Here is a 56,986-nt window from a genome sequence, read left to right as displayed (position 1 = left end):
GCCGCGTTCGGGCGTAAGGAGATCCGGCTCGCCGAGCACGAGATGCCCGGGCTGATGGCGATCCGGCGCGAGTTCGCCGAGGCCCAGCCGCTCGCCGGCGCCCGCATCACCGGCTCGCTGCACATGACCATCCAGACCGCCGTCCTCATCGAGACCCTTGTCGCGCTCGGCGCGCAGGTCCGCTGGGCGTCCTGCAACATCTTCTCCACCCAGGACCACGCCGCCGCCGCGATCGTCGTCGGCCCGGAGGGCACCCCCGAGGCCCCGGCCGGCGTGCCGGTCTACGCCTGGAAGGGCGAGAGCCTGGAGGAGTACTGGTGGTGCACCGAGCAGGTGCTCACCTGGCCCGACGGGCAGGGCCCGAACATGATCCTCGACGACGGCGGCGACGCCACCCTGCTCGTGCACAAGGGCGCCGAGTTCGAGAAGGCCGGTGTCGTGCCGCCGGTCGAGTCCGCCGACTCCGAGGAGTACGCGGTCATCCTCCAGCTGCTGCACCGCTCGCTCGCCGAGGACGGCCAGCGCTGGACCCGGATCGCCGCCGGCATCAAGGGCGTGACCGAGGAGACCACCACCGGCGTGCACCGGCTCTACGAGATGCACCGCGCCGGCACCCTGCTCTTCCCGGCCATCAACGTCAACGACTCGGTGACCAAGAGCAAGTTCGACAACAAGTACGGCTGCCGCCACTCGCTCATCGACGGCATCAACCGCGCCACCGACGTGCTGATCGGCGGCAAGATGGCCGTCGTCATGGGCTACGGCGACGTGGGCAAGGGCTGCGCCGAGTCGCTGCGCGGCCAGGGTGCCCGGGTCGTGGTGACCGAGGTGGACCCGATCTGCGCCCTCCAGGCGGCCATGGACGGCTACCAGGTGGCCACCCTGGACGACGTGGTCGAGCAGGCCGACATCTTCATCACGGCGACCGGCTGCTTCAACGTCATCACGCACGAGCAGATGGCCCGGATGAAGCACCAGGCCATCGTCGGCAACATCGGCCACTTCGACAACGAGATCGACATGGCCGGTCTGGCGAAGCGCTCCGACGTGACGCGGGAGAACATCAAGCCGCAGGTCGACGTGTGGCGCTTCGAGGACGGCCACGCCATCATCGTGCTCTCCGAGGGCCGCCTGCTGAACCTGGGCAACGCCACGGGCCACCCGAGCTTCGTGATGTCGAACTCGTTCGCCAACCAGACCATCGCCCAGATCGAGCTCTACACCAAGACCGACGAGTACCCGGTCGGCGTGTACGTGCTCCCCAAGCACCTGGACGAGAAGGTCGCCCGGCTGCACCTGGACGCGCTCGGCGCCAAGCTGAGCACCCTCACCAAGGAGCAGGCCGCCTACCTGGGCGTGTCCCAGGAGGGCCCGTTCAAGCCGGAGCACTACCGCTACTGAGTTCCGTGTCCGGAGGGGACCGGAGGCGGCCGCCGCGCGGCCGTCCCGGTCCCCTTCGCGTACGCGGGGCGAAGCGGCGGTGAGCTGCGCGTGTCGGGCTGCGGACGGTTCGGGTGATGTGGCCATGAACAACTTGACGGCCGACCCGATCAGGAGGAAGGTATGGCTGCCCTAAGTTAACTGAGGCGTGCCTTACCGACTACGGAGTACCGATGTTCGCCACGTACCTGATCGGCCTGCGCGAGGGCCTGGAAGCGACCCTGGTGGTCAGCATCCTGGTCGCCTTCCTCGTGAAGTCGCAGCGGCGTGACCGGCTGCCGCAGGTCTGGGCCGGGGTCGGCCTGGCCGTGGTGCTCTCCGTCGTCTTCGGCTGGCTGATCGAGTACACCTCGACGTCGCTGCTGGCCCGCTCCGAGGACCGCGAGCTGTTCGAGGCCGTCACCTCGGTGGCCGCCGTGGTCTTCGTGACCTGGATGATCTTCTGGATGCGCACGGCCGCCCGGACGATCGCCGGCGAACTGCGGGGCAAGCTCACCGAGGCGCTCGCCGTCGGCTCCCTCGCGGTCGCGGGCATGGCCTTCCTGGCGGTCATCCGGGAGGGCCTGGAGACCGCGCTCATCTTCTACTCCGCCGCGCAGAGCGCGGCCGGCGGCACCGGCGCCGGCGCGCTGCTCTCGCTGGCCGGCGGCGTCGCCACCGCCGTGGTGATCGGCTTCCTGCTCTACCGCAGCGCCCTGAAGATCAACCTCAGCAAGTTCTTCACCTGGACCGGCGCGCTGCTGATCCTGGTCGCCGCCGGCATCCTCAAGTACGGCGTGCACGACTTCCAGGAGGCCGGCGTGCTGCCCGGCCTGAACAACCAGGCCTTCGACATCTCCTCGACGCTCGACCCGAACGCCTGGTACGGCGCGCTGCTCGCCGGCATGTTCAACATCACCGCCGCACCCACGGTGCTGGAGACGATCGCCTGGGTGGCCTACGCGGTCCCGGTGCTCGTGCTCTTCCTGCGCAAGCCGGCCGCCCCGGCCCGGCCCGCCGCACCCGCCGCCCCGCCGGCCCCGGCCACCGAGGCCGCGAGCACGCCGGCCGGGCCCGCCGCCACCGAGGCTTCCACCGACACCGCGCCCCAGCGCGCCTGACCCGCCCGTTCTCGAGGAGACATCACCGATGCGTACCACTCGACTCGTCGTGCCCGCTGCCGCCGGGGTGCTCGCCCTCGCGGGACTGGCCGGTTGCGGGGGCGGTGACGACTCCGACGCCAAGGCCGGGGGCCCGATCGCCGTCAAGGCCACCGACAGCGCCTGCGAGGTCGACAGCACCGAGATCGAGGCCGGCCAGGTCACCTTCAAGGTGACCAACAACGGGTCCAAGGTCAACGAGTTCTACGTCTACGCCGCCGGCGACCGGGTGATGGGTGAGGTCGAGAACATCGCTCCCGGGCTGAGCCGCGAGCTGCGCGTCGAACTGCCCGCCGGCACGTACGAGACCGCCTGCAAGCCCGGCATGAGCGGCCGCGGCATCCGGGGCGCGCTGAAGGTCAGCGGCACCGTCGCGACCGTCGCCCCCGACGCCGCGCTCAGCCAGGCCACCGCCAGCTACCAGCGCTACGTGCAGAGCCAGACCGGCGCGCTGCTCACCAGGACCGAGGAGTTCGTGGCCGCGGTCAAGGCCAACGACGTGGCCAAGGCCAAGGACCTGTACCCGGTGGCCCGCACCTACTGGGAGCGGATCGAGCCGGTCGCCGAGAGCTTCGGCGACCTCGACCCGAAGATCGACGGCCGCGAGGAGGTCGTCGAGGAGGGCATGCAGTTCACCGGCTTCCACCGGATCGAGAAGGACCTGTGGACCACCGGTGACGTCAGCAAGGACGGCGCCATCGCCGACCAGCTCCTCGTCGACGTGAAGGCGATCGTGGCCAAGGCCAACGCCGAGAAGCTCACCCCGCTCCAGCTCGCCAACGGCGCCAAGGCGCTCCTCGACGAGGTCGCCAGCGGCAAGATCACCGGCGAGGAGGAGCGGTACTCGCACACCGACCTCTGGGACTTCAACGCCAACCTGGAGGGCTCGAAGGCGGCCATCGCCGCGCTGCGCCCCGCCCTGGAGCAGCGCTCGCCCGACCTGGTCAAGCAGCTCGACACCGAGTTCGCCGCCGTCGAGACCGCCCTCGGCAAGCACCGCGCCGGCGACGGCTGGAAGCTGCACACCCAGCTCAGCAAGGCCGAGCTCAAGGAACTGTCCGACAGCATCAACGCCCTGGCCGAGCCGATCAGCAAGGTTGCCGCGGTCGTCGCCCGATGACGACCGGGTCCGGAGGTGACGTGATGAGCGAGCCGAGCACCGACGAGACGACCCGCGGCGCCGGGGTGTCCCGGCGCCGGGCCATCACCCTGGCCGGAGCCGGCGTGGCCGGCGTCGCCGGGGTGGCGGTCGGCGCGGGTGCCCTGTTCGGCGGCGGCGACCAGGCGTCCGCCACCGAGACGGCGGCCGGCGCGGTCCCGTTCCACGGCGAGCACCAGGCCGGCATCATCACCCCGGCCCAGGACCGGCTGCACTTCGTCGCCTTCGACGTCATCACCAAGGACCGGGCCCGGCTCGTCGCGCTGCTCCAGGAGTGGACCGCCGCCGCGGCCCGGATGACCGCCGGCAAGGACGCCGGGCTGATCGGCGCGGTCGACGGCGTGCCGGAGGCCCCGCCGGACGACACCGGCGAGGCGCTCGGGCTGCCCCCGTCGCAGCTCACCATCACCGTCGGCTTCGGGCCGACGCTGTTCCGCGACGCCCAGGGCAAGGACCGGTTCGGCATCGCCGCCAAGCGGCCCGCCGCCCTGGCCGACCTGCCGCACTTCGCCGGCGACGCGCTCAAGCCCGAGCTCTCCGGCGGCGACATCTGCGTCCAGGCCTGCGCCAACGACCCGCAGGTCGCGGTGCACGCCATCCGCAACCTGGCCCGGATCGGCATGGGCGTGGTCAGCGTCCGCTGGTCGCAGCTCGGCTTCGGGCGTACCTCGTCGACGTCGCGGGGGCAGGCCACCCCACGCAACCTGTTCGGCTTCAAGGACGGCACCGCGAACCTCAAGGCCGAGGAGACCGACCTGCTCCGCGAGCAGCTGTGGGCGCAGCCCGGTGACGGCGCCGACTGGATGACCGGCGGGTCCTACCTGGTCACCCGCAAGATCCGGATGCTCGTCGAGACCTGGGACCGCAGCCCGCTGGCCGAGCAGGAGATGATCGTCGGGCGGACCAAGGGCAGCGGCGCGCCGCTCGGCAAGCGCGCCGAGTTCGACGAGCCGGACTTCGCCGCCAAGGGCGACGACGGCGAGCCGGTGATCGCCGAGACCGCGCACGTCCGGCTCGCCCACCCCGACCAGAACGACGGCGCCCGCCTGCTGCGCCGGGGCTACAACTTCGTGGACGGGTCGGACGGGCTGGGCCGGCTCGACGCCGGGCTCTTCTTCATCGCCTACCAGCGGGACCCGCGCAAGCAGTTCGTGCCGATCCAGACGCGGCTGGCCCGCAACGACGCCATGAACGAATACCTGCGGCACGTCTCCAGCGGCCTGTTCGCCTGCCCGCCCGGTGTCCGCGACGCCGCCGACTGGTGGGGCCGGGCGCTCTTCTCCTGACCGGTCAGCGCCTCGCCTCGACCGAGGTGGACTGTCCGCGTACCGGATCGGTCCGGGCGGGGACGGCGGGCGCCGGCGCGGCGGGCCGCAACAGGGTCGGGGCCGGCGCGGCCACGGGCGCGGGCGCCAGCTCGGGCCACAGCGTGGCGGTGACCGCCCGCGCGCGGCCCAGCCGGTACGCGGCCCGGCGACCCCGCTCGGCCAGCACGGCGGCCAGGTACGCCGGTTCGGGCGCGACCCACGGCGGGGGCGGCGCGGTGACCGCGGCGACCTCGGCCCACAGTTCCCGTCCCAGCCGGATCCGGTCGGGCTGCGCGAGCTGGTGCAACCGGCCCAGGTACTGCCGGACGGCCAACGCCAGCCCGTCGTCCAGGCGGGTCAGGTCGAGGGTGCCGGCCCAGCCGAGCAGCGGCGGCACGGGCGGCGGGCCCGGCCGCCATCCCCCGACGCTGCGGGTGTGCACCACGAGCGTCCCGGCCACCAGGTCGCCGAGCCGCCGCCCGCGCGGATCGGACAGCATCACCGTCACGCTCGCCGCCCAGCTCAGCAACGGCAGCACGAGCCCCGGCCACTCGACCGCCACGCCCACCAGCGCGCGGGTCAGCGACTGGCCGACGCCGACCGGGCCGCCGTCGGCGCGCACCACCCGGAGCCCCACGGCCAGCTTGCCCAGCGTCCGGCCGCCGGCGAAGCGCTCCATGAGCACCGGGTAGCCGACAAGCACCAGCACCAGCAGCACGAGCTGCATCCCGCCGGCCAGCGCGGCATCCATGACGTCCCCCGGCAGGCTCATCACCAGCACCGACAGCGCCGTGCCGAGCAGCAGCGCCACCACGAGCTGGGCCACGAGGTCGATCAGCAGGGCGAGCACCCGGGAGCCGAGCCGGGCCACCCGGACGTCCAGCTCCACGGCCTCGCCGCTGACCAGACCGGCGTCGGCCCACGGTGCCGGAGGGGGTGGTTGCGCGCGCACCCGCTCAGTGAACACTATGGGCGCCGGACGGGGGAGGGCTAGTGGATCTCGACGCGTACGTGGCCGAGCACGGCGCCGAGTGGCGGCGGCTGGAGCAGTTGACCGGCCGGCGCCGGCTGGACGCCGCCGAGGTGGACGAGCTGGTGGCGCTCTACCAGCGGGCCGCCACCCACCTCTCCGCCCTGCGCAGCCGGGCCCCGGAACCGGTGCTGGTCGGCCGCCTGTCCCACCTGGTGCTCGCGGCGCGGGCCCGGATCACCGGACGCCCCCGGCCCTCGTGGGCGGCCGTGGGCCGGTTCCTCGTCGCCGACCTGCCGGCCGCCCTCTACCGGGCCTGGCCCTGGTGGTGCGCGGTGGCCACCGGGTTCAGCGCGCTCACCGCGTTCCTCATCTGGTTCGTCGCCGGGCACCCGGACACCGCTGCCGCGTTCATCGGCGCCGAGGCGGCCCGGCAGCTCGTCGACTCCGGCTTCGCCGGCTACTACACCGAGTTCACCGCGCCGACCTTCGCGTTCCACCTGTGGACGCACAACGCCTGGCTGGCCGCCCAGTGCCTGGCCGCCGGTGTGCTGGTGGTGCCGGTGCTCTGGCTGCTCTGGCAGAACGCGCTGAACATCGGCGTGGTCGGCGGGGTGATGGTCTCCTACGGCCGGGCCGACGTGTTCTTCGGCATGATCACCCCGCACGGGCTGCTCGAACTGACCGGCATCTACGTGGCGGCCGGGGTCGGGCTGCGGACCGCCTGGGCCTGGATCGCGCCGCCGGCGCACCTGAGCCGGGGCCGGGCCGTCGCGGAGGCGGGCCGCTCGGCCATCGTGGTCGCCGCCGGCCTGGTCGGGCTCTTCGCGGTCTCCGCGCTGCTGGAGGCGTTCGTGACCCCGGCGCCGCTGCCGGTCGCCGTCCGGGTGGCGATCGGCGCCACGGTCTGGCTGGCCTTCCTCGCGTACGCGCTGCTGCTCGGCGGGCGGGCCGTCAGAGCTGGCCGAGGGACTTGAGCCGCAGGTAGGTGTCGGCGACCGCCGGGGCGAGCCGGTCGGCGGGAGCGTCCACCACGGTCACCCCGTGCCGGGACAGGGCGGCCCGGACGCGGTCCCGCTCGGCGAGGGCCCGCCAGGCCGCCGCCGCGGCGTACGCGTCGTCGAGGCTCGCGGGCGGGGCCGTGGTGAGCCCGGCCAGCACCGGGTCGTGTACGGCCGCGAGCACCACCCGGTGCCGGGCGGCCAGCCGGGGCAGCACCGGCAGCAGGCCCTCGCCGAGCGCGCCGGCCTCCAGGGCGGTGAACAGCACCACGAGGCTCCGCTGCCGTTCGCGGCGCAGCACCTCGCCGGCGATCAGCTCGAAGTCGGTCTCCACGAGCGCCGGCTGCAGCGGTGCGACCGCGTCCACCAGCCGGGCGAGCAGCGCGGGCCGGCCGCTGCCGGTCACCCGGGCCCGGATCGCGGTGTCGGCGGCGAGCAGGTCGACCCGGTCGCCGGCCCGGGCGGCCAGCGCGGTGAGCAGCAGCGCCGCGTCGATCGCGGTGTCCAGGCGGGGCTCGTCGCCGAGCCGGACCGCCGAGGTGCGGCCGGTGTCGAGCACGCAGACCAGGCGCCGGTCCCGCTCCGGCCGCCAGGTGCGGACCAGCACGTCCGAGCGGCGGGCGCTGGCGCGCCAGTCGATCGAGCGCACGTCGTCGCCGACCACGTACTCGCGGAGGGTGTCGAACTCGGTGCCGTGGCCGCGCCCCCGGGTCACCTGGACGCCGTCGATGATCCGCAGCCGGGCCAGCTTCTCGGGCAGGTGCCGCCGCGAGTCGAAGCGGGGCAGCACGCGCAGCGTCCACGGTGGCGTGGCCGGGTGGCCGGCGCGCTGCCGGAACGCCAGCCGCAGCGGCCCGAGCGACCGCACGGTCAGCGCCACGGCGGGCCGGTCGCCCCGCCGGGCCGGGGTGAGCCGGACCGGCAGGGCGGTCGTGCCGCCCGGCGCGACGGTGTGCACCCGCCCGGCGGGGAGGTCGGGCCGCGCCCCGGCCGAGGGCACCCAGGCGTCGCGCACCTGGGCGCGCAGGGTGCGGGCGGAGGTGTTGGCCAGGTGCAGGGTGACCGTGGCGGTGCCGCCGAGCCGGACCGCCCGGTCGCCGGCGCGGGTGGCGGTGAGCCCGTGCAGCGGCGCCGCGAGCAGCCAGTCGAGGGCGACCAGCAGCAGCACCGCCGCGGTCAGCACGGCGACGCCGGCGAACGGCGCCGGCCAGGCCGGCAGGGTCACCGCGCTCGCCGCGAGCAGCAGGCCCGCCCGCCAGGTCATCGGGGCGTGGGCACGGTGGCCAGCACCGCGTCCAGCACGGCGTCCACGGTCACGCCCTCCAGTTCCACCTCCGGGCGCAGCCGGAGGCGGTGCCGCAGGGTGGGCCGGGCGACGGCCTTCACGTCGTCCGGGGTGACGTGGTCCCGGCCGGCCAGCCAGGACCACGCCTTCGCGGTGGCGAGCAGGGCGGTGGCGCCCCGGGGCGAGGCGCCCAGCTCCAGTGCCGGCGCGACCCGGGTGGCCCGGCACAGGTCCACGATGTAGCCGAGCACCGGCTCGGCCACGTGCACCGCGTGCACGGCCGCCCGGGCGGCGGCCAGGTCGGCCGCGGTGGCCACCGGGCGTACGCCGGCCGCGCGCAGGTCGCGGGGGTCGAAGCCGGCGTGGTGCGCGCGGAGCACGCCCAGTTCCTCGTCCCGGCCGGGCAGCGGCACGGTCAGCTTGAGCAGGAACCGGTCGAGCTGGGCCTCGGGCAGCGGGTAGGTGCCCTCGTACTCGACGGGGTTCTGGGTGGCCGCCACGATGAACGGGTCGGGCAGCGGGCGGCGCTCACCCTCGACGGAGACCTGCCGCTCCTCCATGACCTCCAGCAGCGCCGACTGGGTCTTCGGCGGGGTGCGGTTGATCTCGTCGGCGAGGAGCAGGTTGGTGAAGACCGGCCCCTCCCGGAAGGTGAAGGCGGCGGTGCGCGGGTCGAAGATCAGTGACCCGGTGACGTCGCCCGGCATCAGGTCGGGGGTGAACTGCACCCGCTTGGACTCCAGGTCCAGCGCGGTGGCCAGGGTCCGCACCAGCAGCGTCTTGGCCACCCCGGGCACGCCCTCCAGCAGCACGTGCCCCCGGCAGAGCAACGCGATGACCAGGCCGGTGACCACGGCGTCCTGGCCGACGACGGCCTTGGCCACCTCGGCTCGCAGCCGGTGCAGGGCGGCGCGCGCGTCGGGCTGCGCGGTGGGCGACGCGGCGGCGATGACGGGTCCGGTCACCGGGGGTCTCCTTCGGTCGGGTGGGGGGCCAGGGTACGGGCCAGGGCGTCCAGGTCGCGGGCCAGCTCCAGCAGCTCGCGGTCGTTCTCCGGGGCGGCGCCGTGCAGCAGCTCGGCCACCCGCTCGGGGTCCGCGTCCGCGTGTGCCGCGACCCGGGCGGCCACCTCGTCGGGCGGCGTGTCCGCGGGCAGGTTGAGCCGGGGCAGCAGGCGGTCCAGCGCGGCGGCGCGCAGCGTCGCGGCGGTGGCGTCCCGGGCGCCGGCCCGGCGGTGGAGGCGGGCCCGGCCGAGCACCGTCTCCGCGGCGCGGACCGTCACCGGCAACGGCTCCGACACGGGCGGGCCGAGACGGCGGCCCCGCCACAGCACCAGCAGCAGCCCGGCCACGGCGAGCTGCGCCAGCACCGCCCAGAACCAGGGCGGGAACGCGTCCCAGAGCGGGTTGTGCCAGGTCGGCGGCGGGTCCGCCCGGTCGTTCCCGCGGCCTCCGTTGCGCCGGGGCAAGGGTGTCCCGTCGTCGTCCGGAGTCGGCGACCAGCTCGGGCCGGTCGGTGCCGGCGCGGCGCCGGGCAGGTCGAGCCAGACCAGCGGGCGGTCGCCGCCGAGCAGGCCGGTGGCGAGGGCGCGGTTGCCCCACTCGTCGATCCGGTCGTTGCGGAACGGGTCGCTGGCGCCGACCACCACCACCTCGGTGCCCCAGGAGATCCGGCGCAGCGCGCCCGCGTAGCACCGGTCGGTGCCGGACGGCCCGGCGTACCGCTGGTGGTCCACGGCGGCGGTGCCGGCGCGGAGCGCCTCGGGCAGCCGGCAGGGCGTGCCGTCGGCCTCGGGTGGCACGGCCCGGGTGGCCCATCGGCGGTCGGTGGGCTCCAGCGGCACGCCCAGGCCGGTCAGCACCCGGCGGGACGGCTCGACCAGCACCAGCCGGCTGCCGGGCGGGAGCGCGGTCAGTGCGGCAAGGGTGGCCGGGTGCACCAGGTCCGGGGCGGGCACGAAGAGGGTGGTGGGACCCGCTCCGGCGGACCGCAGGGCGGCCGGCGTGTCGGTCGCCCGGCGGATCGGCACGCCCTGCGCGCGCAGCGCCTCGGCCAGCCGGCTGCCCCCGTCGTCGCCGGTGGCGGCCGGGGCCAGGAAACCCCGGTCCGTCGGGTCGGGCTGGTCCACGGCGTGCAGGACCAGGGTGGTCACGATGAGCAGCACGGCCAGCCCGACGGGGACCACCACGCGGTGCCACCGGCGGCGGGGCGCGGGCGCGGCCGCCGGGCGGGCGGGGTCGAGGGTGGCGGTCACCGGGCGCTCCCCTCGGCGGCCAGCTCGCGGTGCAGGTCGGCGGCGAGGTCGCGCATCCGGTGGTCGTGCGCGGCGGTGGCCGGGCGCTGGGCGTACCAGAGGTCGGAGAAGATCGCCCCGGCGGTGTGCAGGGTGGGGTGAACGTCGGGCCGGACCCGGGCCACGGCCGCGGTCAGCTCGGTGACGGTCAGCCCGGGGCGGGGCTCGACGAGCTGGCGCGCCACGAGGAGGCGGACCATCTCGCGCAGCCGTTCCCGGACCGCCTCGGCGTACCGGCCCTCGGCGGCGAGTCGGTCGGCGAGGTCGGCCGGGGCGGCGGTCGCCGGCTCGGGCGACCGGGGCGCGGGCACCGGCACCGCCGGCACGTCCGGCCGGGCCCGGCGCCGCCGCCGGGGCAGCCGCAGCTTCGGCAGCCGGAACCGGGGGAGCCGGAGTCGAGGGAGCCGGGGTCGGGGCAGCCGGGGCCGGGCGAGCCGGGGCAGCCGCCGGGGCACCCAGGCCGGGAAGAAATACCAGGCCAGCGCGAGCAGCAGGGCCCCCGCCAGCAGGAGCAACGCCGCCAACGGCAGCGGTACGGCGTCTCCCAGCGCGGCGACCGTCTCGGTCCACCACCGGCTCACCGCTGCACCGCCAGCAGGACGGGCTCCGGGGCCGGGGTGCGGGACAGCCGGATGTCCAGCCCCTCGGTGCGCATCCGGGTCTCCAGGTGCAGCACCGCGTCCAGGCAGGCCAACGCGGGATACGCGACCGCGTTCACCGCCACCCAGGCGACGGTGGCGACCGGCAGCGCCCAGGCGGAGACGTCGAAGAGGCCCAGCAGCCCGAGGCCGTGGTAGACACCCAGCCCGATGCCCAGCCGGATGAGCCACCACCCCAGGTAGCCGAGCAGCCGGATGGCGGCGGCGCGCCCGCCGACCCGGACCGCGAGCCGCAGCGCCCGCCCCGGCGCCCGGTGCTCCGGCACCCGGTCCACCACGAGCACCGGCACCACCGCGCCGAGCAGCCCGTACGCGACGAACCAGGCCGGCCCGGCCAGCCCGGCGAGCAGGACGGTGCACCCGACGGCGGCCGCGGCCAGCAGGGTGGCGCCCCAGCGGGCGCCGCGCAGCAGCTCGCGCGGCCCGGTGCGGCGGCCCAGCAGCGCGGCCCCGGCGCCCCGGGCGGCCGGATTGCCGAGCAGCGCGATGATCATGGCCTCGGTCCCGGCGCCGACGGCGAGCAGCAGCCAGTACCACCCGAACCGGTCCGGATCCGGCCACCACTCGGGCGGCCGGGCGCCGGCCAGCACCCGCACCGGATGCAGCAGGGCCTGCTCCCCGAGGGCCAGCAGGACGGCCGGCGGGACGAGCACCCGGGCCTGGTCACGCAGCAGCAGGACAGCCGAGTCGAGCAGCTCGCCGACGGTCAGCGGGCGGCGCGGGAGCACCGCGGTCGGGCCGGCGTCGGGCACGGGCACTCCTGGCGGGCGGGTGGAGGTGGCGGGCGGCGACACACCCGAGGGATCATGGTTGCACGGCGCGTCCGCGTCCGGTGGACCCGTCCGCCGCGACGCGCCACGCGGGCGGCCACGCCGTCAGCTGTGGTGCCGGACCGCCCTCGGCGCTACGGTGCCGTGAAGACGCCGAACCCTCCAAGCGAACGGGGATGGAACGATAAACCCCATGAGAGCCCGGGTACTGGTGGTCGACGACGACCCCGCACTCGCCGAGATGCTCGGCATCGTCCTGCGCAGCGAGGGCTTCGTGCCCTCCTTCGTCGCGGACGGGGAACGGGCACTGGCCGCATTCCGTGACAGCCGGCCCGACATCGTCCTGCTCGACCTGATGCTCCCCGGCATGAGCGGCATCGACGTGGCGCGGGCCATCCGGGGTGAGTCCGGCGTGCCGATCGTGATGCTGACCGCCAAGAGCGACACGGTCGACGTGGTGCTCGGGCTGGAGTCCGGGGCCGACGACTACGTGGTCAAGCCGTTCAAGCCCAAGGAGCTGGTGGCCCGGATGCGGGCCCGGCTGCGCCGTGGCGAGGACGTGGCGCCGGAACTGCTCACCATCGGCCCGCCCGGCAACCAGATCACCATCGACGTGCCGGCGCACACGGTCAGCCGGGACGGCGAGGAGGTGAAGCTGACCCCGCTGGAGTTCGACCTGCTGGTCGCACTCGCCCGCAAGCCGCGCCAGGTCTTCACCCGCGAGGTGCTGCTGGAGCAGGTCTGGGGCTACCGGCACGCCGCCGACACCCGCCTGGTCAACGTGCACGTGCAGCGGCTGCGCGCCAAGATCGAGCCGGATCCGGAGCGACCCGAAATCATCCTCACCGTGCGAGGCGTGGGCTACAAGGCAGGCACCGGATAGCCTGGTCAGCACTGTGGTGACCTCCCCTTCCCCCGACTCGCCGACCCCCGCGTCCCGCCGGCTCTCCGCCGCGCGGGCGCTGTGGCGTGTCCTGGCCGGCCGCGCGGCCCGGTTCGCCGCCGGCGCGCACCAGACCTGGCGGAGATCACTCCAGCTTCGTGTGGTGACCATCACGCTGGTGGCGTCCAGCCTGCTGGTGGGCGGTTTCGCCTACCTGATCGCCGACAAGCTCACCAACATCCTGCTGGAGAACGCCGAGACCGACGTCCTGCTGCGGCTGCAGAACGGCAGCGACTACGCCTCGAAGCAGTTCAACCTCTACAGCCAGCCGCAGGAGGCCCAGCTCCAGGACACCATCGACGGCACGGTCAACTACCTGGCCGGCGGTGACCCGGCGCAGACCAGCGGCGTGGTGGTGGCCATCACGGCCGACAGCTTCGCGGGCTTCATCGAGCCGCGCACCTCGCCGGACGTGCAGGTGCGGCCGCTGATCAGCCCGGAGCTGCGGGCGTCGGTGGCGGCCGGGAACGTCGCCCACCAGGTCCGCACCGGCACCCTCGACGGCGAGCGCACCAAGTACCTGGTCTACGGCTCGCCGGTGCCGACCCGGTTCGGGCAGCTGGAGCTCTACTACCTCGTGCCGCTGACCCGGCAGGACGCCACCGCGGCCGACGCCCGGGCCACCGTGGTCGCCACCGGCGTGGCCCTGGTGCTGCTGCTCGGCCTGCTGGCCGCCCTGGTCACCCGCCTGGTGGTGACCCCGGTGCGGGTGGCGGCCCGGACCGCCCAGCGGCTCTCCGCGGGCCTGCTGGACCAGCGGATGGTGGTCAACGGCGAGGACGACCTGGCCCTGCTCGCCGCCTCGTTCAACCAGATGGCGACCAACCTGCAACGGCAGATCCTCCGGCTGGAGGAGATGTCCCGGCTGCAACGCCGGTTCACCTCCGACGTCTCCCACGAGCTGCGGACACCGCTCACCACGGTCCGGATGGCCGCCGACCTGATCTTCGCCGAGCGGGACGAGTTCGACCCGGCGGTGGCGCGCAGCGCCGAACTGCTCCAGGCCGAGCTGGACCGGTTCGAGGAACTGCTCACCGACCTGCTGGAGATCAGCCGCTTCGACGCCGGCTTCGCCATGCTCGACAGCGAGCCGACCGACCTGGTGCCGGTGGTGCACCGGGTGACCGAGCGCCTGGCCGGGCTGGCCGAGCGGGTCGGGGTGGCCATCGAGCTGGATCTTCCGGAGAGCCCGGTGATCGCCGAGGTCGACCCGCGCCGGGTGGAGCGGGTGCTGCGCAACCTGGTCGGCAACGCGGTCGAGCACGGCGAGGCCAAGCCAGTGCGGATCACCCTGGGCGTGGACCAGAGCGCGGTGGCGATCACGGTGCGGGACCACGGCGTCGGGCTCAAGCCGGGCGAGGAGAAGCTGGTCTTCAACCGGTTCTGGCGGGCCGACCCGTCCCGGGCCCGGCAGACCGGCGGCACCGGGCTGGGCCTGTCGATCAGCCTCGAGGACGCCCGGCTGCACGGCGGCTGGCTGGAGGCGTGGGGGGCGCCCGGTCAGGGCGCCCAGTTCCGGCTGACCCTGCCGGCCCGCGCCGGCGACCGGCTGACCACCTCGCCGCTGCGGCTGGTGCCGGCCGACGCCACGCTGCCGTTCGGCGGCCCGCGCAGCGGCGGCCCGCTCGCCATCGGGCCGGGCAGCGACGTGGGCGCCCTGGCCATCGGGCCGGCGGAGCCGGGCGACCGTGCGGAGGTGGCACCGTGAGGAATGAGCTCACCCTGAGGCGGCGGCTGCTGACGGCGCTGGTGGCCGGTGCGCTGCTGCCCGCCGCGCTGGTCGGCTGCGGCATCCCGGACCGCACCGAGGTCCAGGTCGACGGCCGGGGTCCGGCGGGCGAGCCGGGCACGCTGAACGGCAGCGGCAGCCAACCGCCGACCCGCAGCGCGACCGAGGATCCGAAGCAGTTCATCACCGAGTACCTGGACGCGGCGGCCGGTGAGCGGGAGCAGGCGTACGACCGGGTCAAGAAGTTCATCGCCAAGGAGGCCCAGGGCCGCCTGCCGAAGAAGAAGCAGAGCAGCGAGGTCGAGCTGACCGTGGTCAGGCTGCTGGAGTCCCCGGAGGCCCGGCTGCTGACCAACGAGGGCAACTGGGAGGTCACGGTACGGGTGCAACAGGTCGGCGTGCTCCGTGCCGACGGCACCCTGGACAAGCCGACGGCCCCGGAGACCGAGTACGAGTTCAAACTGCGTCGCGCCGATCCGGGCAGCCAGGGGCTCGTGATCACCAATCTGCCGAACGTGCTGCTGCTCAGCGTCACCGCGCTGCGCCAGTACTACGGCACGCACACCATCTACTTCTGGAACTCCGACCAGAGCCAGCTGGTGCCCGACTGGCGCTACCTGCCCAACGCGGTGCCCGTCGAGCGGCGGGTCACCGAGGTGGTGAGGTGGCTGGCCGGCGGCCCGTCCGAATGGCTCGCCCCCGGGGTGACCAGAGTGCCGGACGGCACCGCGCCGATCAACAACGCCACCGGCTCCGACCAGCGCTGGGAGGTCAACCTGACCATGCCGGTCGCCGACGACGACCGGCTCGCCAAGTTCGCCACCCAGCTCGCGTGGTCGCTGCCGGACCTGGAGGGTCAGCTCGACCTGAAGATCCAGAACCAGAAGCGGCGGACCATCGACCTGGAGCAGGAGCGGGCAGTCCACCCGCTCTACCCGAATCTGCGGGTCCCGGAGCGGTACTGCGTCTACGACGGGGCGATCCACCCGCTCGCCATCGGCAGCGAGCCGGTCGGCACGGTGCCGGTTGACGCCGACGCCAACCGGAACGTGGTGTCGGCGGCGCTCAGCAGGGCCGGGGACGAGGTGTTGGCGGCGTTGGTGGTCACCCGGTCGGACCAGAAGCAGCGGCTGATGGTCGGCACCGGCCCGGGTCCGGTGACGGAGTTCCACAGCAGCGCCCACGTCTACCGCTCGATCGGACGCCCGATCTGGCTGCGCTCCTCCGACAGACAGCACCCTTCCGGCCTGGTGGTGGCGGACGGCACGCTGTACCGCTTCGACGGCGCGGCCGGGATGAGCCCGTTGGCCGGCATGTCCCGTGCCGTCACCGCGGTGGCCGCCTCGCTCGACGGCCACCGGATCGCGCTGATCATGGGCGGCGCGCTCTACGTCGCACCGGTCAGCGTCGACGGTGGCGAGACCAACGTGGGCACGCCGCGACCGCTGACCACCCGGCTCACCAAGCTCACGGCCGTCGACTGGTACGCGGACAACCAGCTCGTCTTCGCCGGCAACGACGGCCGCCAGCCGGCGATCTACCAGACCTCGGTGGACGGGGCCGTCGAGACCCCGCTCATCCGGGACACCAGCGCTCCGGTGTCCCACCTGGCCGCCTACCCGGGAGGCCCGTCCGGGCCGCTGCCCTCCTTCTCGTACATGTACCAGGCCACCGTGGCCTACCGGAACAACCCGGTCGGGACGAAGATCGAGCGAAGCCAGGTACGGGACGTGGCCGACGGTGCCAAGCAGTCGGATCCGAGCGTCCCCTTCTTCTTCTACTGAGAGGTGCCGGTGCCGGACCTCGGCCGCGTGTGGTCGGATCTGACCGACCTGGTGCTGCCGGCCGGGTGCGCCGGCTGCGGGGAGCGCGTGCCGGGCCTGCGGCAGGGCTTCTGCCCGGACTGCGTGCGTGACCTGGAGGCACTGACCCCCGCGCCGACCCGGCCCGACCCGGCCCCGGCCGGCCTGCCGCCGTGCGTCGCCCTCGGCCCGTACGCGGGGGCGCTGCGCAACGGGCTGCTGGCGTACAAGGAGCGGGGCCGGCACGGGCTGGCCCGGCCGCTGGGCGCGCTGCTCGCCGAGGTGGTCGCCGCCGCCGTGGGCCCGCGAGGCCCGGTGACCCTGGTGGCGGTGCCGGACACCGCGCGGGCGGCCCGGGCCCGCTACGGCGACCACCTGGACCGGCTGGCCCGCCACGCGGCGGGCCGGCTGGGCGCGGCCGGGTGGCCGGTCCGGGTGCTCCGGCCGCTGCGCGCGTCGCCCCGCCCGGATTCGGTGGCGCTGGACAGTGCCGGCCGGGCCGCGGCGGCCGAGACGGCGTTCCGGCTGCGCCGGTCCGGCGGGGTGGCCGGTGCGGTGGTGCTGCTGGACGACATCGTCACCACGGGGGCCACGCTGGCGGCGGTGAGTCGGGTCCTGCGCGGGGCGGGAATGACGCCAAAGGCCGCGGCCGTGCTCGCCGCAACGCAAAAGCGGCACCATCAGTAACGCTTCGTGTTTCCGTTTCACCCCATGGTGTATGAGCTGTTAAATTTCGCGGCCTCTCCCGGCAACTAGGGGTGACTGGTGGCCGAACAGGAGTTAGCGTTTTCGTGTCGGGGGTAGGAGGGTTGCCAACCTTCCCCCGGCACTGGAAGGAGGCGTAGCCGTACACCATCGGTCGACGCCGAACGGGGTTCTCCCAGGGCGCGTCGACCGGAAGATCCGGACCGAACGACCGTCCGAACAAGGGAGGTCACGTGGACATCGTGGTCAAGGGCCGTAACGTCGAAGTGCCGGACCATTACCGGGTGCACGTAGCCGAGAAACTCGCAAAGATCGAACGCTACGACCACAAGCTCATTCGCGTGGACGTCGAGTTGTTCCACGAGCGCAATCCGCGCCAGGCCGATCATTGCCAGCGGGTGGAAATCACCTGCGTGACGCGCGGTCCGGTGATCCGGGCCGAGGCCTGCACGAACGATTTCTACAGCGCGCTGGACGCCGCCATCGCCAAGCTGGACACCCGCTTCCGCCGGGCGGCCGACCGCCGCCGCGTGCACCGGGGCCGGCACGCGCCGCTCTCCGTCGCCGCCGCCACCGCCGACCTGCCGGTGGCCGACCTCGACGGGCCCGGCCTCGCGGCGCTGAACGGGCACGGGACGGCCACCGCCGTCGCGGAACGGCCCGACGAGAGTGGCTACGAGGAACCCGACGACCAGCCGTGGCACATCGCGCGGGCGAAGGTGCACCCCGCCGAGCCGATGACGGTCGACGACGCGTTGTTCCAGATGGAACTGGTCGGCCACGACTTCTACCTGTTCCAGGACAAGGAGTCCGGCCGCCCGAGCGTGGTCTACCGCCGGCACGCCTACGACTACGGGATCATCTCGCTCGACACCGGACCCTGACCACCGGTACGGACCGGCCGGAAGCCGTGGTGGGCGACCACCGCGGCTTCCGCCGTCAGCCGGCGCGGTCGCCCGGCAGCAGCCCGAAGACGACCGAGTCGATCCGGGTGCCGTCCGGGCCGGGAAGCCGGCCGCGCAGCAGCCCTTCCCGGCCGAAGCCGGCCTTCTCCAGCACCCGCTGCGAGGCGATGTTCTCCGGCCGCGTGCCGGCCCAGAGCCGGGCCAGCCCGACGTCGAAGGCCCAGCCGGCCACCAGGCCCACCGCCCGGGTGGCCAGCCCCCGACCGCGCGCCTCGGGCAGCAGGCTGTAGCCGAGCATGGCCTGGCCGGTGCTCGGTTCGTCGTACACCAGCGCGCAGCCGCCCACCACGGCGCCGGTGGCCGCGTCCAGGACGGCGAGGTCGGCCGAGCGGCCGGCCAGCCAGTGGCTCTCCGCGCGGCGGCACCGCCGCTCGACCGAGTCCCGCGTCGGCGGGGCCGGCGGAACCCGGTTCACCACCACCTCCGGCAGCGTGTGCAGCCGGTACAGCGCCCCGGCGTCCGCCGGCAGGAGCCGGCGCAGCGTCACCACGCCGTCGGTGAGCCGGCCCTCGGGCAGGTCCGGCAGCAGCCGCGCGGTCGGCCCGGGCGGGTCATCGGCGAGGCGTACCCAGACGGCCAGGTCGTGCCGACCGTCGCGACCCTGGCCGGCCGACCGGCGTACCCCCTCGTGCCGGAACCCGGCCGCCAGCGCCACCCGCTGGCTGGCCGCGTTCTCCTCATGGGTGAGCAGTTCGAGCCGGACGGTGCCGGCGGCGAAGGCGGCCTCGGCCAGCGCGCGGGTGGCGGCCGTGGCGACGCCCCGGCCGCGCGCCCACGGCGCGACCCAGTAGCCGATCTCCGCCTGCCCGCGCTCCGCCAGCGGGTGGCTGAGGCCCGCCGCGCCGATCAACCGGTCGGTGGCCGGGTCGGCGATCACGTACGCCGCGCCGCCGGTGGCCCAGGCCGCCGGCGCGCCCTCGGTGATCCACCACCGGGCGCTCTCCTCGGTGTACGGGTCGGGCAGGCCGGGCAGGAACCGCCGGGTGAGCGGGTCGGCGCAGCCGGCGGCCGTGTCCGCCAGGTCGGTGAGCCGGTTCCGCCGCAGCCGTACCCCGTGCGCCTCGATGGTCTCCGGTGTCACGCCAGGTCCTGCGGGAGCAGGCCGCCGATCCAGACGTCCTGCCGTTCGCCCCGGTGCTGGACACCGCCGCGGAGGGTGCCCTCGACGGTGAAACCGGCCTTCTCGGCGGCCCGGCGGGACGCGGTGTTGCCCACGTTGGCCCGCCACTCGATCCGGGCCAGCCCGAGCGTGGTGAAGCCCCAGGCGCAGAGCGCGGTCAGCGCGGCCGGCAGGTAGCCCCGGCCCCGGGCGTGCGGCGCGGTCATGAAGCCCACGTCGGCGACGAGCGGGCCGCCGGGGGAGATGCGCAGGTCGACCGAGGCGACGTAGCGGTCGTCGGCGTCGGCGACCGCGTAGGAGGCGCCGGTGCCCCGGGCCCAGGCCGCCTCGGCGATGTCCCGCAGGAAGCTCTCGGCGTGCTCCCGCTGGTAGGGGTGCGGCACCGTGGTCCAGCGGATGGTGTCCTCGTCGCGGCAGGTGGTCACGAGCGCGTCGATGTCGCGTTCCTCGAGCGGGCGCAGCCGCAGCTCGGTGGCGCCGGCGGTCGCGAACAGGACCGGCTGGGGCCGGCCGAACACCGCCGCGCGGCGGGCCTGGAGGGTGTCCGGGCCGTACGGGGCGGGCTCGCCGGGCGCGGCCAGGTCGGCCGGGAGGAGCGAGCCGATCCAGCCCTCCGGGCGGCCGTCGACCGCCGGGTGGGCCATCCGCAGCTCGCCCTCGACCCGGAAGCCGGCCCGCAGCGCGACCAGCCGGGAGGCGTGGTTGCCGACCTCCGCCTGCCAGATCAGCCGGCGCAGCTTGAGGGCGTCGAACGCCCAGCGGGCGACCGCCCGGGTGGCCCGTACCGCCACGCCCCGGCCGCGGGCCCAGGGCGCGGTCCAGTAGCCCACCTCGGCGGAGTCCAGGCCGCGGTCGATGGAGACCAGCCCGCAGGAGGCGAGCAGCTCACCGGTCTCGGCGTCGCAGACCGCGAACGGTGCCCCGGTGCCGTCCGCCCAGGCCGCCCCGCTGATCGCCGTCACGAATCCGAGGGCGTGTTCGGGCAGGTACGGGCGAGGTACGGTGGTCCAGCGCTGGATGTCCGGATCCTGGCAGGCGCGGTACACCGCGTCGGCGTCCTCCGCTCGCCAGGGTCGCAGCAGCAGACCGTCCTCGATGATCTCCACAGGCTCCACCCGAGCCATCGTGCCGGATCGTTCGCGTACGGCGTAACCCGATTACCGCCGCTCAGCGCCCCCGCTCGGCGTTATGTCGGGTTCGCGGCCCCGGACCGCCGCCACCAGTGACCATCGCCGCGTCGGAGCGCCTACGATGGTTCGAGACTGTCTAGGGGAGCGTTGATCCGTGTCGATTCTGGAAAAGGTCCTTAGCGCGGGCGCGGGCCGTATGGTGCGTCGGCTCAAGGCCATCGCCGCCGCCGTCAACTCGATCGAGGACGACTACGTCAACCTCAGCGACGACGAGCTGCGGGACATGACGGACCAGTTCAGGGAGCGGCTCGCCGACGGTGAGACCCTCGACGACCTGCTGCCCGAGGCGTTCGCGGTGTGCCGGGAGGCCGCCTCGCGGGTGCTCGGTCAGCGGCCCTACGACGTCCAGGTGATGGGCGGTGCGGCGCTGCACTTCGGCAACATCGCCGAGATGAAGACCGGTGAGGGCAAGACCCTGACCTCGGTCATGCCGGTCTACCTGAACGCGCTCGCCGGCAAGGGCGTGCACGTGGTCACCGTGAACGACTACCTGGCCGAGCGCGACGCCGCCTGGATGGGCCGGGTGCACGAGTTCCTGGGCCTCACCGTGGGCGTGGTGCTGCCCAACCGGCCGGCCAGCGAGCACCGTGCCGCCTACGAGTGCGACATCACCTACGGCACCAACAACGAGTTCGGCTTCGACTACCTGCGCGACAACATGGCCTGGTCGCGGGACGAGTTGGTCCAGCGCGGCCACTTCTTCGCGGTGGTCGACGAGGTCGACTCGATCCTCATCGACGAGGCCCGGACCCCGCTGATCATCTCCGGCCCGGCCGAGCACTCCGCCCGCTGGTACCAGGAGTTCGCCGCCGTGGTGGCCCGCCTCCAGCCCGGCACCGACGGCGAGGGCGACTACGAGGTCGACCACGCCAAGCGCACGATCGCCATCACCGAGCGCGGTGTCGCCAAGATCGAGGACCGGCTCGGCATCGACAACCTCTACGAGTCGGTCAACACCCCGCTAGTCGGCTACATGAACAACGCGATCAAGGCCAAGGAGCTCTACAAGCGCGACAAGGACTACATCGTCAGCGACGGCGAGGTCCTCATCGTCGACGAGTTCACCGGCCGCATCCTGCACGGCCGCCGCTACAACGAGGGCATGCACCAGGCGATCGAGGCCAAGGAGGGGGTGGAGATCAAGCAGGAGAACCAGACCCTGGCCACCATCACCCTCCAGAACTACTTCCGCCTCTACGAGAAGCTCTCCGGCATGACCGGCACCGCCCAGACCGAGGCGAGCGAGTTCAACAAGGTCTACAAGGTCGGCGTCGTGACCATCCCGACGCACCGGCCGATGGTCCGGCTCGACCGGGCGGACGTCATCTACAAGACCGAGAAGGCCAAGTTCAACGCCGTCGTCGAGGACATCGCCGAGCGGCACGAGCAGGGCCAGCCGGTGCTGGTCGGCACCGTCTCGGTGGAGAACTCCGAGATCCTCTCCCAGTTGCTGCGCCGCCGGGGCATCCCGCACTCCGTGCTGAACGCGAAGTTCCACGCCAAGGAGGCGGAGATCGTCGCCCAGGCCGGGCGCAAGGGCGCAGTCACCGTCGCCACCAACATGGCCGGCCGCGGCACCGACATCCTGCTCGGCGGCAACGCCGAGTTCCTCGCCGCCAACGAACTCCGCCAGCGCGGCCTCGACCCGGTCGAGCAGCCGGAGGAGTACGCCAAGGCGATGGAGGAGATCCTGCCGAAGTGGAAGCAGGCCTGCGACGTCGAGGCGGAGGAGGTCGCCGCCGCCGGTGGCCTCTACGTGCTGGGCACCGAGCGGCACGAGTCGCGCCGGATCGACAACCAGCTGCGCGGTCGCGCCGGCCGGCAGGGTGACCCGGGCGAGTCCCGCTTCTACCTGTCGCTCCAGGACGACCTGATGAAGCGCTTCCGGGCCGGTGCCGTCGAGGCGGTCATGGACCGCTTCAACATCCCGGAGGACGTGCCCATCGAGTCGAAGATGGTCACCCGCCAGATCAAGAGCGCGCAGGCCCAGATCGAGGGCCAGAACGCCGAGATCCGCAAGAACGTCCTCAAGTACGACGAGGTGCTCAACAAGCAGCGCCAGGTCGTCTACGCCGAGCGCCTCCGGGTGCTCAACGGCGAGGACCTCTCCGAGCAGGTCCGCAACATGCTCGACGACGTGGTCGGCGCGTACGTGGTGGGGGCCACCAGCGACGGCTACGCCGAGGACTGGGACCTCGAGCAGCTCTGGTCCAGCCTCAAGCAGCTCTACCCGGTGGGCATCACCGTCGAGGAGCTGGAGGAGGAGGTGGGCTCCCGGGCCGGCCTCGACCAGGACTTCCTGCTCGCCCGCCTCAAGGAGGACGCGCACGCCGCGTACGACCGGCGTGAGGAGCAGCTCGGCGAGGAGGCCGTGCGCCAGCTCGAGCGGATGGTCCTGCTCCAGGTGATCGACCGCAAGTGGCGCGAGCACCTCTACGAGATGGACTACCTCCAGGAGGGCATCAGCCTGCGGGCGTACGCCCAGCGCGACCCGGTCATCGAGTACCAGCGCGAGGGCTTCGACATGTTCGCCACCATGATGGACGGCATCAAGGAGGAGACGGTCGGCTTCCTCTACAACCTGGAGGTGCAGGTCGAGGAGCCCGCACCGGAGGCCGAGGAGGAGGTCCAGCTGCTGGAGAAGCCGGTGGAGATCCGGGCCAAGGGTCTCAACCGCACGCCGCAGCAGCAGGGCCTGCAATACTCCGCACCGTCCGTCGACGGTGAGGCCGGTCGCGGCGCGCCGGTGATCGAGCGCGCCGAGGAGCAGGCGCCGGCGCTCGGCATCGGCCGTCCCGAGACGTCGGAGCGCCCCGCCGCCTCCACCCCCCGCCGGTCGACGGCCGGGATGAGCGGCCAGGCGGTCGCGGCGAGCACTGCCCGGCGGGCCGCCCCCGGTCAGGTCGACGGGGCGGGCGAGGGCCCGTCCCGCAACGCGCCCTGCCCGTGCGGTTCCGGCCGCAAGTACAAGCGCTGCCACGGCGCCCCCAACGGCGGCGGCAACTGACGCACACCGCGCCCCAGCACGACGGGCCCCGGCCACCGGCCGGGGCCCGTCCGCGTCCCGGCCCTTTGTCAGAGGACGTCGAGGACGGTGCAGAGCCAGGTGCCGCGGCGGTGTTCCAGGCGCAGTGCGATGGCCCAGCTCGCGCCGCCGGCGCCGGCCAGCACGGCGGCGGCCTCGACCGCGCCCGCGCGGGGCTCGCTGACCCGCAACCGGCGGAGCTGGAGGACCGGCCGGGCGGTGCGGCGGCGGGCCGGGCCGACCCGGCGGGCGGCGCGGGTCAGCTCGGCGCTCACCCGGGCGGCGGCCTCGGGGAGGCAGAGCGGCCGGAGCTGCCCCGGTGGGCGGTAGCCGTTGACGATCTCCAGGAAGGTGCGGACGAAGCGGTGCGCCGCCCGGGCCGCCTCGGGGGTCGCGGTGACCAGCGCCGCAGGCGGCGGGCCGGCCGAGTGCCCCGGCCCGGCCGGCAGCGGCCGGACGTCGGCGCCCCTGCCGGCCGGGCTGTCCCGGACCCGGCCGGCGGGCAGCCCGGTGGACCGGTCGGGGGCCCGGCCGGCGGGCCGGTCGGAGTCCCGGCGGCGGGGGTCGAAGAGATCGAGCGCGAGTTGGTCGGCATTGCCCCAGGCGTCGGCCCGGGCGTCGCCCCAGACCGGATCCTGGTCGGTGCACGGTGGGTCGAGCGGCGGGGCGGGCCGGAGCCGGACGGGGGGACGCGGTGCCAGCGGGCGGCGGGTGTCGACCATCCTCAACCCCTGTTCGTTGCGTTTGCCTTCGTTTGCCTCCGACTGTTCCTCATTCTCGGGCAGGGCAACGCCGATCGTCAATGCCGTGTGCTCACTCGACGTCGCGCTCGGTGAGCGGGTTGCCGCGTACCCACTCGGCGGTCTCCGCGTACTTGCGCTCGATGTACTCCTCCAGCCGGGCGCGCTCCACGCGCCACTGACCCCGGCCGCCGATCTTGATGGCGGGCAGCTCCCCGCTGCGCACCATGTGGTAGACCTGCGAGTCCGACACGTTCAGCTCGGCGGCCACGTCGGACAGCAGCAGGAACCTCGGCTCCACGGCGACTCCCGGGGTTGGCTACGTTTGCTTCAGTTTGCCATCAGAAGGTCGGTCGCCCCAGGCCCGGCACGGCGATTCCGGCGGGGACACACCGGCGTGGAACTTCTCCGCGGCGGGTGCCGGGTGTATGACGGTCACGGCGTACGGCATGATCGGCGCCCGGAGCCGGCGCCCGCCGGCCGGCGGCCTGAGGGCAGGGAGCGAGCGGTGACCGACGAGCTGGTCCGGGTGTACGTGCCGGCGACCGTCCCGATGCTGGCCCGGCTGCGCGAGGAGGGCCTGACCGGCGAGGAGGCGCACGCCGTCACCCCGGAGCTGCGGGAGTGGTACGCCGAGGGCGACGAGGAGGAGCTGGAGTACGTCGCCTTCACCCGGGCCGCCCAGGAGGCGCTGCTCCTGCTGCGGGCCGATCCGGGTGCGCCCCGGCGGCGGGTCGTCGTCTCGGTGGACCTGCCGGCCCGTGCGGTCGGCCGGGTCGGCGGAGAGCTGGGGTCGAGCGTGGTCCGGCTCGCCGGGCCGGTGCCCGTGAAGTCCGTGGCCGCCATCCACGTGGACGGCGGGGACGCGGTCGACGACGTGGCCGCGGCCGCCGAGGTGGTGGCCGAGGCGCAGGCCGGTGACCCGGACGCCCAGTTCACCGTCGACGGGGCCGAGGACCACGAGCTGGAGTGGTACGACGTGACCGAGCTGGACCTGCTGCTGCGCGAGGTGTCCTGACCGCCGAATGGCCTCAGGAGTCGGACTCGTCCTCGTCCTCCACGGCCCGCGGCCCGAGGGTGCGGCCGAACAGGACGAGCGCGGTGAGCGCCCCCACGAAGAGCACCCAGATGCCGTTGTCCACCCGTGAGGTGCCGAGCGCCGTCTGTGCCACCTCGTCCGCCTCGCTGAGCGCGGCGGCCAGGTCCAGCAGCCCGCGCCCGCCGATCCGGATGACCACCTCGGTGAGCAGCAGGAGCAGGCCCGCACCGGCCCCGGCCACCAGGTAGGCCGGCCAGCGCAGCTCGGCGGCGGCCCCCTCGCGCCGCTCGGCGCGGCGGCGGGCCCAGGCCAGGTAGAGGTACGCCACGAGGCCGGCGATCAGCCCGGCGAGCAGGGACTCGGTCCGGGACACCCACTTCGCGGCGTCGAGCATCGACTGCTGGGTGTCGCCGGCCCCGAACAGGTCGGAGAGCGGGTCCCGGGCGCGGCTGAACAGCACCACGAAGACCTGCGCGGCCAGCGTGGCGGCGGCCACCGCGCCGACCACCCGGCCGGTGCGCCCACCGGCAGCCGCCCCGCCGATGATCGCGGCGGCGGCCGTGGTGCCGGCGATGGTGTTGGTGGTCGCGTTGTCGGCGTAGGTCAGGTTGACCGCCAGGGCGGCGGCGAGCCCGACCAGCAGGCCGGCGCCCACGGCGACGAGGAAGCGCAGGGTGGCCCGGTCCAGCCGGTTGGTCGCCGCCAGGGCGACCGCGGCGCCGGCGACCAGCGCGGCGGTGATCACGCCGGGCAGGGCGTACGCGGAGAGGCTGAGCGCGGTGACCCCGGCGGCGGCCGAGGTGATCGCCTCCCGGGTGGACCAGAGCATGGCGGCCAGCCAGCCGAGCGACAGCACGGCCAACACGAGCGCGCCGGGCGCGGCGGCGGGGCGGCCGCCGGCGGGCGTGGCCTCGACGGTCTCGTCCGAGGGGGATCCGGCCGCCGGCTCGGTGGCGGGCTGGTCCGGCTCCGCGGCCGTGGAGCTGCCGGGCTGCTTGCTCATCGTCTCCCTCTCGACGGACGCCGGATCGGCCGCGAACGGCCGGGCAGGTCACCGGCCATCCAGCGTACGCGGCCCTGCTGGGCCCCCTCCGGACCCGGCTGGCGGGGCTCGCGGAGCTGGGCACTCGGGCACGGATCGCAGGTTGGCGCGGCCTTCTGTCGAAGAATCGTCGGAGCGGGCGGCTTGTCGCCTACGGTCCGGTGTGCGGCGGTGCGTCCGGGTGTGCCGGTGGAGGCCGCCCGAACCGGGGCGGTGGAGGCGGGGCCGGCCCCCTCGCATGGAAGAATTGGCCGAGGTCCCGCCGCCGCGACCGGTACACCGCGCGGCGCCCGGCAGCCCGGCCACCCGGCCGGGGGCCCGCGGGGCCGATTTCGCCACCGCCGTCGAGATCGCACAGGAGCCTGTGATGGACGCCGTGTTCTCCGTACCCGAGCCGCGCAACGAGCCGGTCCACACCTACGAGCCCGGCAGCGCCGAGCGGGAGCGGCTCCAGCGGCGGCTGGCCGACCTGGCCGCCGAGCGGATCGACCTGCCGATGACCATCGCCGGCGAGCAGCGGATGGCCGGCGGCGCCCCGATCGACGTGGTCCAGCCGCACAAGCACGCCCACGTGCTCGGCGTGACCGGCCACGCCAACCACGACGACGCGCGCGCCGCGGTCAAGGCCGCCAAGGACGCCGCGCCGATGTGGCGGGCGCTGCCGTTCGAGGAGCGCGCCGCGATCTTCCTCCGCGCCGCCGACCTGCTCTCCGGTCCCTGGCGTGACACGCTCAACGCGGCCACCATGCTGGGCCAGTCCAAGACCGTGGTCCAGGCCGAGATCGACTCGGCCTGCGAGCTGATCGACTTCCTCCGCTTCAACGTCTACTTCGCCCGCAAGCTGCTGGCCGAGCAGCCGATGTCCTCCCCGGGCGTGTGGAACCGCTTCGACCACCGGCCCCTGGAGGGCTTCGTCTACGCGGTCACCCCGTTCAACTTCACCGCCATCGCCGGCAACCTGCCCTCGGCCCCGGCGCTGCTCGGCAACACCGTGGTCTGGAAGCCGGGCCCGACCCAGCAGTTCGCCGCCCACTTCACCATGCGGCTGTTCGAGGCGGCCGGCCTGCCGCCCGGCGTGATCAACATGGTCACGGGGCGCGGCGAGGAGGTCTCCGACGTCGTGCTGGCCGACCCCGACCTGGCCGGCATCCACTTCACCGGGTCCACCAAGGTCTTCCAGCACCTGTGGAAGACGGTCGGCGACAACATCGCCCGCTACCGGGGCTACCCCCGCCTGGTCGGCGAGACCGGCGGCAAGGACTTCGTGGTGGCGCACAGCAGCGCCGACGTGGACGCCCTGCACACCGCGCTGATCCGGGGCGCCTACGAGTACCAGGGCCAGAAGTGCTCGGCCGCCTCGCGGGCGTACATCCCCCGGTCCATCTGGGAGGGCGGGCTGCGCGACCGGCTGGCCGCCACCGCCGACTCGCTCACCTACGGCGACGTCACCGACTTCAGCAACTTCGGTGGGGCCGTGATCGACGACAAGGCGTTCGGGCGGCACACCGCCGCGCTGGAGCTGATCAAGGGCGACGCCAGCTGCACGGTCCTGGCGGGCGGCACCGCCGACGACTCGGTCGGCTACTTCGTCCGGCCCACTCTCTTCGAGTGCTCGGACGCCGCGCACGAGACCTTCACCACGGAATACTTCGGCCCGATCCTCGGGGTGCACGTCTTCGACGACGCCCGCTTCGACGACGTGGTCCACCAGGCCGAGTCGATCGCGCCGTACGCGCTGACCGGGTCGATCTTCGCGACCGACCGCCGGGTGGTCGACCAGGTGGCGGAGAAGATGCGGTACGCGGCCGGCAACTTCTACATCAACGACAAGCCGACCGGCGCGGTGGTCGGGCAGCAGCCGTTCGGCGGCGCCCGGGCCAGCGGCACGAACGACAAGGCCGGCTCCTGGCACAACCTGGTCCGCTGGATGTCCCCGCGGACGATCAAGGAGACCTTCGTCCCGCCGACGGAGCACGGCTACCCGCACATGGGCTGACCTGCGCAGGGTCGCCGGTGACGCACCCAGTGTCACCGGCGACCGGCCGGCCGGGGGAGGGCCGCGACGTCCCCGGCGGACTGTCGTCCGCCGACAGTGCACATCGGACCAGCCAACGGGTGGCTAAAACGGCAAATCCTGGACGCCAGGTCCGACAAAGTGGCAGCTTAGAGGGCATGGCGGATTCCGGAGTCAACCCGACGGCGGCGGCCCTGCTGGGCCTGCTGCACGACGGCCCGATGACAGGCGGCCAACTGATGGCCGCCGCCGAGCGCCGGTTGGCGCCGTACTGGTCGATGACCCGCAGCCAGGTCTACCGCGAGCTTCCGGTCCTGGCCGAGAAGGGTCTGGTGCGGCTCGGCAAGCCCGGGCCACGGTTGAGTCAGCCCTATGCGATCACCGCGTCCGGAAAACGGACATTCTCCCGCTGGCTGGCGGAGAACCCCGGCCGGGACACGATCCGTAACCCGATAGCGCTACGGATCGCCTTCGGCGGCCTGCACTCGGCGAGCCAGCTCAAGAACCTGTACGCCTCGGCGAACGAGTACCACACCGAGGCCCTGGCCGCGGTGCGTGAGCAGGTCAAGAACGCCAAGAAGGAGGGCGACAACTACGACGCCAGCGCGCTGGAGTTCGCCGTCGCCTACCACCGGGCCGCGCTGTCCTGGCTGAAGAGCGCCCCGGTCGGCTGACCACCTGCCGCAGCTACGGCGACCCAGGCAGTAGTCTTGTCTGTCGTGACCGCTGCCGATTACGCCGAACAGCTCAAGGAACTCGACGCCACCCTGCGCAACATCGAGGCCGTGCTCGACCTCGACAAGCTGCGCGAGCAGAAGGCCCGCCTGGAGCAGGAGGCCTCCGCGCCGGACCTGTGGGACGACCAGGCCAAGGCGCAGCAGGTGACGTCGCAGCTGTCGTACGTCAACGGCGAGATCTCCAAGCTCGGCACCCTCCGCTCCCGGCTCGACGACGCCGGGGTGCTGCTGGAGCTGGCCCAGGCCGAGTCCGACCCCGGCACCCTCGCCGAGGTCGAGTCGGAGATCACCGGGCTGACCAAGGCCATCCAGGAGATGGAGGTCCGCACCCTGCTCTCCGGCGAGTACGACTCCCGGGAGGCGCTGGTCGCCATCCGGGCCGGCGCCGGCGGCGTGGACGCGGCCGACTTCGCCGAGATGCTGCTCCGGATGTACCTGCGCTGGGCCGAGCGGCACGGCTACCCGACCGAGGTCTACGAGACCTCGTACGCCGAGGAGGCGGGCCTCAAGTCGGCCACCTTCACGGTCAAGGTGCCCTACGCCTTCGGCACGCTCAGCGTCGAGTCCGGCACCCACCGGCTGGTCCGGATCAGCCCGTTCGACAACCAGGGCCGCCGGCAGACCAGCTTCGCGGGCGTCGAGGTGCTGCCGGTGGTGGAGCAGACCGACCACATCGAGATCCCCGAGAACGAGTTGCGGATCGACGTCTACCGGTCCTCCGGCCCGGGCGGGCAGAGCGTCAACACCACCGACTCGGCGGTCCGGATCACCCACATCCCGACCGGCATTGTGGTCACCTGCCAGAACGAGAAGTCCCAGCTGCAGAACAAGGCCTCGGCCCTGCGGGTGCTCCAGGCCCGGCTGCTGGAGCGTAAGCGGCAGGAGGAGCAGGCCAAGCTCCAGGGTCTGAAGACCGACGCCGCCGGCTCCTGGGGCGACCAGATGCGCTCGTACGTTCTGCACCCTTATCAGATGGTGAAGGATCTGCGGACCGAGCAGGAGACGGGCAATCCGTCCGCGGTCTTCGACGGCGAGCTGGACAGCTTCATCGAGGCGGGTATCCGCTGGCGGAAGCAGCAGCAGCTCACCGCTGACGGTGCGTGATCGATCTCGGACGCAGCGCGTCATCGATCTCTGCCTGACCGGCTGAATCGACGACGCGACCCGCTTCTGAGGGGCTGGGGGCTTGGCTCTCCGGTTACACCGCGTAGACTCTCGACCCGTGATTCAGCTTGAGCAAGTGACGAAGACGTACCCGAAGGCGTCCCGGCCTTCGCTCGACAACGTGTCCGTCTCGATCGAGAAGGGCGAGTTCGTCTTCTTCATCGGTCCATCCGGCTCCGGCAAGTCCACGATCATCAAGATGCTGCTGCACGAGGTCACCCCCAACAAGGGGCGGGTCATCGTCAACGGCAAGGACGTCACGTCGATGCGCTCCTGGAAGCGACCCCACTTCCGGCGTTCCATCGGCTGCGTCTTCCAGGACTTCCGCCTCCTGCCGAACCGCACCGCCTACGAGAACGTGGCGTTCGCGCTGGAGGTGATCGGCAAGACCAAGGCGGTTGCCCGCCGGGTCGTGCCGGAGGTGCTGGAGCTGGTCGGGCTCGGTGGGAAGGAGCACCGCTACCCCCACGAGCTCTCCGGTGGTGAGCAGCAGCGTGTGGCGGTGGCCCGGGCGTTCGTGAACCGGCCGTTGATCCTGCTGGCGGACGAGCCCACCGGAAACCTCGACCCGGACACCTCGATCGAGATCATGCGCCTGCTGGACCGGATCAACCGCACCGGCACGACCGTCGTGATGGTCACGCACGACTCCAACATCGTGAACCAGATGCGCCGCCGCGTCATCGAGATCGAGAGCGGCCGCATCGTGCGCGACCAGGCCCGCGGCGTCTACGGCTGAGCCGCTGACCCGCAGCCCCTGACGACGAACACCTCACGCCGGAGAGCCGGAGGAATATCCCGATGCGGATGAAGTACGTCCTGTCCGAGGTACTGGTCGGACTGTGGCGAAACGTCACCATGACCATCGCCATGATCATCACCATGGCGGTGTCGCTGTTCATGCTGGGCGGCAGCGGCCTTCTGTACCAGAAGGTCGGTGACATGAAGGACCTCTACTACGAGAACGTCGAGGTCTCGATCTTCCTGAAGACCGACGTCAACGACCAGCAGCGGACCGACCTGCAGACCAAGCTCGAGGCCGACCCGCTGATCAAGGAGGTCACGTACGTCGACAAGACGGAGGCGTACAAGCGCTTCCAGCAGATGTACGCGGACGCGCCGGATCTGGTCAACGCGGTCAAGCCGGACCAGCTGCCCGAGTCGTTCCGGCTCACGCTGAACAACCCGGAGCAGTACAAGAACATCTACGACGAGTACAAGGCCTCCGAGGGCATCGACACGATCGTCGACCAGAGCAAGCTGCTCGACAAGGTCTTCGGCGTGCTCACGGGCTTCCAGAACGGTGCCCTCGCGATCGCGATCGTGATGGCGATCGCCGCCCTGCTGCTGGTCGCCAACACGATCCAGGTGGCCGCGTACAGCAAGCGGCGCGAGGTCGCCGTCATGAAGCTGGTCGGCGCCTCGAACTGGTTCATCCAGGCGCCGTTCGTGCTGGAGGCGGTGGTCGCCGGTCTGATCGGCTCGATCCTCGGCCTCATCGCGTTGATCACGTTGAAGACGGTCGCGGCGGGGAGCTCGATGGCGGCCCTGGAGGGCCTGATCACCCCGATCTCCTGGTCCGAGATCTTCCTGACGTTCCCGCTCATGGCGGCCGTCGGTGGCCTGGTCAGCGCGGTCACCGCCTGGGTCACGCTCCGCTTCTACCTGCGGGTCTAGTTACCGGTACGGCTCTCCGAGGGCCCTCCCGCGCCGGAATAAACGGCGCGGGAGGGTCCTTGTCATTCGGGTAGCATGATCTCGCTCCGCGGCCGGTGGTCGCGGGACGGACCGGGAAGGGGGTGGCGCCGATGCCACGGGAAAAGGGTCGCAAGGTGGTCGCCTCCAACAAGAAGGCGCGGCACGACTACGCCATCCTCGACACCTACGAGGCGGGCATGTCGCTGACCGGCACCGAGGTCAAGTCGCTGCGGGCCGGGCGGGCGTCGCTGGTCGACGCATTCGCCCAGGAACGCGACGGCGAGCTCTACCTGCACGGCATGCACATCCCGGAGTACACCCAGGGCACCTGGACCAACCACGAGCCCCGGCGGACCCGGAAGCTGCTGCTCAAGCGGCTGGAGATCGACCGGCTGATCGGCAAGACCAAGGAGAGCGGGCTCACCATGGTCCCGCTGCAGGTCTACTTCTCCGACGGCTGGGCGAAGGTGGAGATCGGCCTGGCCCGGGGTAAGAAGTCGTATGACAAGCGCCAGGACCTCGCCAAGCGGGACGCCGACCGGGAGATCGCCCGGGCGGTGGGCCGGCGCGGCAAGGGCATGAGTGAGTGAAACATCCGGTTTGTCCGGGAGCCGGCCTGCGGCGGGCCTCGGAATGAATCCGGTTGCGCCAGGCGTTAGGCTTGGTGATGCTGCCGACAGGGGCAGCCCGTCGAGGGGGTGACTGGTTTCGACTTCGTACGTTGCGGCAGGGGAAGCGAGCCGAGGAAGCCGACGTCGTCTCGAGAATCGTTCGTCGGAAACCAATAAGCGCCAAGAACAATCGCGCTGACTTCGCTCTCGCCGCCTGAGGCGAGTAGCAAGTCTGTCGGCCTGGGAGCGCCTTCGACCCAGTTAGCCGGCATCAGCTAGAAGGCTGGCCAACCGGACCCGGTCGCGGGGTCCGTGCGGCGAGATCAATCAGCGACTGGGCCCGTCACACCGACTCGCTCGCGTGATCGGAGGGGCCGAGTAGAGGCACAGCGAGCTGCGCTCGGAGAAGCCCTGACAAGGCGGCGAAGGACCCGGGTTCGATTCCCGGCACCTCCACCACCTGACCTGTGCGCCCCGGTCCACCCGGACCGGGGCGCACAGTCGTCTCCAGGCCCGTGGCGCCGGCGTTCTAGGCTCCGCCTGTGACGAACGAGCGGATCCGACTCTCCGTCGGCGCGGCGTCCGGCCAGCGCGCCGGGGCCGCCGTGGTGGGTGTCCTGTTCACCGCCCTCGGTGCGGCCTTCGTGCTGCTGCCACTGGTCGCCGAGGGGTTGCTGCGCCGGGTCACCGGCTTCGGCGACCCGGTCCCCTCGTACGACGACGTGCGCGACCTGCCGCCCGAACTGCTCCCGCCCGACCTGCACGGCGGGACCCCCGCCGCCGCGCCCACACCGCTGCGCTACGCCGGACTCTGCGGGATCCCGTTCGTGCTGCTCGGGCTCTACCTGGTCCTGCGGGTGCTGCGCACGGCCGCCTGGCTGGACGGCACCCGGGCCTCGGTCCGCGGTGCGCTCGGCACCCGTACCGTCGACCTGGCCACCGCCGAGGTGCGCGGCGGCGCGGTCGCCCACCGGGTCGGCGACGACGGCGTGGTGCGGGTGCCCACCCTGATCGCCCGCGACCGGGAGACCGGCCGGCGGGTCACCATCCCGTTGCAGGGCCCGGGGCTGGGCGCCCTGCCCCCGTACGAGCTGCGGGCGCTCGCCGAGGCGATCACCGCCGGCCGGCCGGACCAGGGGCGGGACGCCGACGCGCACGTCCTCGCCGGCCGCCTGCGCGCCATGGCGGGGAATCCGCTGGGGCTGTAGGGGCTGGTGTGACCGGTGGGGCGCACGGGGCAGATGAGCCGGCCGCACCCGCTGGACAGGTCGGGGAGCCGGGTTCACCATCGCTGTACGCGGTAGCACAGCAGCGCGGGAGGTGCCCATGGTCACCAGTCCGATCCAGCAGCCGGCGACCGTCACCGCCGTGCCCCATCCCCGGCCCGCCCTCGCCGGCGACCTGTGTGCTCTCGTCCGGGCGCTCGCCGCGCCGCCGGCGGAACCGGGCTGGCGGGAGCACCTGGTGGGCCGGCTCGGCCCGGTCCGGCGGGGCTTCGCCGAGCACGTTCGGCTCACCGAGGGCCCGGCCGGCCTCTACGCCGAACTGCTCCACCAGGCACCCCGGCTGGACCGGGGCGTACGGCTCCTGGCCGACGAGCACGTCGCCATCGCGGCGGCGATCGTCGCGCTCCAGCACGCGGTGCGGCTCCCCGCGATGCCCGCCGAGGAGCTGCGGGAGCTGGTCCGGACCCTGCTGCGGGCGCTGGACCGGCACCGGCAGCGCGGCGCGGACCTGCTCTGGGAGGCGTACCAGGCCGACCTGGGCGGGGAGGACTGACCGGCGGGAACCGGCCGGCGGAGTGCCGCGTCCAACCGGCATGCGTCGCTCTCTCGCCCTGCTCGGGCTGCCACTCCTGGTCCTGGCCGGCTGCGCCGCGCCCGGCGCCGACCCGGCCGCCCCACCGGCCGCCGGCTCGGGCGGTGCGTCGGTCTCCGGTCCGGACCACCGCTGGGAGGCGTTCGGCCGGCGGGCCGCCGAGGTGGCCGACGCGTGGCGCCCCGGCCCGGCGTGGCGCAGCGGGTACGTCCCGCTCGACGAGGCCACCGTGCTGGCCGGTGACCCCGGCTTCACCGACGAGACGAAGCAGGCCTTCCTCAACGGCTGGTACCGGGACCAGGTCGCCCTGCCGACCGCCCGGCCCGCCGACGGGACGATCCGCTTCCCGGACGGCGTCCTGCGCGTCCCGCTGGTCAGCGCCGCGGACGCGTACGCCCAACTGGACCAGGGCGACCCGCCCCCGTGCGAGGGCCGGCCCAGCACACCCGGGCCGGGGCGGCCGAAGGGCGGCCCGACCATCGAGCCCGGCCCGGACGGCTGGGTCGCCACCCAGGCGCCCAGCCCGTGCATCCCGCTCACGGTCACCGGGGTGACGCTGGGCAGCGCGACGGTGCGTACCAGCCGGGGCGAGGCCAGCGTGCCGGCCTGGCTGTTCACCGTGGAGGGTCTCCGGGCGCCGGTGGCCCGGCTCGCCGTGGCGCCCAGCGCGGTCGGGACCGCGCCGGACGGGGTGGCGCCGAGCCGCCCGGCGGACGACGGTGTCGTCGGGGCGATGGACCTGCAGGCGGTGAACGGGAACCGGGTCGAGTACCGGGTCGGCACGGGCGCCTGCGACGGCCAGCCCACGCCGCTGGTGCTGGAGCGGGACGACGTGGTGGTGCTGGGCGCCGGGGTGGTCCGCTCCACCGGGCCCTGCACCATGCAGCTCGTGCTGAAGCCGCTGGCCGTGACGCTGAAGGCGCCCCTCGGCGGCCGGGCGGTGCTCGACGTGGCCGGCGGCACCCCGCTCGTCGTGCGCCGCTGACCGGTTACAGGAGCCGCGGCACGTCGGTGCTGATCGGCACCGGCAGCACGGTCGGCCGGTCGGCGGCCAGCGCGGCGGCCAGCGCCGGGCCGATCCGCTCCGGCGACTCCACCACCTCGGCGGCGCAACCGTAGCCGCGCGCCACCGCGGTGACATCCAGCCCCGGCAGGTCCAGCGCCGGCACCCCGGGCGTGTGCTTCAGCTCGGCGAACGCCTTGAGGATCGCGTACTGCCGGTTCACCGGGACCACGACGGCGAGCGGCAGGCCGAGCTGCGCGGCGGTCCACAACGCCTGCACCGAGTAGTGGAACGAGCCGTCGCCGACCACCGCGACCACCGGCCGGCCGCGCCCGGTGTCCCGCTCGGCCAGCGCGATGCCCACGGCCGCCGGCAGGCCGAACCCGAGGCCGCCGCTGGCCATGGTGAAGTACGACCGGGGCCGGCCGATCCGCAACCGGCGGCGCAGCGCGGCCAGGTTGGACGGAGACTCCTGAACGAGCACCCCGTCGGCCGGCCACTGCCGGGCCAGCGCGTCGAAGAGGGCGTCGGCGCTCGGCGGATCGGCCGCCTCGGGTGGCGCCGGGGCCTCCCGGGCCGGCGGCGTGGAACGATCCGTCGGGGGCAGCAGCTCCACGAGCTCCGCCATGGTCAGCCCGGCCTCGCCGAGCAGGCTCTCCCCGACCGGGGCCCGGGCCGCCTCGTCCGGGTCGTCGGTGACGTGCAGCAGCCGGGCTTCGCCGGGCAGGTAGTCGCCCGGCACGTGCGGGTAGTAGCGGAACACCGGCGCGCCGACCACCAGCACCGTGTCGTGGCCGCGCAACGCCTCGGCCAGCGGCCCGATCGCGTACGGCAGGACGCCCCGGAACTGCGGATGGTCCTCGGGGAAGACCGCCCGCTCCGGCGCCGGGGCGGCCCAGACCGGCGCGGCCAGCCGCTCGGCCAGCGCCACGGCGGCCGGCCAGGCGTCGGACCGGTCCACCGCCGCGCCGAGCACCAGCACCGGAGCGCGGGACGCGGCCAGCGTGGCGGCGAAGCCGCGCAGCCGGTCCGGGTCCGGCGCGATCCGGGTGGCCACCGTGCGCACCTGCGGCGGCGGGTCGGCGGGCCGGTCCCAGTCGTCCATGGGCAGGGAGAGGAAGACCGGCCCGGTCGGTGGCTGCACCGCCGAGGCGTACGCCCGCATGAAGGCCGCCGGGATGTCCTGGGCGCGGGCCGGCTCGTGGGCCCACTTCACGTACGGGTGGACCAGCTCGACCGCCCGCGGGCTGGCCAGGCGGGGCTCGATCAGCAGCATCTCCCGGGTCTGCTGGCCGGCGCTGACGATCAGCGGCGTCCGGTTGTGCCAGGCGGTGACCAGGTTGCCCATGCCGTTGCCGGTGCCCGGGGCGGTGTGCAGGTTGACGTGCGCGGGGCGGCCGGTGGCCTGCGCGTAGCCGTCCGCCATGGCCACGGCCGACGCCTCCTGGAGCGCGTGCACGTAGCGGAAGTCGGCCGGGAAGTCCGTCAGGAACGGTTCCTCGGTGGAGCCGGGGTTGCCGAACACGGTGGTCAGGCCCAGCGCACGGAGCAGGTCGTAGGTCGTCTCGCGGACCGTTGCCATCGCCGGCTGCCTCCCGTCCCCCCGCGCGTGCCGGGGACGGCCCGGTGATCAGCTCCCCGACCAGCCGAATCTATCGGGCCGAGGGTGACTTTTCGGGCGCTTCCCGGCGCTCAGGGCAGCGGGAACGGGAGCTTGATCCCGTCCAGCGCCCGCCCGCAGGGGCAGTCCCGTTCGGCGGGCAGCGCGGCGACCGCGTCCAGCAGCACGCCACGCAGCCGGTCGGTGTTCTCCGCGAAGACCCGGAAGACCTCCTCCTGGGTGACCGACTCGCCCGCCTCGACGCCCGCGTCCAGGTCGGTGACCAGGGCGATCGAGGTGTAGCAGAGGGCCAGCTCGCGGGCGAGCACCGCCTCCGGGTGCCCGGTCATGTTGACCACCGTGCCGCCGATCGAGGCGTACCAGCGCGACTCCGCCCGGGTCGAGAAGCGTGGCCCCTCGACCACCACCACCGTGCCGCCGTCCACCGCGGGCACGCCACGCCCGGCCGCCGCGTCGAGCAGCGTGCGCCGCCCGGCCGGGCAGTACGGGTCGGCGAAGGAGACGTGCACCGCGCCCTGGTCGTAGTAGGTCTGCGCGCGCCCGCTGGTGCGGTCGACGAGCTGGTCCGGCACCACGAACGTGCCCGGGCCCAGCTCCGGCCGCAGCCCGCCGACGGCGCAGGGCGCCAGCACCTGGCGTACGCCCAGGGACCGCAGCGCCCAGAGGTTGGCTCGGTAGGGGATCAGGTGCGGCGGGTAGCGGTGATCCCGGCCGTGCCGGGGCAGGAAGGCCACCCGCCGACCGGCCACCTCGGCGATCGTGACCGGATCCGACGGCGCGCCGTAGGGCGTCTCCAGCACGTGCTCGGTGGCGCCGTCGAGGAGGGCGTACAGGCCCGACCCGCCGATCACCGCCAGTTCGGCCGTAGCCGCCATCCGGCCCTCCCTCGATCCCGTCGCGATCACCCGCCGGTCAGACCTTAGCCAGCGGGCGGACCGCAGGCTATGGTGCCTTGCATGGCGTTGACAGCGCGGTTGGTCGCCGCGTACGGCTGACGGGTGTCGGACATGCAGGGTGAGGGACAGGCGATCGGTGGCCGAGCCATGGATTCCATGACCGGGCGGCTGCTGGTCGCGACGCCTGCGCTGAAAGATCCGAACTTCGACCGTACGGTCGTGCTGCTCGTCGCCCACGAGCCCGGCGGCGCCCTCGGCGTGGTGCTGAACCGGGCCACCGAGGTTCCCGTCGCCGACGTCCTCGGCGACTGGAGCGACCTGGCCCGCCACCCCGCCGTGCTCTTCGAGGGCGGCCCCGTGCAGCCCGACTCGGCCATCTGCCTGGCGCGGATGCGCCACCCGATCAAGCCGGTGAAGGGCTTCCACCGGGTCTCCGGCGCGGTGGGCACCATCGACCTCTCGGTCGACCCGGAGAAGCTGCGCGACGCCGTCGGCGGGATCCGGGTCTTCGCCGGGTACTCCGGCTGGGGCGCGGGTCAGCTGGAGCGGGAGATCGAGGACGGGTCCTGGTTCGTGCTCGACGCCCTCCCCGGCGACGCCTTCGTCGACCGCCCGGACGACCTCTGGCCCATGGTGCTGCGCCGGCAGGGCGGCATGATGGCGGCGGTCGCCCACTTCCCCCCGGATGTGGCCCTGAACTGAGTGGCCGGCCGGGGCACCCCCGCGAGATGACCATGCCGACCGGCGTGTGTATAGTTCTCTCCGTGCCCGGGCGACCGGGCCGACCGCAAGGGGCCGTGGCGCAGCTGGTAGCGCACCACACTGGCAGTGTGGGGGTCAGGGGTTCGAGTCCCCTCGGCTCCACCTTCGCGATCAGGGCGTTCGTCGGACATGACGGACGCCCTTCGTCATTTCCGGCGCCGGCGCCTGCCCTGACGAGCTGGTGCTCAGCGCTCTCACGCCGCTCGACGCCAGGCGGTCCGGCGCAGGAGCCGGAGGCCGTTGAGGCCGACGATGACGGTGGAGCCCTCGTGGCCGGCGACGCCGAGGGGCAGGGGCAGGTTACCGACGAGGTCCCAGGTGACCAGGACGACGATGAACTTCCAGATGCCCAACGAGGAGCAGGTCCATCTGGCCGCCGAGGGCTTCCGGCTGCTCGCCGACCCGACCAGGATCAAGATCCTCTGGGCGCTGCTCCAGGGCGAGTCGTCGGTCGCCTGCCTCGCGGAACTGGTCGGCGCAAGTCCCACCGCAGTGAGTCAGCACCTCGCCAAGCTGCGCCTCGCAGGTCTCGTGAAGGGACGTCGCGAGGGCACCTTCGTGCACTACTCGGCCGCTGACAGCCACGTGCGGGCGCTGCTGGCCGAAGCCCTGTTCCACGCCGACCACGCCGACAACCCGGACCGACACGACGGGCACCCGCACGTGCACGAGCCGAGGCCGGCGGCGAACGTCTAGCCACGTCCCGGCCTCCGCTAGCCTCCGGAGGCCACCCGCTCGTAGGCCTGGGTCAGTTCGGCCAGGACGCCGTTGGTGGGCTGCGGCCGGCCGTCGAGGTGCGTGGCCCGGAGCTCGGCCATGAACCTCTCCCACATCTCAGGGCCACCCTCGGCGAGCAGCTCGGCGCGGATCGACAGCGCCGGTGAGGCCGGGAGCCACCGGGAGCCCCAGGCGCCGAGGTGCGCCATGAGGGGCACGAGTTCGATGGCCGCCTCGGTGAGGCGATAGTCGATCTTCTGCCGGTGGCTCGGTTCCTCGTGCCGGCTGAGCAGGCCCGCGTCCACGAGTTTCGACAGCCGGCTGGCGAGGATGTTCGACGCGATGCTCTCGACCGAGTTCGTGAGCAGTTCACGGAAGTGCCGGTGGCCGCTGAACATGACGTCTCGCAACACCACCAGGCTCCACCGGTCGCCCAGAAGCTCGACGGTCAGGTTGATCGGGCACCCCGATTTCCCGGCCGGCACGGGCAGCCGGCCGGCCCCGACTGGTTGCGTCATGCCACCAGCGTAGTACGGTGCTACCGGTTGTAAGTTGCAACCAGAGATCGTCGGCTCCGAGGGGGATCCCGTGCCACAGCTCTTGAGGGTGCAGTGCTTCAACGTGTCGCGTGACGGGTTCGGCACGGGCGAGGGGCAGAGCCTGGAGCGGCCCTTCGGCCACGCGGACCCCACCGCCCTGTTCTCCTGGCGCGCCGCCACCGCCAGCTTCATCTACCGCACCGAGCCCGGCGGCAGCCGTGGCCTGGACGACTACATCGTCCGCGACTACGACCGCAACATCGGCGCGGAGATCATGGGCCGCAACAAGTTCGGCCCCCAGCGCGGCCCCTGGGAGAACCACGAGTGGCAGGGCTGGTGGGGCGACAACCCGCCGTTCCACCTGCCGGTCTTCGTGCTCACCCACCACGAGCGCCCGTCGTTCACCCTGGCGGACACCACGTTCCACTTCCTCGACGCGAGCCCGGCCGAGGCGCTGGCACAGGCCAAGCAGGCCGCCGCCGGCCGGGACGTACGCCTCGGCGGTGGGGTCGCCACCATCCGCGAATTCCTCGAGGCCGACCTGGTCGACGAGATGCACATCGCCGTCGCGCCCGTCGACCTCGGTCGGGGCGAGCGGCTGTGGGAGAGCCACACCGAGCTGCTCGACCGCTTCCACCTCGAGTCGGTGCCCAGCCCGAGCGGGGTCACCCACCTGCTGTTCTGGAGGCGCTGACCACCAGCCCCGGCCGCCGCTGGCAGGTCCCCGAGCGGCGGGGCCCACCGCCTCGACGAATCGTGCCCGGAGGGGCGGGGGCGCTGCGAGACTCGGTCGGTGGGCAGGTGGTGGCACGAGCGGCTGGGACCCGCCGCACCGGTCGCCCCCGGGGCCCGCGTGGGGCGGTTCGAGTTCTTCTTCGACCTGGTGTTCGTCTTCTCGTTCTTCATCATCACCCGGGCCACCGCCGTGAGCATCACCGGCGCCAACCTGCTGCACGGGCTGCTGGTGCTCGCCGTGCTGTGGTGGGTCTGGGTGGTGCACACGGTGGTCGCGACCCGCGTCCGGCTCGGTGTGGGCTTCGTCCCCGTACTGATGGTCGTCGCGATGGCCGCGCTCTTCTGCTTCTCGCTGTCCCTGCCGCAGGCGTTCGGTGACCCGAGGCAGACGGCCGCCGGGCCCGTGGTCGTCGCGGTCAGCTACCTTGTGATCCGCGCGATCCACCTGCTGCTGTACTGGCACGTCGCCCAGGACCAACCCGAAGAGCGCCGGCTGTTGGTGAGGTTCTCCCCCGAACTGGTGTTGAGCACCCTCCTGCTGCTGGCCGCCGCGCTGGTCCCGCCGATGATCGAGGAGGCGGGGCACGCCTTGATGATCCGCGACGGGCTCTGGCTCGGCGTCGTCCTGCTCCAGTACAGCAGCGGCCTGGTCGCCGGCGCGTGGGGCTGGGCCGTGACGTCCGCCGAGCACTGGACCGAACGGTACGACTTCATCCTGATCATCGCCTTGGGCGAGTCGATCATCTCCGTCGGTGTCGGCGGCAACCTCCTCGGCCAGCCGGTGACCTGGCCGGCGGTCGCCGCCGCGGTCCTCGGCATCTTCTTCACCGCCGCCCTGTGGTGGGCGCACTTCGACGTGATCGCGCCCGCCGCCCGGATCGCCCAGCACGCCGCACAGGGTCGCGCCCGGGTGGCCATGGCCCGGGACGCCTACGCCTACTGCCAACTGATCATGATCGCGGGGATCATCCTGTTCGCCCTGGGGGCGGAGGAGATCGTGCGACAGGTGGCGGATCCCGCGATCAGCCTCGCCGCGCCGACGCACGGCCCGGGCGTGTCGATGCTGTTCGGTGGGGTGATCTGCTACCTCTGCGGCGACATGCTCTTCCAGCTGCGGACCCTCGGCACGATCACCTGGACCCGGGTCGGGACGGTGCTCGTGCTCGCGGCGGCCATCCCCGTCGCCCAGCACCTTCCGGGGCTCGCGGCGCTCACCCTGCTGACCGTCATCTGCACGGGATTGGTCGCCGTCGAGCTGGTCGTCATGGCCGGCGCCCGCCGGGCCCTGCTCGATGTCGTGTTCGAGGAACGGACCACCTACGAGAAGCACGAGGCCGGGTGGCGCGCCCGCTGGCACGACGGAGGCCCGGAGGAGAAGCGCGGCTGATCCCTAACATGGCCTCATGACCGTAGATCTGTTCGCGGGTCTTCCCGTCCGCGACTACCGCGCGGCGGCGGCCTGGTACGAGCGACTCCTCGGCGCCCCGCCCGCGTTCCTGCCGAACGACACCGAGGCGGTGTGGGAGCTCGCGGAGCACCGGTACGTCTACATCGAGCTGCGACCGGAGCACGCCGGGCACGACATGCACACCGTCTTCGTCGACGACCTCGACGCCCGGCTCGCGCAGATCGCCGACCGGGGCCTGACGCCGGCCGAGCGCGAGACCTACGACAACGGGGTCCGCAAGGCGATCTTCCGCGACCCGGACGGCAACGAGATCGGCTTCGGCGGCGGCCCGGCCTGACCGGGGCACAGCAGGTGGCGGCGTCCGCCCCGCCGGACGGACGCCGCCGGCGGTCTCAGCGCGGCTGGTACGCCTTCGGCAGGCGCATGCCCCGTTCGGCCATGAGCTGCCGGACCCGGTTCGGGTAGTTCGTGATGATCCCGTCGACGCCCAGGTCCATCAGTGCCGCCACGGTCGCCGGGTCGTCGCACGTCCACGGCACGACCTTCAGGCCGCGGGCGTGCGCGTCGGCGATCATCCTGGCGTCCGGGTAGAAGCGGAACGCCGGGTCGGCAATTGTGCCGTTCTGCGGGAACCCGTAGTTGGGGGAGAGCGCGGTCACGCCGGGGATGGCGGCCGCCGCGCGGACGAAGTCGCCGCCGAAGTCGTCCGCGTCCAGGCCGCCCAGCCAGGGCGAGGCGCCGGGCTTGCCGACCTGGAGGAAGTCGTAGTTGGTGAGCGCCACCAGCGGCCACCGCGGCGCGAGCCGGTGCATCACCCGCAGCGCTCCCCAGTCGAACGACTGGATGGTGACCTGCTCCTCGATGCCCGAGGCGCGGATCTCCTCGAAGACCCGGCGGACGAACAGCTCGCGCGGCGCGGTCTGCTCGGGAGCGCCGGCCTCCACCTTCGTCTCGATGTTCAGCGTGAGCTGGTGGGCGCGCCAGCTCTTCACGAGGCCCAGCACGTCCCGCAGCTCGGCCATCCGGACGCCGGCGATCTGCTCCTGCTCCGGGAAGCCGGGCAGCTGCTGGTAGCCGCAGTCCATGGTCTTGATCTGGGCCAGGGTCAGGTCCTTGATGTACTTGCCGACGTACGGGTACATCGGGTCGCCCGGGGTCACCGGGCCGGTGTCGCGGCACTTCTGCGCGCTGACCTGCCGGTCGTGCGTGACGACCACCTTCTCGTCCCGGGTGACCTGGGTGTCCAGTTCCAGCGTGGTGACGCCGAGGCGCATGGCCTTGGCGAAGCCGGCCAGGGTCTCCTCGGTGGTCAGCCCGATCCCGCCCCGGTGCGCCTGCAGGTCGAAGTGGGTCTTCTGCGGCAGCACGCCGGGACCGGCGGCGGGGGCCGCGTGGGCGGCCGTGGGCACGGCCAGCACCGCCCCGGCGGCCAGCACCGTCAGAAGCTGACGGACGGACATGGAAAACCTCCGCTACCTTCGGTTGACGTTCGCGCAGCCGAAGCTAGGTGCGGGGTCGGTGCCCGCCGTGGCCCTGACGTGAGGAGGCGGTGAACGTTCGCGGGCGCGCCGGGTGCGCCCCCGGCCGGGCCACGGCGTGCCGCGGCCCGGCCGGCGGCGTCAGCGGCGGGACTTGGGCAGGTCGAACTGGTCGGCCCGGTGGCAGTCCTTCGGGCCGCCGATGGCGTCCGGCCCGACCCGGTCGAGGGCCTGGCGGGCCCGGTGCCGGCCCAGGTTCCAGGCGTACCAGGGGTCGGACTCCTCCAGGTCGTCGGCGATCCAGCTCAGCGTGCAGCGGCGGACCGGGTCGGGGAGCCGGGTCAGCGCGGGCGTGGCGTCGGCGGAGAGGGCCCGCAGGTACCAGGCGTCGATCTTGCCGGTCTTCTCGTACCGGAGGATGTTGCGCTTGGCCGCGTAGTCCTCCGGGTTCAGCACGGCCAGGCCCAGCAGCATGGCCACGGCCAGCGCGACGGTGGTGCCCGGGATCCACCGGCCCTGCCACCGCACGCCCGCCGCCAGGATCATGAGGAAGACCGCGCCGAGCAGCAGCTCGAACGCCATCACGAAGATCCGCTCGCCGGTGAAGCTGTAGACCTTCTGGTACGTCCACATCCGCGACAGCGCCGACACCACGATGACCACGCTGAGCGCGCTGAGCAGGCCCAGCAGGACGCGCAGCAGCATGCGCTCGGCCGGCCGCTCCCGGCTGGCCCAGCGGCTCACCCCGCCCAGGACGGCCAGGGTCAGCAGGGTGACGAAGAGGAGCTGCCAGAAGCCGCTGCGGGCGTACTCGGAGTAGCTGAGGCCGGCCACCTTCTGCACGTGCCGTTCGCCGCCGAAGAGCACGGTGAACTGCACGATCACGAAGCCGGCGAACAGCAGCGTCAGCGCGCCGATGGCCGGCGCCCACTCCAGCACGCCGAGCCGGCGGGTGCTCGGCCGGTCCACGGTGGACAGGTCGGGCGGGGCGGCCAGGGTGTAGACCGCCGCGACGGCGATGAGCCCGCCGATGACGGCCAGGAAGATCCAGCGGAACACCGTACCGATGTTGATTTCGGGGACGATCGCGTTCAGCACCTCGGAGAAGGCGGCGTCGGCCGAGGAGAGCAGGCTGCCGAAGACCAGCAGCACCAGCACGGTGGCGACCACCGAGCCGGTGACCTTGCGGACCGTCCCGGCCCCGGGCGAGGCGGTGACGTGCCGCCGCACCCAGGGCAGGCCGCGGAACGCCGCGAACGGCGTGGCGGCCAGGCCGAACAGGATCGAGCGGACCAGCCGGCCGCCGGCGATCGCCAGGGTGGCGCAGCCCAGCGCGCCGAGCACGCAGAACGTCACCAGCCACCACGCGTTACGGAACGCCAGCACGGCCAGGAGGACCAGCGCCGCCGCCGCCCACCCGCCGCGGATCAGGCGCTCGGTGCGGGGCAGCCCGGCGGTACGCCGGCGCACCGCCACCAGCACGCCGAGGGTCAGCGTGAGCCAGCCCAGGAACCAGCCGATGCCGACCCGGCCCAGTGGCACGAAGAACGCGGTGCCGAGCGCCCCGGCCAGGACCGCGAGGGGGACGGCCCGGCCGGTGGCCTGCTTCGGGCCCGGCCAGCGGGCGCCGAGGAACGAGGTCCGGGGCGTCCGCGGCCGGGGCGTCCAGCCGGGGGCGGGCGGGTAGCCGCCCCAGGGCTGCATCCCGTGCCCGGGATAGGGCGGCGCGGCGGCCGGCGGCGCTGCCGGGGTGCCGGTCGTCGCCGGTCCGGCGGGCGGGACCGCGGCCGCTGCCGGCGCGGAGGCCACCCCGGGTCCCGGCTCGGCCCGCGTGGCCGATCCGGGCTGAGTCTCTGAGTTGGACGGTCCAGCGGGGGTGGGGGCCGGCGTGGCGGCGTCGTCGATCGTCGTGTCGGCGCCGCCGTCACCGGGCGCGTCGTCACCCGCTGGCGCCGGGCTCTCCGGAGTCGCGCCGGTCGCCGTGGTGCCGGCCGGGCTGGTCGGCGTGGAACCGGTGGCGCCCTTCGGCGTGGTGCCTGCGGCCTCGCCCGCGCGGTCGGACGGGGCCGCCGCCGCGCCGCTCGACGCGGGGCTCTCGACGGCCGGCGCGGTGGCCTGGGCGGGAACCCCGTGCGCGGCGGCCTGGGCGGGCACGTTCGGCGCGGGCACCAGCACCCGTGGGGCAGCCGGCTGTCCGGAAGCCGCCGCGGGCTGCCCCTCGGCCACCGGCACCAGCGGCACGAACAGCGCGTAGCCGCGGGTGCCGGGCGGCACGACCACGGGGATCGCCCAAGCCGGCTGCCCCTCCGGGCCGGGCCACGGCATCGCGGGCGGCGCGCCCGCCACCTCGGGCACGACGAGCAGGTGTGGCGTCACGTCGGCGGGGACGTCGCCGCCCGCGGACCCGGCCGCCGGGGCGGGTCGGGGCGCATCGGGCGTCTGTGGCGGCTCGGACACGGCTCGCTCCTTGATCGCGGGGTGCCGTCACTGTAGGGCCCCACCCCGCTCCGCCGCCGCCCCTCCCGTCCGTTCGGTCAGCACACCCGGGCCGGGCCGTGGACCCGGCGCACCGGCGCACCGATCGAACCTTTGCCGGCCCGCTTCCGTACCAGTGCGCGGGAGGTGGATGACATGGCCGTACGCCGCACAGTCGCCGCGCTCGCCGCCGTCGCCGCGACCCTGCTGCTCACCGGCGTGCCGGCGAGCGCCCACGGCGCCCCCACCAGCCCGTTGAGCCGGGCCGCGGCCTGTGGTCCCGAGGGTGGCCGGGCGGACACACCGGCCTGCCGTGCCGCGATCGCCGAGGGGGCCGCCGTGCGGGAGTGGGACAACATCCGGGTGGCCCGGATCGACGGGCGGGACCGGGAGCGCATCCGCGACGGGGAGCTGTGCAGCGGCGGGCTGTCGGCGTACCAGGGGCTGGACCTGCCCCGGACCGACTGGCCGGCCACCACGCTCACGGCCGGGGCCCGGTACACCTTCCGCTACCGCACCACGATCCCGCACAAGGGCACGTTCCGGTTCTACGCCACGACCGACTCGTACACCCCGACCCGCCGGCTGACCTGGGCGGACCTGGAGGTGAAGCCGTTCCTGACGGTCACCGACCCACCGATCCGCGAGGGCGCCTACCAGATGCCGGGGCGGCTGCCGGCGGGGCGCACGGGCCGGCACATCATCTACACGATCTGGCAGAACTCCAACACCCAGGACACCTACTACTCCTGCTCCGACGTGGTGTTCCGGTCGCCGTCGGGCGGAGCGGCGGCCGCGCCGCGTACCCGGAAATCGGACCCGCCCCCGGCGAGCGCCGCCCCGCGCGCCGCGACGGGCGACGGGGCCGGCGTACCGGCGGCGGGGGTGCCGGTGGCGGCGGTGACCGACACCCGCACGTTCCCCCGGCCGCTCGTGTTCGGCGCGGCGGCCGGGGTCACCGTGCTGCTCGTCGCCGTGGTGGCGCTGCGGTTGCGGCGGGCCGGCACCGTGCCGGCCGGCCGGCCGTGCGGGGTCCGCAACCACCGCGCCGGCCGCCGCCGAATCTGGTAGTCCTCAGCCCAGGTGCCGGTCGATCTCCGCCAGTTCCTCGACGCCGAGGTCGAGGTTGTCCAGCGCGGCGACGTTCCCCTCCAGCTGCGCGACGCTGCTCGCCCCGATGATCAGGCTGGTCATGCGGGGGTCGCGCAGCGCCCAGGCCAGCGCGAGCTGGGCCAGGCTCTGGCCGCGCCGCTCGGCGACCGCGGCGAGCCCGCGGATGGTGGCCATCTTGTCCTCGCTGAGGTCGCTCTCATTGAGGAAGACGCTGGTGCGCACCCGGGAGTCGGCGGGGATGCCGCCCAGGTAGCGGTCGGTGAGCAGGCCCTGCGCCAGCGGGCTGTAGGCGATGCAGCCGGCGCCGGCCCGCTCCAGCGTGTCCAGCAGCCCGTCGGCCTCGGACCAGCGGTTGAGCATCGAGTACGACGGCTGGTTGATCAGCAGCGGGGTGCCCAGCTCGCGGAGGATCTCGGCGGCCCGGGCGGTCTGCTCCGAGTTGTAGTTGGAGATGCCGACGTAGAGCGCCTTGCCGGAGCGGACAATGGCGTCCAGCGCGCCCATCGTCTCCTCCAGCGGGGTGTCCGGGTCGAACCGGTGGGAGTAGAAGATGTCGACGTAGTCGAGGCCCATCCGGCGCAGCGACTGGTCCAGCGAGGAGATCAGGTACTTGCGCGAGCCCCACTCGCCGTACGGGCCGGGCCACATGAGATAGCCGGCCTTGCTGGAGATGACCAGCTCGTCCCGGTACGGCTTCAGGTCGGTGGCGAGCATCCGGCCGAAGTTCTCCTCGGCGGTGCCGGGCGGTGGGCCGTAGTTGTTGGCCAGGTCGAAGTGGGTGATCCCGAGGTCGAAGGCGCGCCGGACGATGTCCCGCTGCCGCTCGTACGGGCGGTCCGGCCCGAAGTTGTGCCACAGCCCGAGCGAGATGGCGGGCAGGCGCAGGCCGCTCCGGCCACTGCGCCGGTAGATCATCGAGTCGTAACGGTCTTCGCTGGCGAGGTAGGTCACGCCTGCGACCCTAGTCCCGGCCCCTGACCAGGCCGGAGCGGAGGTGGGCCGGCGGAACCGGCGTGCGGTCCCGCCCGCTTGGGTAGCTTCGAGTCCATGCGCTACGTCCCGCTCGACACCCCCAAGCCCATCTCGAAGATCGGCCTCGGCACGTGGCAGTTCGGCTCCCGCGAGTGGGGTTACGGCCCCGACTACGAACGCCGGGCGGCGCAGATCGTCCGGCGGGCGCTCGACCTGGGCGTCACGCTCTTCGACACCGCCGAGATCTACGGCTTCGGCCGCAGCGAGCGCATCCTCGGCGCGGCCCTCGATGACGACCGGGCGAAGGTCGTCGTGGCGAGCAAGATCTTCCCGGTGCTGCCGCTCGCCCCCGTGGTGCAGCAGCGGGCGGTCGCCTCCGCGGCCCGGCTGGGCGTCGCCGGCATCGACCTCTACCAGGTGCACCAGCCCAACCCGGTGGTCGCCGACACCAGCACCATGCGCGGCATGCGGGCGCTCCAGGACGTCGGGCTGGTCGGCGAGGTCGGGGTCAGCAACTACGGCCTGCGCCGCTGGCGGTTCGCCGAGGCCGCGCTGGGCCGCCGGGTGCTGAGCAACCAGGTCCGCTACAGCATGGTCGACCGCGGCCCCGAGAAGGACCTGATCCCGTACGCGGAGCAGGCCGGCCGCATCGTCATCGCGTACAGCCCGCTCGCGCAGGGCTTCCTCTCCGGCCGGTACGACGCGCGGAACCCGCCCACCGGTGCGGTGCGGCGGGCCAACCCGTACTTCCTGCCGGTGAACCTGGACCGGGGCACCGAACTGATCGCCACCCTGCGCGAGGTGGCCGACGCGCACGACGCGACCCCCAGCCAGATCGCCCTGGCGTACGTGCTCCGCCATCCCGGCGTGGTGGCCATTCCCGGCGCGTCCGGGGTGGAGCAGGTCGAGCGCAACGCGGCCGCCGCCGAGATCGACCTGGCCGACGACGAGTACGCCGCCCTCGCCACCGCCGCCCACGCGTTCCGCCCGGTCACCGGGCTGGCCGCCGTACCCAAGCTGATCCGCGCCCGCACCGGGAAGTGACCACCATGGACGACATCACCGCACTGATCCTCGACGACCACGCCGCCTTCCGCCGCGGCTTCGCCCGGCTCGACGACGCCCGGGACCCGGCCGAGCTGCTGGCCGTCTGGGAGGCGCTCGCCCTGCACCTGGACATCCACGCCGAGGCCGAGGAGGCCATCCTCTACCCGCACCTGGTCAAGCACGGCGACGAAGGCGCGGAGGAGACCGAGGACGCCATCGGCGACCACAACAAGATTCGCGACGCCGTCGCCGAGTCGAAGCTCCACGAGGTGGGTTCGGACGCCTGGTGGGCGGCCGTGTGGCGGGCCCGCCGGGAGAACAGCGAGCACCTGGCCGAGGAGGAGGACGAGGCACTGCCGGACTTCCGCCGGCACGCCAGCGTCGAGCTACGGGCCGAGCTGGGGCAGCGCTGGCTGACCTTCTACGGCGAGCACAAGAACGGCCGCAACCTGCCCTTCCGCGACAAGGACCCGGAGAAGTACGTCCAGGAGCACCGCTGACCCGATCTCCCCGTCACGGGGGAGTCGGCGGGACGCCTCCGGGCGGCAGAATGACCGGGTGACGGTCCCGGGCGTGCTGGCGCCGCTGGTGCGCGGGAGCACCTGGCGGCGCGCCGTGTTCCTGCTCCTCGGCGGGGTGCTCGCCCTGCCGTACGCGCTGCTCGCGGCGGCGTTCGCGCAACTGCTCGGCAACGCCGGCGTGCCCCGTCCGGTCGGCGGCGGGCTGCTGCTGGTCGGCGCCGTGCTCGCGGCCGTGCCGGTGTTCCTCGCCGGCAGCCGGGCGCTGGAGATCGCCGCCGCCCGGGCGCTGCTCGCGGTCGACCTGCCCGAGCCCGCCCCGGGCCACCGGATCGACCGGGAGACCCGGCTGCGCTCCGCGCTCTGGATCGCCCTGCACCTGCTCACCGGCGCGCTGGTGCTGTTCGCGGCGATCAGCGCGTTCCCCATGGCGCTGGTCTTCCTCGCCGGTCTGGCCGGCGTGGACACCGGCGCCGGCCCCGAGGACGGCTTCGGCCCGTTCGACCCGGACCGCCCGGTCGCGGCGGGGCTGGCCGGGCTGGCCCTGCTGGTCGCACTCGGGTACGCGGTCGCCGGGCTGGGCGCGCTCGCCGCCTCGATGGCGCCGGTGCTGCTCGGCCCGGCCCAGGCCGAGCGGATCGCCGCCCTGGAGGCCCGGTCCGCCCGCCTGGCCGAGCGCAACCGGCTGGCCCGCGAGCTGCACGACTCGGTGGGGCACGCACTGACCGTGGCGACCCTCCAGGCCGGCGCCGCCCGCGAGCTGCTCGACACCGACCCGGAGTTCACCCGGCGGGCGCTGCGCGCCATCGAGGAGACCAGCCGCCGGGCGATGGACGACCTGGACCACGTGCTCGGGCTGCTCCGGGAGACGGCGGACGGGCCGGCGCCCGCGCCCACCACGCCGCAGGCCACCCTGGACGGGCTGGACCGGCTGGTCGCCGACACCCGGGCCGCCGGCCTGGCCGTGGAGTCCCGGGTCAGCGGGGCGCTCGGCGGGCTGCCCGCCGTGGTGTCCCGGGAGGGGTACCGGATCGTGCAGGAGGGGCTGACCAACGCGGCCCGGCACGGCCGCGGGCCGGTGCGCCTGCGGGTGGCCGTACCCGATGGTCGTCTGGAGATCGAGCTGGTCAACGGGCTGCGCGGCGCCACCGGGCCGGGTGGCGGCGGGCGCGGGCTGGACGGCATGCGGGAGCGGGTGCTGCTGCTCGGCGGGCAGCTCGCGGCCGGCCCGGAGGGCGACCGCTGGCGGGTCCGGGTCACCCTGCCGGCGCCGAGGGGGGAGACGGCGTGACCATCGACGTGCTCATCGTCGACGACGACGAGCTGGTCCGGGTCGGCCTGCGGGCGATCGTGGACGCCCAGCCGGACCTACGGGTGGTCGGCGAGGCCGCCGACGGCGCCGAGGTGCCGCCGCTGGTGGCCAGGCTGCGCCCGCGGGTGGTGCTCATGGACGTCCGGATGCCGGCCATCGACGGCATCCAGGCCACCCGGCGGCTGCTGGCCGCCTCCGCCGACCCGCCCCGGGTGCTGGTCGTCACCACGTTCGCCAACGACGAGTACGTCTACGACGCGCTGCGCGCCGGGGCCAGCGGCTTCCTGCTCAAGCGGGCCCGCCCGGCCGAGGTGGTGGAGGCGATCCGGGTGGTGGCGGCCGGCGAGTCGCTGCTGTTCCCGGCGGCGATCCGGCGGCTCGCCGGCGCGTACGGCGGCCGGGGCGGCGACGGGCTGCGCGCGGCCCGGCTCACCGAGCGGGAGGGCGAGGTGCTGCGGCTCATGGCCGCCGGCCTGTCCAACCCGGAGATCGCCGACCGGCTGGTGGTCGGCGTGGAGACGGTCAAGACCCACGTCGGCAACGTGCTGGCCAAGCTCGGGGTGCGCGACCGCACCCAGGCGGTGATCGCCGCCTACGAGTCGGGTTTCGTGGTGCCGACCGGCTGACCGGTCCCTCCCGTGGGGGAGGCGGTCCACCCCGGCGCGGGAGGGTTCCGGAGGCCGACCGGCCGACGCTGAGAGCATGACGACAACGACCGATTCCCCACCCCGTCGGGCCGCCCGGACGCGGCTCGACCTGGCCGCCCCGCTCGCCGCCGCCTGGCTCGGCGGCTGGGGCGTGCTCGCCCTGGTCTCGACGCTGACCGGCGCCGGCTACCCGTTCGGCGCGAACGACCCGCACGGCGGCGACGTCAGCCTGCTGCGGCTGCTGCCGGTGGACGTCGGCGCCCCGCTCTTCGCCGGGGTGCTGCTGCTCGCGGCGGTCGCGGCGCTCGCCATGAGCGGCCCGGCCACGGTACGCCGGCCCGGCCTGCCCCGCGCGCTGCTGCTCGGTTACGGCTGGACGGTCGCGTTCGCGCTGGCCGTGGTCGTCCCGGACGCCCGGGTGCTGATCGTGCTCGGCTACCTGCCGATCCTGCTCATCGGCGCGCCGTTCGGCTGGCCGCCGGTCGACTACGGGCAGATCTTCGACTGGCCGCTGGCCGCCCGGTGCGCAGCCCTGGTCGGGGGCGTCCTGCTGGCCGGGGCGCTGCTGCTCTGGCAGCGCCGGACCGCCGGCGCCTGCCCGGCCTGCGGCCGGGACGACCACGAGCGGGGCTGGACTACACCCGCCGCGGCCGCCCGCTGGGGGCGCTGGGCCGCGTACACGGCGGCGGTCATCCCGTTCGCCTACGCGGTCACCCGGCTCGCCTGGGCGGCCGGCATCCCGCTGGGCATCTCCCGGGACTTCCTCGCCGAGATGCGCGAGACCGGGCTGGTCTGGGCCGGGGCCGGCCTGGGCGGGTTCGCCACCGTCGGGGCGATCCTCACCATCGGGCTGGTCCGCCCCTGGGGCGAGCGGTTCCCCCGCTGGCTGCCGGGGCTGGCCGGCCGGCGGGTGCCGATCAAGCTGGCGGTCGTCCCGGCCACGCTGGTCGCGGTGTCGGTGACGGCCGCCACCGTCGGGCTCCTCACCAAGCCGGAGCTCTGGCACGACTTCAGCCTGGCCACCGCGCCGGTGCTGCTCTGGCCCTTCTGGGGCGTCGCGCTCGGGGCGGCCACTCTCGCCTATCACCTGCGGCGGCGGGGCACCTGCGGCCGCTGCGGGCAGCCCGTCCCCGGTCCGTGACGGTCCGGCAACCCGGAAGGCGGCGCGCGGTCACCCGGCCGAGATAGCGTGGGTCGGGTGACTGCGCCCAACCAGGTTCCCCCGGTCCCGCCCGCCGACCTGCCCGGCACGCTCGGCGAGCTGCGGACGTCCGGCCATCACTACCGCACGGTCAAGCAGGAACTCCGCGACAACCTCCTCGCCCGGATGCGCGCCGGCGAGGAGCGCTTCCCCGGCATCGTCGGCTACGAGGACACGGTGCTGCCCGAGGTCGAGCGGGCCCTGCTCGCCGGCCACGACATGGTGCTGCTCGGCGAGCGCGGCCAGGGCAAGACCCGGCTGATCCGCTCGCTCGGCGCGCTGCTCGACGAGTGGACCCCGGTGATCCCCGGCTCGGTGCTCAACGAGCACCCGATGCACCCGCTCACCCCGGCGTCCCGCGCCCTGGTCGCCGAGCGCGGCGACGACCTGCCGATCGGCTGGCTGCACCGCTCGATGCGCTACGGCGAGAAGCTCGCCACCCCGGACACCAGCGTCGGCGACCTCATCGGCGACGTCGACCCGATCCGGCTCGCCCAGGGGCGTACCCTCGGCGACCCGGAGACCATCCACTTCGGCCTCGTGCCGCGCACCAACCGGGGCGTCTTCGCCGTCAACGAGCTGCCCGACCTGGCCGAACGGATCCAGGTGGCGCTGCTCAACGTGCTGGAGGAACGGGACATCCAGGTCCGCGGCTACCAGCTCCGGCTGCCGCTGGACCTGCTCCTGGTGGCCAGCGCCAACCCGGAGGACTACACCAACCGGGGCCGGATCATCACCCCGCTCAAGGACCGCTTCGGCGCGGAGATCCGTACCCACTACCCGCTCGACCTGGAGCTGGAGCTGGCCCTGATCCGGCAGGAGGCCGACCTCCACGCCACCGTCCCCGAGCACGTGGTGGAGGTGCTCGCCCGGTTCGCCCGCGCCGTCCGCGAGTCGCCGTCGGTGGACCCGCGCTCCGGCGTCTCCGCCCGCTTCGCCATCGCCGCCGCCGAGACGGTCGCCGCCGCCGCGCTGCGCCGTGCCGGACTGCTGGGCGCCACGACCCACGAGGCCCCGGTCGCCCGGGTCGGCGACGCCGTCTCGGTGACCTCCACGCTGCGCGGCAAGGTCGAGTTCGAGAGCGGCGAGGAGGGCCGGGAGATCGAGGTCCTCGGCCACCTGCTGCGGACCGCCACCGCCGAGACGTTCCGGGTCCGGCTGGCCGGGCTCGACCTCTCCGGATTCACCGCGCTGGTCGCCGAGGGCGCTGAGATCGAGACCGGCGAGCTGGTCTCCTCGGCCGAGCTGCTCCGCCAGGTCGGCACCGTCCCCGGGCTGGCCAAGGTGCTCGACCGGCTCGGCCTCGGCGACGCGCCCACCCCCGAGGAGGCCGCCGCCGGGATCGAGTTCGTCCTGGAGGGGCTGCACCTCACCCGCCGGCTGGGCAAGGACGTCACCGAGTCCGGGCGCACCGTCTACGGCGGCCGGGGCTGACCATGGCCGGCAACCGGTTCCGGTACGGGCAGTGGCGCGGCGGGCCCGACCCGCTCGCCCCGCCCTACGACGTACGCGCCGCCGTGGACGCGGTCGGCGCGGAGGTCCTCGCCGGCGGCAGCCTCCGGGAGGCGCTGCGCGACCTGCTGCGGCGCGGCCCACAGGGGCGCGGCGGCCTGGACGACGTGGCCGCCCGGGCCCGCCGGCTGCGCCGGGAGGCGCTGCGCCGGGGCGACCTGGACGGCGCGGTGACCCGCGCTCAGGCGCTGCTCGACCAGGCCCTCGCCGCCGAGCGGGAGGAGCTGCGCGGGCGGGACGGCGACGACGCCCGCTTCGCCGAGGCGGTGCTGGACAACCTGCCCCGCTCGACCGCCCGGGCCGTCGAGGAGCTGTCCGGGTACGACTGGGCCAGCGACGAGGCGCGCGCCAGCTACCAGCGGATCCTCGACGGGCTGCGCGGCGAGGTGCTGGAGCAGCGCTTCGCCGGGCTGCGCGACGCGGCGCGGGCCGCCGCCGACCCGGCCGCCCAGCGGCAGCTCGCCGAGATGATGCACGACCTCAACGACCTGCTGGCCCGGCACGCCCGGTCGGAGGACACCACCGACGCGTTCGCCGAGTTCATGCGCCGGCACGGCGAGTTCTTCCCGGAGCGCCCGAAGGACGTCGACGAGCTGATCGACGTGCTGGCCCGCCGGTCGGCGGCCGGGGAGCGGCTCATGCGGTCGCTGTCGGACCGGCAGCGCGAGGAACTGGCCGGGCTCATGCGCCAGTCCCTCGGCGAGCAGCTGGCCGGGGAGCTGTCCCAGCTCGACGCCCACCTCCGGTCGCTGCGCCCCGACCTCAACTGGCAGCGCGGCGAGCGGGTCCGGGGCGACCAGCCGCTCGGCTACGGCGAGGCCACCGGCGCGCTCGGCGAGATCGCCGAACTGGACGAGCTGCTCGACTCCCTCGACCAGGACCACCCCGGCGCCACCCTGGACGACGTCGACGTCGAGGCGGTCGCCCGGACACTGGGCCGGGACGCCGCCGACGACGTGCGCCGGCTGCAGGAGCTGGAACGCGAGCTGCGCCGGCAGGGCTGGGTGACCCGCGACGCCGAGGGGCTGACGCTCAGCCCGAAGGCGCTGCGCCGGCTCGCCGGCACCGCCCTGCGCCGGGTGTTCGCCGACCTGACGGCCGGCCCGCGCGGCCAGCACGACCTGCGCTCCGCGGGCGCGGCCGGCGAGGTGAGCGGTGCCTCCCGGCAGTGGGAGTACGGCGACGAGCAGCCCCTCGACGTGGTGCGCACCCTCACCCGCGCGGTCCGCCGGGCCGGCCCCGGGGTGCCCGTGCAGCTCGCGGTCGAGGACTTCGAGGTGATGGAGACCGAGCGGCGGGCGTCGGCGGCGGTGGCGCTCTGCGTCGACCTGTCGTACTCGATGATCTCGCAGGGGCGCTGGGGTCCGATGAAGCAGACGGCGCTGGCCCTGTCGCACCTCATGGCGACCCGCTTCCCGCAGGACGCCCTGCAGATCATCGGGTTCGGCCGGGAGGCTCTGCCGCTGACCCAGCAGGAGCTGGCCGCCGTCGAGCCGGACATGGAGCAGGGCACCAACCTCCAGCACGCGCTGCGGCTGGCCGGGCGGCACCTGCGCCGGCACCCGGGCGCCGAGCCGGTCGTGCTGGTGGTCACCGACGGCGAGCCCACCGCCCACCTCGATCCCGAGGACGGCGAGGCGTACTTCCACTGGCCGCCGCTGCCGGAGACCATCGAGGCGACCATCCGCGAGGTGGACAAGCTGACCCGCTACGGCGCCACGCTGAACCTGTTCATGCTCGGCGACGACCCGGGGCTGCGCCGCTTCGTGGACGCGGTGGCCCGCCGCTCCAAGGGCCGGATGTTCACTCCCGACCTCGACGACCTGGGCGAGTACGTCGTCTCCGACTACCTCCGCGCCCGCCACGGCCGCCGCTGACCGCCCTCCAGCTCGCCGAGGTGGCGCTGTCCGCGGGGTTCGGACACCGCCACCTCGGCGAACTGGGTCGGGTGCTCGTGAGTGCAGGGGTGACAGGTAGCGGCGGCTGGGGCGTCCTGGCGCCCTCGGGTCGGTCCCGTCGGCGCCATTCGCTTGATCGACTCCGGCTCGGCGAGGTGGCGGTGTCGGCCGGCGCCGGATGCCCCCACTTCGGCGGTCTGGAGTCGATCACGCCCAATTGACCGATCGGCGGGGCAGGGGCGGACCGCAGCCGGGCCCGGGGTTTCCCGCCCAGCCCGCGCGCGGATCTTGGCGACTTGCCGTTCGCAGCGAACGGCAACTCTCCATGATTCGCCGGCGCCCGCGAGGAATGTCCGGTTCCCGCCATCACCCGGCGGCTGAGTGGAACGCCATGGATGTCTCCCGGGTCGGGATACCTCCATAGCGTTCCACCGACGGTCCCGGGATGGGCGCGATGTCCGATTCGTGAGGTGGCCGGTGGCACCCTGGCGGCGGAATGGCGGGCGGCCGGGGGTCGTTGTATCCGGGTGAACGGCCGAGGAAGGCGCCCCGCGAGTCGGGGTGGCCGGCCCCCGGGGCGGCCCGCCGAGGCGGGCATGCCGATCCCGGAATGATGGTGGGCCGCCGGTCGTTGTACATGGTCCCGGCGCGACGAAGAGGCTCAGCCCCGCGCGCTGGATGATCCCCCAAGACTTTTCTTGAGCGCCTGACGGTGCTTGCGCACGGCCGACCCCCATCGGCGTGTGCGCCGACCCCCAAGGAGCTTT

52 protein-coding genes, 1 tRNA gene and 1 other RNA gene (1 of these 54 cut by a window edge) are annotated in these 56,986 nt (G+C 73.8%); 36 read left to right on the top strand and 18 right to left on the bottom strand.

Annotation, left to right across the window (positions count from 1 at the left end):
* The 4 genes from ahcY to efeB all read left to right on the top strand — a co-directional run.
* A protein-coding gene (ahcY, locus tag GA0070214_RS06010; RefSeq protein WP_091260039.1) for an adenosylhomocysteinase crosses the window boundary here: on the top strand, positions 1-1,401 show its 3' portion. The gene continues 99 nt to the left of window position 1, outside the view; only the last 1,401 of its 1,500 coding nucleotides appear in the window; its start codon lies off the left edge, out of view; its stop codon occupies positions 1,399-1,401.
* Between the two features lie 212 nt (positions 1,402-1,613).
* Positions 1,614-2,540, top strand: coding sequence for an iron uptake transporter permease EfeU (gene efeU, locus GA0070214_RS06005; protein ID WP_091260037.1), 927 nt, complete (start codon positions 1,614-1,616; stop codon positions 2,538-2,540).
* A 28-nt stretch (positions 2,541-2,568) separates the two neighbouring features.
* Positions 2,569-3,699 (top strand): iron uptake system protein EfeO, encoded by a 1,131-nt coding sequence (efeO, locus tag GA0070214_RS06000; RefSeq protein WP_091260033.1) that lies wholly within the window; start codon positions 2,569-2,571, stop codon positions 3,697-3,699.
* Positions 3,700-3,722: 23 nt separating this feature from the next.
* The gene (gene efeB / locus GA0070214_RS05995) at positions 3,723-5,024 is read left to right on the top strand and encodes an iron uptake transporter deferrochelatase/peroxidase subunit (protein ID WP_244167576.1); all 1,302 of its coding nucleotides are present in this window, start codon (positions 3,723-3,725) and stop codon (positions 5,022-5,024) included.
* Positions 5,025-5,028: 4 nt separating this feature from the next.
* On the opposite strand, the gene GA0070214_RS05990 is transcribed toward efeB, so the two are convergent.
* On the bottom strand, positions 5,029-5,997 hold the full coding sequence (locus tag GA0070214_RS05990) for an RDD family protein (RefSeq protein WP_244167575.1): 969 nt from the start codon (positions 5,995-5,997) through the stop codon (positions 5,029-5,031).
* A 41-nt stretch (positions 5,998-6,038) separates the two neighbouring features.
* Here GA0070214_RS05990 and GA0070214_RS05985 point away from each other — a divergent pair, with 41 nt between their 5' ends.
* Entirely contained in the window at positions 6,039-6,992 is a 954-nt protein-coding gene (locus tag GA0070214_RS05985) for a stage II sporulation protein M (RefSeq protein WP_091260027.1), read from the top strand.
* Here GA0070214_RS05985 and GA0070214_RS05980 read toward each other — a convergent pair.
* From GA0070214_RS05980 to GA0070214_RS05960, 5 genes are read right to left on the bottom strand one after another with little or no spacing between them, the layout of a single operon-like run.
* Positions 6,970-8,280, bottom strand: a complete 1,311-nt coding sequence (locus tag GA0070214_RS05980) for a DUF58 domain-containing protein (protein ID WP_091260025.1) — start codon at positions 8,278-8,280, stop codon at positions 6,970-6,972. The genes GA0070214_RS05985 and GA0070214_RS05980 overlap by 23 nt on opposite strands.
* Positions 8,277-9,251, bottom strand: a complete 975-nt coding sequence (locus GA0070214_RS05975) for an AAA family ATPase (RefSeq protein ID WP_377462969.1) — start codon at positions 9,249-9,251, stop codon at positions 8,277-8,279. Before GA0070214_RS05975 ends, GA0070214_RS05980 begins: the two co-directional genes overlap by 4 nt.
* Before the next feature lie 11 nt (positions 9,252-9,262).
* On the bottom strand, positions 9,263-10,555 hold the full coding sequence (locus GA0070214_RS05970) for a DUF4350 domain-containing protein (RefSeq protein ID WP_091260021.1): 1,293 nt from the start codon (positions 10,553-10,555) through the stop codon (positions 9,263-9,265).
* On the bottom strand, positions 10,552-11,175 hold the full coding sequence (locus GA0070214_RS05965; protein ID WP_091260020.1) for a DUF4129 domain-containing protein: 624 nt from the start codon (positions 11,173-11,175) through the stop codon (positions 10,552-10,554). Before GA0070214_RS05965 ends, GA0070214_RS05970 begins: the two co-directional genes overlap by 4 nt.
* Entirely contained in the window at positions 11,172-12,005 is an 834-nt protein-coding gene (locus GA0070214_RS05960; RefSeq protein ID WP_091260018.1) for a hypothetical protein, read from the bottom strand. Before GA0070214_RS05960 ends, GA0070214_RS05965 begins: the two co-directional genes overlap by 4 nt.
* 211 nt (positions 12,006-12,216) lie before the next feature.
* On the opposite strand from GA0070214_RS05960, the gene mtrA reads away from it, so the two are divergent.
* The 5 genes from mtrA to hpf all read left to right on the top strand — a co-directional run bounded on the left by mtrA (position 12,217) and on the right by hpf (position 18,086).
* Positions 12,217-12,906: an MtrAB system response regulator MtrA gene (mtrA, locus tag GA0070214_RS05955; protein WP_046564340.1), complete on the top strand. Its 690-nt coding sequence runs from the start codon at positions 12,217-12,219 to the stop codon at positions 12,904-12,906.
* A 13-nt stretch (positions 12,907-12,919) separates the two neighbouring features.
* On the top strand, positions 12,920-14,674 hold the full coding sequence (mtrB, locus tag GA0070214_RS05950) for an MtrAB system histidine kinase MtrB (protein WP_091260016.1): 1,755 nt from the start codon (positions 12,920-12,922) through the stop codon (positions 14,672-14,674).
* Positions 14,675-14,688: 14 nt separating this feature from the next.
* Positions 14,689-16,479 (top strand): LpqB family beta-propeller domain-containing protein, encoded by a 1,791-nt coding sequence (locus GA0070214_RS05945; RefSeq protein WP_091261385.1) that lies wholly within the window; start codon positions 14,689-14,691, stop codon positions 16,477-16,479.
* Positions 16,480-16,488: 9 nt separating this feature from the next.
* Positions 16,489-17,184, top strand: a complete 696-nt coding sequence (locus GA0070214_RS05940) for a ComF family protein (protein ID WP_091261383.1) — start codon at positions 16,489-16,491, stop codon at positions 17,182-17,184.
* 251 nt (positions 17,185-17,435) lie between these two features.
* Positions 17,436-18,086, top strand: a complete 651-nt coding sequence (gene hpf / locus GA0070214_RS05935) for a ribosome hibernation-promoting factor, HPF/YfiA family (protein ID WP_091260014.1) — start codon at positions 17,436-17,438, stop codon at positions 18,084-18,086.
* A gap of 55 nt (positions 18,087-18,141) precedes the next feature.
* Here hpf and GA0070214_RS05930 read toward each other — a convergent pair whose 3' ends face one another.
* Positions 18,142-19,248: a GNAT family N-acetyltransferase gene (locus tag GA0070214_RS05930; RefSeq protein WP_091260012.1), complete on the bottom strand. Its 1,107-nt coding sequence runs from the start codon at positions 19,246-19,248 to the stop codon at positions 18,142-18,144.
* Positions 19,245-20,411, bottom strand: coding sequence for a GNAT family N-acetyltransferase (locus GA0070214_RS05925; RefSeq protein WP_244167574.1), 1,167 nt, complete (start codon positions 20,409-20,411; stop codon positions 19,245-19,247). Before GA0070214_RS05925 ends, GA0070214_RS05930 begins: the two co-directional genes overlap by 4 nt.
* 160 nt (positions 20,412-20,571) lie before the next feature.
* Between GA0070214_RS05925 and secA the strand changes: the two genes are divergently transcribed.
* Entirely contained in the window at positions 20,572-23,484 is a 2,913-nt protein-coding gene (gene secA / locus GA0070214_RS05920; RefSeq protein WP_091260006.1) for a preprotein translocase subunit SecA, read from the top strand.
* A gap of 68 nt (positions 23,485-23,552) precedes the next feature.
* On the opposite strand, the gene GA0070214_RS05915 is transcribed toward secA, so the two are convergent.
* Complete coding sequence (locus tag GA0070214_RS05915) at positions 23,553-24,224, bottom strand: Rv3235 family protein (protein ID WP_091260003.1); 672 nt, start codon at positions 24,222-24,224, stop codon at positions 23,553-23,555.
* 91 nt (positions 24,225-24,315) lie between these two features.
* Positions 24,316-24,543, bottom strand: a complete 228-nt coding sequence (locus tag GA0070214_RS05910) for a helix-turn-helix transcriptional regulator (RefSeq protein WP_091260002.1) — start codon at positions 24,541-24,543, stop codon at positions 24,316-24,318.
* Between the two features lie 207 nt (positions 24,544-24,750).
* On the opposite strand from GA0070214_RS05910, the gene GA0070214_RS05905 reads away from it, so the two are divergent.
* Complete coding sequence (locus GA0070214_RS05905) at positions 24,751-25,260, top strand: DUF6912 family protein (protein ID WP_091260000.1); 510 nt, start codon at positions 24,751-24,753, stop codon at positions 25,258-25,260.
* 13 nt (positions 25,261-25,273) lie between these two features.
* Here GA0070214_RS05905 and GA0070214_RS05900 read toward each other — a convergent pair whose 3' ends face one another.
* On the bottom strand, positions 25,274-26,284 hold the full coding sequence (locus GA0070214_RS05900; RefSeq protein ID WP_091259997.1) for a hypothetical protein: 1,011 nt from the start codon (positions 26,282-26,284) through the stop codon (positions 25,274-25,276).
* A gap of 406 nt (positions 26,285-26,690) precedes the next feature.
* On the opposite strand from GA0070214_RS05900, the gene pruA reads away from it, so the two are divergent.
* The 10 genes from pruA (at position 26,691) to GA0070214_RS05850 (ending at position 35,350) form a co-directional block, all read left to right on the top strand.
* Complete coding sequence (gene pruA / locus GA0070214_RS05895; protein WP_091261381.1) at positions 26,691-28,319, top strand: L-glutamate gamma-semialdehyde dehydrogenase; 1,629 nt, start codon at positions 26,691-26,693, stop codon at positions 28,317-28,319.
* Between the two features lie 176 nt (positions 28,320-28,495).
* Entirely contained in the window at positions 28,496-29,011 is a 516-nt protein-coding gene (locus GA0070214_RS05890) for a PadR family transcriptional regulator (RefSeq protein ID WP_091259995.1), read from the top strand.
* Between the two features lie 45 nt (positions 29,012-29,056).
* Complete coding sequence (prfB, locus tag GA0070214_RS05885) at positions 29,057-30,178, top strand: peptide chain release factor 2 (protein ID WP_091259991.1); 1,122 nt, start codon at positions 29,057-29,059, stop codon at positions 30,176-30,178.
* Between the two features lie 118 nt (positions 30,179-30,296).
* Positions 30,297-30,977: a cell division ATP-binding protein FtsE gene (gene ftsE, locus GA0070214_RS05880; RefSeq protein ID WP_091259988.1), complete on the top strand. Its 681-nt coding sequence runs from the start codon at positions 30,297-30,299 to the stop codon at positions 30,975-30,977.
* A 62-nt stretch (positions 30,978-31,039) separates the two neighbouring features.
* Positions 31,040-31,915: a permease-like cell division protein FtsX gene (gene ftsX / locus GA0070214_RS05875; protein ID WP_091259985.1), complete on the top strand. Its 876-nt coding sequence runs from the start codon at positions 31,040-31,042 to the stop codon at positions 31,913-31,915.
* A gap of 131 nt (positions 31,916-32,046) precedes the next feature.
* A complete protein-coding gene (gene smpB, locus GA0070214_RS05870; protein ID WP_091261380.1) occupies positions 32,047-32,526 on the top strand; it encodes an SsrA-binding protein SmpB in 480 nt (159 codons plus the stop codon).
* 104 nt (positions 32,527-32,630) lie between these two features.
* Positions 32,631-33,006, top strand: a transfer-messenger RNA (tmRNA) gene (ssrA, locus tag GA0070214_RS05865).
* An 83-nt stretch (positions 33,007-33,089) separates the two neighbouring features.
* Positions 33,090-33,755 carry a hypothetical protein gene (locus GA0070214_RS05860; protein WP_091259983.1) on the top strand — a complete coding sequence of 222 codons (666 nt, stop codon included), beginning with the start codon at positions 33,090-33,092 and terminating at the stop codon, positions 33,753-33,755.
* A 118-nt stretch (positions 33,756-33,873) separates the two neighbouring features.
* Positions 33,874-34,326, top strand: a complete 453-nt coding sequence (locus GA0070214_RS05855) for a hypothetical protein (RefSeq protein WP_091259981.1) — start codon at positions 33,874-33,876, stop codon at positions 34,324-34,326.
* 40 nt (positions 34,327-34,366) lie between these two features.
* On the top strand, positions 34,367-35,350 hold the full coding sequence (locus tag GA0070214_RS05850) for a hypothetical protein (RefSeq protein ID WP_091259979.1): 984 nt from the start codon (positions 34,367-34,369) through the stop codon (positions 35,348-35,350).
* Between the two features lie 4 nt (positions 35,351-35,354).
* Here GA0070214_RS05850 and mdlC read toward each other — a convergent pair whose 3' ends face one another.
* Together mdlC and GA0070214_RS05840 are read right to left on the bottom strand one after the other, a co-directional pair.
* Entirely contained in the window at positions 35,355-36,950 is a 1,596-nt protein-coding gene (gene mdlC / locus GA0070214_RS05845) for a benzoylformate decarboxylase (protein WP_091259977.1), read from the bottom strand.
* A 110-nt stretch (positions 36,951-37,060) separates the two neighbouring features.
* A complete protein-coding gene (locus GA0070214_RS05840) occupies positions 37,061-37,864 on the bottom strand; it encodes an S-methyl-5'-thioadenosine phosphorylase (protein WP_091259975.1) in 804 nt (267 codons plus the stop codon).
* A 132-nt stretch (positions 37,865-37,996) separates the two neighbouring features.
* Between GA0070214_RS05840 and GA0070214_RS05835 the strand changes: the two genes are divergently transcribed.
* Both GA0070214_RS05835 and GA0070214_RS05830 read left to right on the top strand, forming a co-directional pair.
* Positions 37,997-38,587 carry a YqgE/AlgH family protein gene (locus GA0070214_RS05835; protein WP_091259972.1) on the top strand — a complete coding sequence of 197 codons (591 nt, stop codon included), beginning with the start codon at positions 37,997-37,999 and terminating at the stop codon, positions 38,585-38,587.
* A gap of 89 nt (positions 38,588-38,676) precedes the next feature.
* Positions 38,677-38,749 (top strand) — tRNA-Ala (locus GA0070214_RS05830).
* A 92-nt stretch (positions 38,750-38,841) separates the two neighbouring features.
* On the opposite strand, the gene GA0070214_RS31740 is transcribed toward GA0070214_RS05830, so the two are convergent.
* The gene (locus GA0070214_RS31740) at positions 38,842-39,000 is read right to left on the bottom strand and encodes a hypothetical protein (protein ID WP_167364205.1); all 159 of its coding nucleotides are present in this window, start codon (positions 38,998-39,000) and stop codon (positions 38,842-38,844) included.
* On the opposite strand from GA0070214_RS31740, the gene GA0070214_RS05825 reads away from it, so the two are divergent.
* Positions 38,993-39,343, top strand: coding sequence for an ArsR/SmtB family transcription factor (locus GA0070214_RS05825; RefSeq protein ID WP_244167573.1), 351 nt, complete (start codon positions 38,993-38,995; stop codon positions 39,341-39,343). The genes GA0070214_RS31740 and GA0070214_RS05825 overlap by 8 nt on opposite strands.
* A gap of 17 nt (positions 39,344-39,360) precedes the next feature.
* Here GA0070214_RS05825 and GA0070214_RS05820 read toward each other — a convergent pair whose 3' ends face one another.
* Complete coding sequence (locus GA0070214_RS05820; RefSeq protein ID WP_091259970.1) at positions 39,361-39,882, bottom strand: winged helix-turn-helix transcriptional regulator; 522 nt, start codon at positions 39,880-39,882, stop codon at positions 39,361-39,363.
* Between the two features lie 70 nt (positions 39,883-39,952).
* Between GA0070214_RS05820 and GA0070214_RS05815 the strand changes: the two genes are divergently transcribed.
* The 3 genes from GA0070214_RS05815 (at position 39,953) to GA0070214_RS05805 (ending at position 42,383) form a co-directional block, all read left to right on the top strand.
* Positions 39,953-40,597 (top strand): dihydrofolate reductase family protein, encoded by a 645-nt coding sequence (locus tag GA0070214_RS05815; RefSeq protein ID WP_091259968.1) that lies wholly within the window; start codon positions 39,953-39,955, stop codon positions 40,595-40,597.
* 99 nt (positions 40,598-40,696) lie between these two features.
* The gene (locus tag GA0070214_RS05810; RefSeq protein WP_091259966.1) at positions 40,697-42,025 is read left to right on the top strand and encodes a low temperature requirement protein A; all 1,329 of its coding nucleotides are present in this window, start codon (positions 40,697-40,699) and stop codon (positions 42,023-42,025) included.
* A 16-nt stretch (positions 42,026-42,041) separates the two neighbouring features.
* Positions 42,042-42,383, top strand: a complete 342-nt coding sequence (locus GA0070214_RS05805) for a VOC family protein (protein WP_091259964.1) — start codon at positions 42,042-42,044, stop codon at positions 42,381-42,383.
* A gap of 55 nt (positions 42,384-42,438) precedes the next feature.
* On the opposite strand, the gene GA0070214_RS05800 is transcribed toward GA0070214_RS05805, so the two are convergent.
* Positions 42,439-43,506: a glycerophosphodiester phosphodiesterase family protein gene (locus GA0070214_RS05800; protein WP_091259962.1), complete on the bottom strand. Its 1,068-nt coding sequence runs from the start codon at positions 43,504-43,506 to the stop codon at positions 42,439-42,441.
* Between the two features lie 159 nt (positions 43,507-43,665).
* A complete protein-coding gene (locus GA0070214_RS32750) occupies positions 43,666-45,981 on the bottom strand; it encodes a DUF4153 domain-containing protein (protein ID WP_091259960.1) in 2,316 nt (771 codons plus the stop codon).
* 174 nt (positions 45,982-46,155) lie between these two features.
* On the opposite strand from GA0070214_RS32750, the gene GA0070214_RS05790 reads away from it, so the two are divergent.
* A complete protein-coding gene (locus tag GA0070214_RS05790) occupies positions 46,156-47,070 on the top strand; it encodes a lytic polysaccharide monooxygenase auxiliary activity family 9 protein (protein WP_091259958.1) in 915 nt (304 codons plus the stop codon).
* Positions 47,071-47,073: 3 nt separating this feature from the next.
* On the opposite strand, the gene mgrA is transcribed toward GA0070214_RS05790, so the two are convergent.
* The gene (gene mgrA, locus GA0070214_RS05785; RefSeq protein WP_091259956.1) at positions 47,074-48,063 is read right to left on the bottom strand and encodes an L-glyceraldehyde 3-phosphate reductase; all 990 of its coding nucleotides are present in this window, start codon (positions 48,061-48,063) and stop codon (positions 47,074-47,076) included.
* 96 nt (positions 48,064-48,159) lie between these two features.
* Between mgrA and GA0070214_RS05780 the strand changes: the two genes are divergently transcribed.
* From GA0070214_RS05780 to GA0070214_RS05750, 7 genes are all read left to right on the top strand, one after another.
* Positions 48,160-49,128 carry an aldo/keto reductase gene (locus GA0070214_RS05780; protein ID WP_091259954.1) on the top strand — a complete coding sequence of 323 codons (969 nt, stop codon included), beginning with the start codon at positions 48,160-48,162 and terminating at the stop codon, positions 49,126-49,128.
* Between the two features lie 5 nt (positions 49,129-49,133).
* Complete coding sequence (locus GA0070214_RS05775) at positions 49,134-49,631, top strand: hemerythrin domain-containing protein (RefSeq protein WP_091261375.1); 498 nt, start codon at positions 49,134-49,136, stop codon at positions 49,629-49,631.
* Between the two features lie 58 nt (positions 49,632-49,689).
* A complete protein-coding gene (locus GA0070214_RS05770) occupies positions 49,690-50,940 on the top strand; it encodes a sensor histidine kinase (protein WP_091259952.1) in 1,251 nt (416 codons plus the stop codon).
* Positions 50,937-51,587 (top strand): response regulator, encoded by a 651-nt coding sequence (locus GA0070214_RS05765; RefSeq protein WP_091259950.1) that lies wholly within the window; start codon positions 50,937-50,939, stop codon positions 51,585-51,587. The genes GA0070214_RS05770 and GA0070214_RS05765 overlap by 4 nt, the downstream gene beginning before the upstream one ends.
* A 76-nt stretch (positions 51,588-51,663) precedes the next feature.
* On the top strand, positions 51,664-52,749 hold the full coding sequence (locus tag GA0070214_RS05760; protein ID WP_091259948.1) for a hypothetical protein: 1,086 nt from the start codon (positions 51,664-51,666) through the stop codon (positions 52,747-52,749).
* A 48-nt stretch (positions 52,750-52,797) separates the two neighbouring features.
* Complete coding sequence (locus tag GA0070214_RS05755) at positions 52,798-54,243, top strand: magnesium chelatase ATPase subunit I (RefSeq protein ID WP_091259946.1); 1,446 nt, start codon at positions 52,798-52,800, stop codon at positions 54,241-54,243.
* 2 nt (positions 54,244-54,245) lie between these two features.
* Positions 54,246-56,198 (top strand): vWA domain-containing protein, encoded by a 1,953-nt coding sequence (locus tag GA0070214_RS05750; RefSeq protein WP_091259944.1) that lies wholly within the window; start codon positions 54,246-54,248, stop codon positions 56,196-56,198.
* Positions 56,199-56,986 lie beyond the last annotated feature (788 nt).

It is taken from the genome of Micromonospora chaiyaphumensis, from assembly GCF_900091435.1.
In the GTDB taxonomy this organism is placed as follows: Bacteria; Actinomycetota; Actinomycetes; order Mycobacteriales; family Micromonosporaceae; genus Micromonospora; species Micromonospora chaiyaphumensis.
Note: the sequence above shows the minus strand (reverse complement) of the source record. Positions and strands in the feature narration are given on the sequence as shown.

What these genes read in the sequence shown, in the direction of transcription:
- efeU (WP_091260037.1), top strand. Translation starts at nt 1,614, where the DNA reads ATGTTCGCCACGTACCTGATCGGCCTGCGCGAGGGCCTGGAAGCGACC.
- efeO (WP_091260033.1), top strand. Translation starts at nt 2,569, where the DNA reads ATGCGTACCACTCGACTCGTCGTGCCCGCTGCCGCCGGGGTGCTCGCC.
- efeB (WP_244167576.1), top strand. Translation starts at nt 3,723, where the DNA reads ATGAGCGAGCCGAGCACCGACGAGACGACCCGCGGCGCCGGGGTGTCC.
- GA0070214_RS05980 (WP_091260025.1), bottom strand. Translation starts at nt 8,280, where the DNA reads ATGACCTGGCGGGCGGGCCTGCTGCTCGCGGCGAGCGCGGTGACCCTG.
- mtrA (WP_046564340.1), top strand. Translation starts at nt 12,217, where the DNA reads ATGAGAGCCCGGGTACTGGTGGTCGACGACGACCCCGCACTCGCCGAG.
- GA0070214_RS05925 (WP_244167574.1), bottom strand. Translation starts at nt 20,411, where the DNA reads ATGGCTCGGGTGGAGCCTGTGGAGATCATCGAGGACGGTCTGCTGCTG.
- GA0070214_RS05915 (WP_091260003.1), bottom strand. Translation starts at nt 24,224, where the DNA reads ATGGTCGACACCCGCCGCCCGCTGGCACCGCGTCCCCCCGTCCGGCTC.
- GA0070214_RS05900 (WP_091259997.1), bottom strand. Translation starts at nt 26,284, where the DNA reads ATGAGCAAGCAGCCCGGCAGCTCCACGGCCGCGGAGCCGGACCAGCCC.
- pruA (WP_091261381.1), top strand. Translation starts at nt 26,691, where the DNA reads ATGGACGCCGTGTTCTCCGTACCCGAGCCGCGCAACGAGCCGGTCCAC.
- GA0070214_RS05890 (WP_091259995.1), top strand. Translation starts at nt 28,496, where the DNA reads ATGGCGGATTCCGGAGTCAACCCGACGGCGGCGGCCCTGCTGGGCCTG.
- ftsX (WP_091259985.1), top strand. Translation starts at nt 31,040, where the DNA reads ATGCGGATGAAGTACGTCCTGTCCGAGGTACTGGTCGGACTGTGGCGA.
- smpB (WP_091261380.1), top strand. Translation starts at nt 32,047, where the DNA reads ATGCCACGGGAAAAGGGTCGCAAGGTGGTCGCCTCCAACAAGAAGGCG.
- GA0070214_RS05855 (WP_091259981.1), top strand. Translation starts at nt 33,874, where the DNA reads ATGGTCACCAGTCCGATCCAGCAGCCGGCGACCGTCACCGCCGTGCCC.
- GA0070214_RS05850 (WP_091259979.1), top strand. Translation starts at nt 34,367, where the DNA reads ATGCGTCGCTCTCTCGCCCTGCTCGGGCTGCCACTCCTGGTCCTGGCC.
- mdlC (WP_091259977.1), bottom strand. Translation starts at nt 36,950, where the DNA reads ATGGCAACGGTCCGCGAGACGACCTACGACCTGCTCCGTGCGCTGGGC.
- GA0070214_RS05840 (WP_091259975.1), bottom strand. Translation starts at nt 37,864, where the DNA reads ATGGCGGCTACGGCCGAACTGGCGGTGATCGGCGGGTCGGGCCTGTAC.
- GA0070214_RS05835 (WP_091259972.1), top strand. Translation starts at nt 37,997, where the DNA reads ATGCAGGGTGAGGGACAGGCGATCGGTGGCCGAGCCATGGATTCCATG.
- GA0070214_RS05825 (WP_244167573.1), top strand. Translation starts at nt 38,993, where the DNA reads ATGCCCAACGAGGAGCAGGTCCATCTGGCCGCCGAGGGCTTCCGGCTG.
- GA0070214_RS05820 (WP_091259970.1), bottom strand. Translation starts at nt 39,882, where the DNA reads ATGACGCAACCAGTCGGGGCCGGCCGGCTGCCCGTGCCGGCCGGGAAA.
- GA0070214_RS05805 (WP_091259964.1), top strand. Translation starts at nt 42,042, where the DNA reads ATGACCGTAGATCTGTTCGCGGGTCTTCCCGTCCGCGACTACCGCGCG.
- GA0070214_RS05800 (WP_091259962.1), bottom strand. Translation starts at nt 43,506, where the DNA reads ATGTCCGTCCGTCAGCTTCTGACGGTGCTGGCCGCCGGGGCGGTGCTG.
- GA0070214_RS05790 (WP_091259958.1), top strand. Translation starts at nt 46,156, where the DNA reads ATGGCCGTACGCCGCACAGTCGCCGCGCTCGCCGCCGTCGCCGCGACC.
- GA0070214_RS05780 (WP_091259954.1), top strand. Translation starts at nt 48,160, where the DNA reads ATGCGCTACGTCCCGCTCGACACCCCCAAGCCCATCTCGAAGATCGGC.
- GA0070214_RS05775 (WP_091261375.1), top strand. Translation starts at nt 49,134, where the DNA reads ATGGACGACATCACCGCACTGATCCTCGACGACCACGCCGCCTTCCGC.
- GA0070214_RS05760 (WP_091259948.1), top strand. Translation starts at nt 51,664, where the DNA reads ATGACGACAACGACCGATTCCCCACCCCGTCGGGCCGCCCGGACGCGG.
- GA0070214_RS05750 (WP_091259944.1), top strand. Translation starts at nt 54,246, where the DNA reads ATGGCCGGCAACCGGTTCCGGTACGGGCAGTGGCGCGGCGGGCCCGAC.